This is a genomic window from Streptomyces ficellus, assembly GCF_009739905.1.
GTDB classification, from domain to species: Bacteria; Actinomycetota; Actinomycetes; order Streptomycetales; family Streptomycetaceae; genus Streptomyces; species Streptomyces ficellus_A.
The window spans coordinates 5,226,980-5,283,160 of record NZ_CP034279.1 but is presented as its reverse complement, the minus strand read 5'-3'; the positions used below and the strand labels follow the sequence as shown (position 1 = coordinate 5,283,160).

Below are 56,181 nucleotides of genomic sequence, written 5' to 3'. Positions count from 1 at the left end.
GCCACGGCGACGGACTTGAGGAAGCCGAGCACGTCCGTGAACCACAGGCGCACGAAGCGGATGTCGCGCTCCTCGAGCGTACGGAGTACGAATTCCTGCTGCTTGTCCATTTCCACACCCATCCTCGCTGATCAGGCCAGCATGCCACCACACGGTTTCGTGCACGTTGCGAACCCATAGTGCATGGACCTCTGTGGCGCAGGTAACGGAGGCCTCGCAGACTGGTCCCATGGACCGTGGCACTCAGGAGCTGCCCGGCACCGGCAGGCCGCCGGTCTGGCTGCGCCTGCTCCCGTGGCTGACGATGGTCCTGCTGGTGATCGTGCAGCTCACCACGCCCAAGAGCGTGCAGCTCGGTTTCGCGTTCGCCGTGGTTCCGCCGCTGACGACGCTGCTGTACGGGATGCTCGGCACCGCCCTGGTGGCGGCCACCCTCTTCGCGCTGCTGCTGTTGCCGGTGATCCGCGCGGACGACGTCACGTACGGGGACCTGCTGGCGTTCGGGCTGATCGGGGTGGTCAGCGTGGTCCTCGCGGGGGTGCGGGTGAGACGGGACGCCCAGCTGGTGTCGGTGCGGACGGTGGCGGAGGCGGCCCAGCTCGCGGTGCTGCCGCCGATGCCGGAGCGGGTGGGCCCGGTGCGGTGCGGGGCGCTGTACCGGGCGGCGGAGCGGGGGACGCTGGTCGGCGGCGACCTGTACGACGTGCAGGACGGGCCGTACGGCGTACGGGCCGTCGTCGCCGACGTGAAGGGGCACGGGCTGGCGGCGGTGGGGACGGTGTCGGCGCTGCTGGGCGCGTTCCGGGAGGCCGTGCTCGACGAGCCGGACCTCGCCGGGGTGGCGAAGCGGCTGGACCGGCGGCTGGTGGTGGACTCGGCGGGGCGGGAGGACACGGAGGTGTTCGCGACGGCGGTGCTGATGGAGTTCCCCCGGGACGGCACGGCCGTGCGGGTGCTCAGCTGCGGCCACCCGGCGCCCCTGCTGGTGGACGGCGCCGGGGCGCGGGAGGTGGAGCTGGTGCCGGGCGCGCCGCTGGGGCTGGCGCTGGTGGAGTTCCGGGCGCCGGAGGCGGTGACGGTGCCGATGCGGCCGACTGACGTGCTGCTCGCGCACACGGACGGGGTGACGGAGGCACGGGACGCGACGGGCGCGTTCTATCCGCTGGCGAACCGGCTCCGGGCGGGTGCGCGGCCCGCGTCGCCGGTGGAGCTGGTGCGGGCGGTGTGGCGCGATCTGTCGTCGTACGCGGGTGAGGTCGCCGACGACGTGGCGCTGCTGGCGCTCAGCACTCCGGACGGCCATGGCTGACCGGGCGGTCGGCCCATTACCATCAGCGCCCATGGGGGGCCGCGGTTTCATACGCATCGCGCGTCCCACCGCGCTGCTCGGCGCGGTGGCGACGCTGCTCGCCGTGCTCTTCGTCTGCCTCTCCCCGCACGGTGCCGCCGAGGGCCCGGACGGCGCGGGTCACGAGCGGCGGGTGACGCTCGCCGCGCAGCCGCACCACGAGTACAGCTGCCCCTACGACCGGGGCGACTGCGGTCTCTTCCCGTACCGGACGCCGGCGGTCCTGACCGTCCCGCCCCTCGACCCGCCGCCGCAGGCGGACGCGCTCGTACGGGCCGGGCTGCATCCCCCGGTGGTCCGGCCCGCCGCGTCCGACGCCCGCCCGCGCGCGCCCGATCTCCACGTCCTTCAGGTGCTGCGGACCTAGGTCGTGTCCGCGCACTCTCGCCTGGCCCGCTGCGCCCCGCACGCGCGCTCGCGGCGTTGTGGTCGGTCGCCATGGCTCCGCCATGACTCCCTCCTCCGCCTTGCGATCGCACGCACCGGACACCGCGACCCCCGCCCTCCGGGCGGACGCCGATACGTCGCGGACACTCCCGAGGCGGCCCGCCGCAGCTCCGACGCCCCCACACGACTTCCGACCTCCGAGAAGGACCACCCACCATGGCTGCCAACCGATCTTCCACCGCCGACCGCCGCGCCCGAATAGAGCAGATGCGCCGGGCGGAGCAGGCCCGCGAGCGCCGCAACCGCATCATCACGATCTCCGTCTCCGCCCTCGTGGTCGCCGGTCTCGTCGGCTTCGGCGGATACGTGCTGAACAAGGAGAACAAGGAGCAGGAGCAGCGGGAGGCCGCGGCGAAGGCGCCCATCGGCGAGGAGAAGTCCTGGGACGCCAAGAAGCTGGGCCGCAACCACGTCACCAAGCCCGTGACGTACCCGATGAAGCCCCCGGTCGGCGGCGACCACGACCAGGTGTGGCTGAACTGCGACCGGAACGTCTACAAGAAGCCGGTCCCCGAGCGGAACGCCGTGCACTCGCTGGAGCACGGCGCGGTGTGGGTGACGTACAACGACAAGGCGCCCGCCGCCGACGTGAAGAAGCTGGAGGAGAAGGTCGGCAAGACCTCGTACTCCTTCATGAGCCCGGTCAAGGAGCAGACCGGCGCGATCATGCTGAGCGCATGGGGCAAGCAGGTCACGGTCGACGGGGCCGACGACCCGCGGGTGGACGCCTTCTTCACCCGGTACGTGCAGGGCCCGCAGACGCCCGAGCCGGGCGCGGCGTGCACCAACGGGCTGGACGCGCAGTGACGTCTGCGACGGTGCGCAGGGTGACGCGTACGCAGTGGGCGGCGGTCACGGCCGTGGTGCTGGCGCTGCTCTTCGCCGGTGCGGCGACGGTCGTCGCGTCGGCGGGTCCGGAGCCCCGTGCCGAGACGGGTGCCGAGGCGGCGCCGGCGGTGGATTCGGCGGACGCCGGGTTCGCGCGGGACATGTCCGTCCACCACCAGCAGGCGGTGGAGATGTCGTTCATCGTGCGGGACCGCACGGAGGACGAGGAGGTGCGCCGGCTGGCGTACGACATCGCCAACACGCAGGCCAACCAGCGCGGCATGATGCTGGGCTGGCTGGACATGTGGGGCCTGCCGAAGGTCGTGGCGGGGGTCGAGCCGATGGCCTGGATGGGCATGCCCTCGCACGGCTCCTCGCACGGGTCGTCGCACGGGGCCGGGCACGGCTCCGGGCAGTCCGGCCCGCTGATGCCGGGCATGGCCACGGCGGCCCAGCTGGACGAGTTGCGGGCGGCGAGCGGCAAGCGGGCGGAGATCCTGTACCTGCGGCTGATGACCGAGCACCACAAGGGCGGGGTGCACATGGCGGAGGGCTGCGTGGACGCGTGCCGGCCCGGCGTCGAGCGGGACCTGGCCCAGGGCATGGTCGACGCCCAGCAGTCGGAGATCCTGCTGATGGCCGAGCTGCTGAAGAAGCGCGGCGCGAAGCCGTAGGCACGCCGGGTCGCGGCGGCCGCCCCGGTTCTCCCGGGGCGGCCGCCGTCCGGCGGCGCAGCGGTCGCGGGGTGGTGGGGGCGCGGCGAGAATGGGGAGCGCTCGGGGACCGACGTACGGCGCCATCTGGCGTTTCCGGAGGAAAAGAACCCCATGACCACCGCCAAGGACATCATGCACCCCGGAGCCGAGTGGCTCCCGGCCCACGAGACCCTCGACCGTGCCGCGCAGATGATGCGCGACCTCGACGTGGGCGCCCTGCCCATCGCCGACGAGAACGAGCGCCTCTGCGGCATCCTCACCGACCGCGACATCGTCGTCGGCTGCGTGGCCAGGGGCCACGACCCGGCCCGCATCACGGCGGGCGAGATGGCGAAGGGCACGCCGCGCTGGATCGACGCGAACGCGGACGCGGAGGAGGTGCTGCGCGAGATGAAGGAGCACCGCATCCGCCGGCTCCCCGTGATCGAGAACAAGCGCCTGGTCGGGATGATCAGCGAGGCCGACATCGCCCGCCACCTGTCGGACGCGCAGGTCGCCGGCTGGGCGGAGAAGGTCTACGAGCACCGCCGCTGACCCGCTGCCCCGCCACGCGGCCGTCCCGCTGCCCCGCCACGCGGCCGGTACGGCCGCCTCGCACGGCTCGCCGTGGGGCGTGACACCCGTCGTGTCACGCCCCACGCGCGCGTGCGGGCCGGCTGGCTGGCTGGCTGGCTGGCCACATCAGGTCCGCGGAGCCGCCGGGCCCCACGCGCGCCTCTCTCAGGCCCGCAGGGTCTCCACGCCCACGCGCGCGTGCCTCGGGCCGCTTGGCCCCTGCGCCCCGGGCCCACGCGTGCGTGCCGACCGCTGCGTCAAGTCCGCGTGGGCACCGGTGGCTTCTGCGTCAGGATCGCGGCGGCGAGGGCGTCGGGGCGGTCGAGCATCAGAAGGTGGCCCGTGTCGGGGACGGTCTCGAGGCGGGCGTGCAGGAGGTCGGCGAGGGTGCGCTGGCGGGCGGTCCAGCGGGGGGACGTGGGGGCGGCGAGCAGGGTGACGGGGACGCCCTGCGGGAGGGGGTGGCGTTCGCGCAGGGCGAGGAGTTCGGCGGCGACGGCCTGGTAGTGGGTGTTCTCCAGGAGGGCGCCGTCCAGCACGCGGGACGTGGCGTAGCAGCGGCGTACGAGCGCGGCGGGGGCCGGGTCGGGGGCGAGGCCGGGGCGGGAGAGGCGGACCACGGCGCGGCGGGTGAGCGGGCCGAGCGCGGCCGGTGCCCCGGCGGCGGACAGCGCGGCGGCGACGGCGCGGGCGAAGGCGGTGCGGATCGCGGGGGCGGCCGGTACGCGCGCGTGCTCCTCGACGGACGTGTCGACGAGGACGACGCCCGCGGTGCGGCCGGGGTGGAGGCGGGCGAACGCCTCGGCGTGGAACCCGGCGATGGAGTGCCCGACGACGGTCACGGGCCCGGCGGCGGTCACCGGCCCGGCGGCGGGGCCGCCCAGGGCGGCCAGCGCGTCGAGGAGGCCCGCGATCCGGTGCGCCTCACCGGCCGCGGAGGGCGCCACGGCGGGCGGGCCGCTCAGGCCGTGGCCGGGCCGGTCGAAGCGGACGACGGTGCGGTGCGGGGCCAGCAGCGGGACGAGCGGGTCCCAGTCGAACCAGCTCATGGCGAGCCCGGCGCTCAGGACGCAGACGGGGCCGCTGCCCTCGACCACCACGTGGTGGGGCACTCCCCCGACGCGTACGAAACCCTCCCACGCGGGCCTCTCGCGTACGGCCTCGGCGCGTACGGAACCCTGCCGGGCGGAACACCCTCTGGCCGAACCCACCCGAACTCCCCTCGCCACCGCGTCCCCCGGACCGACCGCCAGCCTCCCATGTGCGGCGGGCGGACACCGCCGGGGCATCGTGTCGCTCTGACGATTACACTGGCCGCGTGCCTCAACTACGCCTCGCCCTGAATCAGATCGACTCGACCGTCGGCGATCTTGCCGCGAACGCCGAGGCGGTCGTCCACTGGACCCGGCACTCCGCCGAGCAGGGAGCGCATCTCGTCGCGTTCCCCGAGATGGTGCTGACCGGTTACCCCGTCGAGGACCTGGCCCTGCGGTCGTCGTTCGTCGAGGCGTCCCGCAGCGCGCTGCGGGCGCTCGCCGCGCGGCTCGCCGCCGAGGGCTTCGGGGACGTCCCGGTCGTCGTCGGCTACCTGGACCGGTCCGAGAAGGCCAAGCCCCGGTACGGCCAGCCCGCCGGGTCCCCGCAGAACGCGGCCGCCGTCCTCCACGGCGGTGAGGTGGTGCTGTCGTTCGCCAAGCACCACCTGCCGAACTACGGCGTCTTCGACGAGTTCCGCTACTTCGTGCCCGGCGACACCATGCCCGTGGTGCGGGTGCGCGGTGTGGACGTGGCGCTCGCCATCTGCGAGGACCTGTGGCAGGACGGGGGCCGCGTCCCGGCCGCCCGCAGCGCGAACGCCGGGCTGCTGCTGTCGGTCAACGCCTCGCCGTACGAGCAGAACAAGGACGACGTCCGCCTGGAGCTGGTCCGCAAGCGGGCCCAGGAGGCGGGCTGCACCCTGGCGTACCTGGCGATGATCGGCGGCCAGGACGAGCTGGTCTTCGACGGCGACTCGATCGTCGTCGACAAGGACGGCGAGGTCGTCGCGCGGGCGCCGCAGTTCTCCGAGGGCAGCGTGATCCTGGACCTCGACCTGCCGGCGGCGGCCGCCGACGCCCCGACGGGCGTGGTGGACGACGGCCTGGTGATCGACCGGGTCGTGCTGTCCGAGGAGCCGGTGCCCGCCTACGAGCCGGAGCTCACGGGTGGGTACGCGGAGCGGCTGGACGACGACGAGGAGGTGTACTCCGCGCTGGTGGTGGGCCTGCGCGCGTACGCCGCGAAGAACGGTTTCCGCTCGGTGCTGATCGGCCTGTCGGGCGGCATCGACTCGGCGCTGGTCGCGGCGATCGCCTGTGACGCGCTGGGCGCGGGGAACGTGTACGGCGTGTCGATGCCGTCCAAGTACAGCTCGGACCACTCCCGGGGCGACGCGGCGGAGCTGGCCCGCCGTACGGGGCTGAACTACCGCACCGTGCCGATCGAGCCGATGTTCGACGCCTACATGGGCTCGCTCGGTCTGACGGGGCTGGCGGAGGAGAACCTCCAGTCGCGGCTGCGCGGCACGATGCTGATGGCGATCTCCAACCAGGAGGGCCACATCGTGCTGGCGCCCGGCAACAAGTCGGAGCTGGCCGTGGGCTATTCGACGCTGTACGGCGACTCGGTCGGCGCGTACGGGCCGATCAAGGACGTGTACAAGACGACGGTGTTCCGCCTGGCGCGGTGGCGCAACCGGGCGGCCGAGGAGCGCGGCCAGACCCCGCCGATCCCGGAGAACTCGATCTCCAAGCCGCCGAGCGCCGAGCTGCGCCCCGGCCAGGTCGACACGGACTCGCTGCCGGACTACGACGTGCTGGACCGGATCCTGGAGCTGTACGTCGACCGCGACCAGGGCAAGGACGCGATCGTCGCCGCCGGTTTCGACGAGGAGCTGGTGGCGCGGACGCTGCGGCTGGTGGACGCGGCGGAGTACAAGCGGCGCCAGTACCCGCCGGGCACCAAGACGTCGGCCAAGGGCTTCGGCAAGGACCGGCGCCTGCCGATCACGAACCGCTGGCGCGAGACGACGGGCTGACCTCCGCCCGCTCCCGGTCCTCACCGAGGGGGCTTCCCGCGACGACGCGGGAGGCCCCCTTCGGCGTGTCCAGGAGCCCGGCCGTGGCGGCGACCGCCAGGCCGACGACCGCGAGCACCGCGCCGACCAGCGCCGGGGAGGTCCAGCCCCAGCCGGCGGCGACGGCGGCCCCGCCGAGCCAGGCGCCGCCCGCGTTGGCGAGGTTGAACGCCGAGTGGTTGGAGGCGGACGCCAGGGTGGGCGCGTGCCGGGCCTTGTTCATGACGAGCATCTGGAGCGGGGTGGTGGTCATGAAGCCGACCGCGCCGAGCACGACGACCGTGACCAGGGCGGCCCACGGGACGTGCATGGTGAAGCGGAACGCGACCAGGACCAGCGCGAGCGCGCCGAGGGACCCGTACAGCGTGGGCCGCAGGGCACGGTCGGTGAGCGGGCCGGCGACGAGCGCGCCGAGGGTCATGCCGATGCCGAACAGGGCGAGGACGAGCGTGACGGACGACTGGCCGAAGCCCATGACCTCGGTGGTCATCGAGGCGAGGTAGGAGTAGACGGCGAAGACGCCCGCGAAGCCGAAGACGGCCGTCAGCAGCCCGAGCAGCACCTGCCGGTCGCCGAGCGCCCGCAGTTCGCGGCCGAGGCTCTGCCGGTCGTCGAGGGGGACGTGCGGCACCAGCCGGGCGAGCGCGGCGACAGCGACCAGGCCGATCGCCGTGACGACGAGGAAGGTGGCGCGCCAGCCGAGGTGCTGGCCGAGCAGGGTGGCGGCGGGGACGCCCACGATGTTGGCGACGGTCAGGCCGAGGAACATGGTGGCGACCGCGCGGGCCTGCCGCCCCTCGCGCACCAGGCGGGCGGCGACGACCGCGCCGACGCCGAAGAACGCGCCGTGCGGCAGGCCCGCGAGCACCCGGGCGGCGGCGAGGGTGCCGAAGCCGGGGGCGAGGGCGGAGGCGAGGTTGCCGACGGTGAACAGGGCCATCAGCAGCAGGAGCATCCGCTTGCGCGGGACGCGGGAGCCGAGCGCGGTGAGCAGCGGGGCGCCGAGCACCACGCCGATCGCGTACGCGGAGACGAGGTACCCGGCGGTGGGGACGGAGGTGTGCAGGTCGTCCGCGACGTTGGGCAGGAGGCCCATCATCACGAACTCGGTCGTGCCGATGCCGAAGGCGGCGATGGCCAGGGCGAGCAGCGCCAGGGGCATGGGGCGGGGCCTTCCGAGACGGGGGCATGCTTAAGTTCCCTTACGGAACAAATGCTCTCACGCCGAATGTTCCCCGCGGTGAACGGCGGATTGCCGGCACGCCACCCGAATCGAAGGTCAGAGCGTCACACGGGCCGCGATCGGCAGGTGGTCGCTGTCCGTCGCGGGCAGCGACCAGGACGCGACCGGCTCGACGCCCTTGACCATGATCTGGTCGATCCGCGCCATCGGGAACGCGGCGGGCCAGCTGAAGCCCATGCCGTCCCCGGCCGCGCCCTGCGTGGACCGCATCTGGGACGTGACCGCGTTGAGCGACCGGTCGTTCATCGTGCCGTTCAGGTCGCCGAGCAGGATCACCTTGCCGAGCCGCTCCCGGACGATCGCCTCGCCCAGCGCGTCGGCGCTGTCGTCGCGCTGGTTGGCGGTGAACCCGGCGTTCAGCTTGACCCGCACCGACGGCAGGTGGGCGACGTAGACGGCGACCTCGCCCTTGGGCGAGGTCACGGTGGCGCGCATCGCCCGCGTCCAGCCCATCCGGATGTCCACGGGGCGGCTGTTGCTCATGGGGTACTTGCTCCACAGGCCGACCGTGCCCTGGACGGAGTGGTACGGGTACGTGCCGGCGAGCGCCTGCTCGTACACCGGGACCATGCCCGGCTTCAGCTCCTCCAGCGCCACCACGTCCGCCCCGGAGCCGGCGACCTGGCGGGCGGTGCCCTCGGGATCGGGGTTGTCGGCGTTCACGTTGTGGGTGACGACCATGAGGTCACCGCCGGGGCCCGACTTGTCGGTGACGAGCCCGCCGAAGAAGTTGAGCCAGATCACACCCGGCAGCAGGGCGGCGATCAGCGCGGTGGCCGAGCGGCGCCACAGCGCGGCGGCCATGAGCACCGGGACGAACACGCCGAGCCACGGCAGGAACGTCTCTGTCAGGCTGCCGAGGTTGCCGACCTTGTTGGGAATCTGGGCGTGGAAGACCAACAGCAGGGCGAGCAGCACCGCGCCGGCGGCGAGCAGGGCGCCCCGCCGCCAGACACCGGGATCGTCGCGCCAGCGGTCGAGTACCGACCGGACCCGGGATCCGGTGCGCCGCTGGTCCCGCGCGCTGCCGTTCCCCGTCTCCGTCACGTCCACCCGCGCCATACCGCCCGTCCTCACTGCCTTGCTCGTCGTGCTGTGTCGTACGCCCCGCCCAGGCCTCGACCCTAGGGGATCGGGAGACGGGCGTACTGCCACGAGGACGACGGGGCGGCGCGGCGGGTTCCTGGGGTCGCGGGCGGAACGGCGGCTGTGACAGAACGCGCACAAAACCGGCTCCGGGGGCCGTCCGGGACGTGGCCGCCCGCCCACTTCCCCCCACACGGCACGAAGTGCCACCATGGATGTGGTCCGGGGACGCCGTGAGGGCGCCTCGAGATGACGAAGGAGCCGTTTCACATGACGCTTCAGGCTGCGCAGAAGCAGCCCGCCGACAGCAGCAAGGCGCTGTACGGCGGCAAAGGCACTCGCCGCATCTCCGTGCACGACATCGCCGCCGCCAAGGAGCGGGGCGAGAAGTGGCCCATGCTGACCGCCTACGACGCGATGACCGCGTCCGTGTTCGACGAGGCCGGCATCCCGGTGATGCTCGTCGGCGACTCGATGGGCAACTGCCACCTCGGTTACGAGACCACCGTCCCCGTCACCCTCGACGAGGTCGCCATCCTGTCGGCCGCCGTGGTGCGCGGCACCAGCCGCGCCCTGGTCGTGGGCGACCTGCCGTTCGGGTCGTACCAGGAGGGGCCGGTGCAGGCGCTGCGCTCCGCCACCCGGCTGGTCAAGGAGGCGGGCGTCGGCGCGGTCAAGCTGGAGGGCGGCGAGCGGTCGCTCCCGCAGACCGACATGCTGGTCCAGGCCGGCATCCCCGTGATGTCGCACCTCGGCCTGACCCCGCAGTCCGTCAACACCATGGGCTACCGGGTGCAGGGCCGCGGCGACGAGGCCGCCCACCGGCTGCTGCGCGACGCGAAGGCCGCGCAGGACGCGGGGGCGTTCGCGGTGGTCCTGGAGCTCGTACCGGCCGAGCTGGCCGCCGAGGTCACCCGGTCCCTGCACATCCCGACCATCGGCATCGGCGCCGGCCCCGAGACCGACGCGCAGGTCCTCGTCTGGACCGACATGGCGGGCCTGACCGGCGGCAAGGTGCCCCGCTTCACCAAGCAGTACGCCAACCTCCGGCAGACGCTGGGCGACGCGGCCCGGGCGTTCGCCGACGAGGTGGTCGGCGGAACGTTCCCGCAGGCGGAGCACACCTTCCACTAACCACTCCCGGTACGGACGACGGCCCGCCGACTTCCCCCATCGGCGGGCTGTCGGCCTGCCGGGCCCGGCGTAGCCTGGAAAGTGGACTCGGGGACCCCTTCGCACCCCGCCCGGAGGCGGTAGACATGCCCGGAATCGTGCACAAGAACTTCGACTCCGCCGACGAGGTCCGGCCCTTCGAGGACGGCAAGGGCAAGCTCGCCCTGGTCACCACGGACCGCGGCCCGGTCGGCCGGGCCGTCTTCGAGCCGGGCTGGCAGTGGTCCAAGCACGTCAAGCCCATCGCCGGCACCGACAGCTGCCAGGCGGCGCACGCCTGCTACGTCGTCGGCGGCCGCATGAAGATCGTCATGAACGACGGGACCGAGGACGAGGTGGGCCCCGGCGACTACTTCGCGGCCGAGCCCGGCCACGACGCCTGGGTCGTCGGCGACGAGCCGTGCGTCCTGGTCGACTGGGTGGGTTTTGGGGACTACGCGACCCGTTCGTAGGGACCCGCTTGTGCATTCGTATTGAGGTCGTGTCCGGCGCCGCGTGTCGGTGATGTGTCGGTGCTCCGTCGGTGCGCCCGATCCCCTGTCGGTGAGATGTCAGTGGCGGCTGCTCTGATGGGGGCATGAAGCGATCCGACACCAACGCCGTCGAGGTACGAGGCCTCGTCAAGCACTACGGCGCGACGAAGGCGCTGGACGGGGTGGACCTCGACGTGCGCGAGGGCACCGTCCTCGGGGTCCTCGGCCCCAACGGCGCCGGCAAGACCACGCTCGTCCGCTGCCTGTCCACGCTGATCGTGCCGGACGCCGGCACGGCCACCGTCGCCGGGTACGACGTCGTGCGCCAGCCGCGACAGCTGCGCCGCACCATCGGTCTGACCGGGCAGTACGCGTCGGTCGACGAGAAGCTGTCGGGCTGGGAGAACCTGTACATGATCGGGCGGCTGCTCGACCTGTCCCGCAAGGACGCCCGGCATCGCGCCGACGAGATGCTGGAGCGATTCTCGCTGACGGAAGCGGCGAAGCGCCCGGTCATGACGTACTCCGGCGGTATGCGGCGCCGGCTCGACCTGGCCGCGTCCATGATCGGCCGGCCGGCGGTCCTGTACCTGGACGAGCCGACGACGGGCCTGGACCCCCGCACCCGCAACGAGGTGTGGGACGAGGTCCAGCGGATGGTCGCCGAGGGGGTGACCGTCCTGCTCACCACCCAGTACATGGAGGAGGCCGAGCAGCTGGCCCACGAGCTGACGGTCATCGACCGCGGGCGGGTCATCGCCGGCGGCAAGGTCGACGAGCTCAAGGCCAAGGTCGGCGGCCGCACCCTCCAGGTCCGGCCCGTCGACCCGGGCCGGCTTCCCGCCATGGCGCAGGCGCTGGCCGACAGCGGCTTGGCCGGCATCGCGGGCGCCACCGCCGTCCCCGACGAGGGGATGCTGTACGTACCGATCCTCAGCGACGAGCAACTGACCGCGGTGGTCGGCCTGCTGGGGGCGCGCGGCTTCGGCATCGCGCACATCGGCACCCACCTGCCCAGCCTGGACGAGGTGTTCCTGGCCATCACCGGCGAGAAGACCGCGCAGCCGGCGACCGAGACGATCCCCGAGGAGGTCGCCGCATGAGCGCGGTGACGACGGCGCCCGGTGAGGGCCGCATCGACAGCATGGCGGCGAAGGCCACCGGCGAGGGCCGCATCGGCCTGCGGGCCAACGCCCGTCATATCAGCGCCCTGGTGCGCCGCAACGCCCTCCAGATCAAGCAGGACCCGGAGTCGATGTTCGACGCCGTCCTGATGCCCATCATCTTCATTCTGCTGTTCGTGTACGTCTTCGGCGGCGCCATCGCCGGCAAGGGCCGGCTGGAGGACTACGTCAACTACGTCACCCCGGGCCTGATGGCGATGATGGGCATCAACATCGCCATGGCCGTGGGGACCGGCGTCAACGACGACTCCAAGAAGGGGGTGATGGACCGCTTCCGGACGATGCCGATCGCCCGGTCGTCCGTGCTCATCGCCAAGATCGTCGTCGAGATCGGCCGGATGCTGGTCGCCACGACGATCCTCCTCGGCATGGGCTTCCTGCTCGGCCTGGAGATCAAGACCTCGGTCGTGGACCTGCTGGCGGCGGTCGGGCTGTCGGTGGTGTTCGGCGCCTCCCTGATGTGGATCTTCATCCTGCTGGGTCTCACCATGAAGACGGCACAGGCCGTCCAGGGGATCGCGATGCTGGTGCTGATGCCGCTGCAGTTCGGCTCCTCGATCTTCGCGCCGCCGACGACCATGCCGGACTGGCTGAAGACGTTCACCGACTACAACCCGCTGTCGAACCTCGCGGACGCCGCACGGAACCTGGTCAACGGCGGGCCGGTCGCCCACTCGGTGTGGATGACTCTGGGCTGGGCGGCGGCCATCACGGTCGTCACGGCACCGCTCGCGGTGGCACGGTTCCGCAAGCGGAGCTGAGGGTCACCGGTGTGACGACGCCCGGGCATCCAGGAGGGCGGCGGCCTCCTCGACCGTGAGGCCGCCGCCCTCGGCGTACGCGGCGTCGAACGCGGCGTCCCCCAGCACGGCACGGGCCGCCGCCCCGGCGGCCGCCAGGCTCTCCCGCTCCAGGGGGGTGCGGTGGTAGGCGTCCGGCAGCGCGGCGTCCTGCGCGCCCAGCAGCAGCGCCGCCGTGTGCGCCGCCGGGCCGCCCAGGCCGGCCAGCGCGCGGGCGGCGGTGACCAGGTGGATGGCGGGCATGTGCGGCGCGATCATCGTCGACAGCGGCTCCCGGGCGTGCGCGAGAGCCCGCACGGCCCCGTCCACGGCTTGGCGGTGGTCACCGTCGAGGATGTCGAGCCAGGCTCGGATGCCGAAGGTGAAGCCGAGGAAGAGGGACAGCGCCGCCGGGTGGAACTCCTCGGCGAGCAGGTCCAGTTGGGCCCGCGCCTCGCCGACGCGGCCGGTGCGGCCCAACCGCAGCGCCAGGAACAGCCGCGCGGCGGACACCGCCTCGTGCCCGGCGGCCCGGCCCTCGGCGAGAACGGCGCGCAGGATCCGCTCGCCCTCGGTGCCCCGGCCCGTCTCGTTGAGCGTCTCGGCGTAGCGGACGCGCAGCAGGGCCGTCTGGGCCTGCGCCCCGAGCCGTTCGGCGTGTTCCATGGCCGCCTGGAAGTCCTCGGCGGCCCCCTCGTACTCCCCGCGCCGCTCGCGGGCCTCGCCGCGCGCCGACAACGCCTCCGCCGTGCCCCACGAGTCCCCCAGCTCCCGGAAGATCTCCAGGCTCTCGTCGGCGTCACTCCCCGCGTCGCCCGCCCAGTCGGCGCGGTTGGCCAGCACATTGGCCCGCATCTGGAGGGCCATGCCCAGCTCCCACCGCATGCCGAAGGCACGGCACGTCTCGACGGTCGCGTCGAGCAGGTGGCGCAGCTCGTCGGCGTTCCCGGTGAGCAGGACGGCGAACCACCAGAGCGTCCCCGGCACGCGGCAGGTCTGCGGCAGGCCCGGGTGGTAGGCGCTCCTGATCCGGCGTGCCGCGTCCAGCCCCTCCGGTGTGGTCCACCGGGCCGTCTGGTGGTCCATGCCGGCCAGCTGCACCAGCCGCACCCCGCGGCGCGCCTCCTGGAGCTGCTCGTCGCTCATCGGCGGCGGGGTGTCGGTGCACCGGTCCACCAGCGGGGGCGCGGGGGCGACGGGCGGGGCGAAGGGGTCGGGGCCGAGCGCGGCGGCGGCCTCGGCCCAGTGCAGGGCGTCGGCGCGCAGGTCGCGCATGACCCAGTACCAGGCGAGGGACAGCACCAGGCACAGCGCCTCGTGCTCGTCGCGGGCGGCGACGGCGCGGCGCAGCGCGGTGCGGAGGTTCTCGTAGTCGCGCTCGAAGCGGGCGAGCGCGGCGGGCTGGCGCGGGCCGCGCAGCATGGGGTCGGTGGTGCGGGCCAGTTCGCGGTAGTGGACGAGGTGGCGGTGTTCGGCGGCGGCGCGGTCGCCGGCCTCGTCGAGGCGTTCGGCGGCGTACTCGGCGACGGTTTCGAGGAGCCGGTAGCGCATGTCGCCGCCGGCGGCGGGTTCGGCGACGACGAGCGACTTGTCGACGAGGGAGGCGAGCAGCTCCAGCACCTCGGGCGCGTCCGGGCCGCCGCAGACGGCCTCGGCGGCGTCCAGGTCGCAGCCGCCGGAGAACACCGACAGCCGTCGCAGGACGGCCCGCTCGGGCGCGTCCAGGAGGTCCCACGACCAGTCCACGACCGCGCGCAGGGTCTGCTGGCGCGGCAGGACGGTGCGGCTGCCGTTGGACAGCAGCCGGAACCGGTCGTCGAGCCGGCCGGCGATGCCGCGCGGGGCGAGCATGCGCAGGCGGGCGGCGGCCAGCTCGATGGCGAGCGGCAGGCCGTCGAGACGCCGGCAGATCTCGGCGCACGCGTCGGGGTCGTCGCCGACGTCGAACCCGGGCCGGGCCGCGGCGCCGCGCTCGGCGAACAGCCGCAGCGCCATCGGGTCGGGCAGCGGGTCGACGGGGCGCACGGTCTCGCCCGGTACGCCGAGGGGTTCCCGGCTGGTGGCGAGGACGGTGAGCCCGGGACACTGCTCCAGCAGCCGTTCGGCCAGCGCCGCGGCGGCGGCCACGACGTGCTCGCAGTTGTCGAGCAGGAGCAGCATGCGGCGCGGCGCGCAGTGCTCGGCGAGGCGTACGAGGGGGTCGTCGGCGTCGCCGTGCCGCTCGGCCACCCGCAGCCCCTCCGCGCCGGCGCCGCGCAGCACGGTCTGGCGGGCCCCGAGGGCGGTGAGCACGGCGTCGGGTACGGCGTCGGGGTCGTCGACCGGCGCGAGTTCGGCCAGCCACACGCCGTCGGGCCAGGCGCCGGCGCCCCGTTCGGCGGCCTCCTGCGACAGCCGCGTCTTGCCGGCGCCGCCGGGTCCCAGCAGCGTCACCAGCCGCGCCCGCTCGAGGTCGCCGAGGACGGCCCCGATGTCCTCCTCGCGCCCCACGAAACTCGTCAGCCGCGCCCGCAGGTTCCCCGCCCGGGCGCCCCTCCCGGCCGCCACCCCGCGTCCGGCTCCGGGGCGTTCGGCTTCCCCGCCCTCTGCTTCCCCGTCGCCCGGGGCCGCCCCGCCGGGGGTGCCGGGGGCGCCAGCCCCAGGGGTGCCAGCCCCAGGGTTGCCGTACCCGGAGGCGCCAGCCGTAGGGGCGCCAGCCCCAAGGGCGCCGGACGGGCCGGACTCGGCTGCCTCCGCCGGGTGGAGGAGTTCGGTGTGGAGGGCGCGGAGTTCGGCGCCCGGGGCGGTGCCGAGGCGGGCGGCCAGGTCCTGGCGTACCGCCTCGTACGCCGCCAGCGCCTCCGCGGGGCGGCCCACGGCGCGCAGGGCGCGGATGCGCAGCGCCTGGAGCGGCTCGTCGAGGGGGAACTCACCGCACAGGGCGGCGAGTTCGGGCAAGGTCTCCCCCGGCCGCCCGAGGGCGAGCAGGGCGGCGAGCCGTGCCCGGCGGGCCTCGCGGCGGCGGGCCTCCCAGCGGGGCGCCTCCGCCGTCCGGTCGGGCAGGTCGGCGAGGGCGGCGCCCCGGGACTCACCGCCCCGCCACAGGGCGAGCGCGGTGTCCAGCGCGGTCACCGCCCCGCCCGGGTCGCCCGCCTCCAGCGCGCGCACGCCCTCGGCCGCCAGCCGCTCGAAGCGGTGCAGGTCGACGTCGTCGGGCCCGGCGCCGAGCCGGTAACCGCCCGCCGCCGAGACCACCGCGTCCGGCCCGAGGGCCCGCCGCAGCCGGGCCACCAGGGCCTGGAGCGCGCCGGGGGCGTCGGCGGGCGGGGCACCGTTCCACACCTCGTCGATCAGCAGCCCGGCCGGCACGGTCCGCCCGGCCCGCAGCGCCAGTACCGTCAGCAGCGCGCGCAGCCGTGCGCCGCCGACCGGTACGGCGGAGCCGTCCGCGCGGTGGACCTGTGTGGGACCGAGTACGGAGATGCGCACCGCCCCATTGTCCTCGCCCCGGCCCGCGCGCCGCGTCCGGTACGGTCGGTCAGCACCAGTCCCGCCCCAGTCCCGCCCAGCCCCAGGAGAGCCGCCCATGGCCACCGCCACCTCCCGCACCGGCGACCGGAGGATCAGTCCCGTCTTCCTCGGGATCGCCGCCGTCATGGCGGTCACCGGATGGGCGGTGTGGACGGGCTTCTCGGCCAACCCGGGGCTCGCGGTGTTCCTCTTCGTGACGTCCGGGTGGGTCGTCTCGCTCTGCCTGCACGAGTACGCGCACGCCCGCACGGCGCTGCACGGCGGCGACCTCACCATCGGGGCGAAGGGCTATCTGACCCTCAACCCGCTGAAGTACACGCACGCGCTGCTGAGCATCGTGCTGCCGGTGGTGTTCGTGATCATGGGCGGCATCGGCCTGCCGGGCGGCGCGGTCTTCATCGAGCGCGACCGCATCCGGGGGCGGTGGAAGCACAGCCTGATCTCGGCGGCGGGTCCGCTGACGAACGTCCTGTTCGCCCTCGTGTGCACGGCCCCGTTCTGGCTGGACGCGCTGGACGGCGTGCCGTACGCCTTCCGCTTCGCGCTGGCGTTCCTGGCGTTGTTGCAGGTCACGGCGGCGATCCTGAACTTCCTGCCGGTGCCGGGGCTGGACGGCTACGGCGTGGTCGAGCCGTGGCTGTCGTACAAGGTGCGCCGCCAGGTGGAGCCCTTCGCGCCCTTCGGGCTGCTCGCGGTGTTCGCGCTGCTGTTCGTCCCGGAGATCAACCACGCCTTCTTCGGGCTGGTCGACACGGCGCTCCAGGCGCTGGGCGTCCAGGACGCCGAGACGTACTGCGGACAGGACCTGTACCGCTTCTGGCAGGAGCAGAACGAGCTGTGCCAGGAGGTCGTCAGCCGGTGACCATCAGCGGATGACCGTCAGCCGGTGAGCGTCAGCCGGTGACCTTCGCGCCGCGGCCGGTGACCTTCGCGCGGCGGTGGTAGTACCACGCCATGTTGGAGGAGACGCCGGCCAGCAGCACCCAGACGATGCCGAGCCACCTGCCCTGGGCGAAGGCGACCACCGCGGCGGCGACGGCCAGGACGCAGACGGCGAGGGCGTACAGAGCGAGGCGGGGCATGGGGGGCGGCTCCTGTCCGGGTACGGCGTGAAACGTGCCCGGACAGTGTCCCCCATGCTCGCCCCGCGCCGGGCGCCGGGCGCCGGTCAGATGTCGGTGACCCGCAGGCCGGCGTGGGCCTTGTAGCGGCGGTTGACCGAGATGAGGTTCGCGACCAGTGCCTCCACCTGGTGGGCGTTCCGCAGCCGGCCCGCGAAGACGCCCCGCATGCCGGGGATGCGGGCGGCGAGGGCCTGCACCAGGTCGGTGTCGGCGCGCTTCTCGCCCAGCACCATCACGTCCGTGTCGATCTCCTCGACCGTCTCGTCCTGGAGGAGGACGGCGGACAGGTGGTGGAAGGCGGCGGTGACGCGCGAGTCGGGCAGCAGGGCGGCGGCCTGCTCGGCGGCGCTGCCCTCCTCGGGCTTGAGGGCGTAGGCGCCCTTCTTGTCGAAGCCGAGGGGGTTGACGCAGTCGACGACGAGCTTGCCGGCCAGGTCCTCGCGCAGCGCGGTCAGCGTCGCGGCGTGCCCGTCCCACGGCACGGCGACGATCACGATGTCGCTGCGACGCGCGCACTCGGCGTTGTCGGCGCCCTCGACGCCCAGGCCCAGCTCGGCGGCCGCGGCCTCGGCGCGCTCGGCGGCCCGCGAGCCGATGATCACCTTCTGGCCGGCGCGGGCGAGGCGGTAGGCGAGGCCGCGGCCCTGGTCGCCGGTGCCCCCGAGGACGCCGACGACGAGCCCGGAGACGTCGGGGAGGTCGTACGGATCAGTAGTCATGGTCCCGACATTACGTGGCGCGTCCCCGTCCGGGTGATGCGGCGCCGAACGCCCGCGCGCGGCACCGGCGCGGGGGCACGCTGGTGCGCCATGGACGCCGTACGAGTCGCGCTGCTGCGTGAGGTCCTGGACGGTACGGAGTGGCCCGCGGCGGCCCGCCGGTTCGCCGGGGTGCTGCGGTCCTCGGTGGTGCCGCGGGGCGGCGGGCTGCTGCTGGTGGGCACCGAGGGGTACGAGCCGTGGCACCTGGCGGCACACCTGGTGGACGAGGCGGCCTGGTCGGGCCGGCCGGAGCTGGCGCCGACGCTGGTGCGGCACCGGGTGCGGCCCGCCGGCCCCGCGCACCTGGCGGTGGGCCTGGGCCGGCTGGCGGCGGCCGGGCGGGGCGCGACGCTGCTGATGGTGGCGCCGGAGCGGCCGGACGGCGCCCTGCTGGAGCGGGTGCACGACGCGCGGCGGGCGGGCGCGACGGTGCTGTCGCTGGACGGCGGTGACCGCGAGGTGCTCGCGCTGGCGCACGAGGCGCTGTCGGTGACGGAGGCGGACGACGTGGACCTCGACGTGGTCCAGCACCTGGTGAGCGCGGCGGCCGGGGAGAACGCCCCGCCGGGCCCGTCCGCCGCGCCGCCCGGCCGTCGCCGCTTCCGGGACCGGCTGGCGCGGCTGACCGACCTGGTGACGGCGCCGCCGCCGCAGCGCTGGTGACTCCGGCCCGGGGCGGTCCGAAAACCGGTTGCCGGGGTTCGCCGGGGGCACGGAGCATGGGCGGACGTGACACCCAAGATCTCCGCACTGCTGCCCGACCTGTCCCCCTGGCGTTCGTCCCGCGACTTCCGCCTGCTGTGGGTGCAGGGGCTGATCGCGTACTTCGGCAGCTTCGCGGCGATGGTCGCCCTGCCGTTGCAGATCAAGGACCTCACGGACTCGCCGCTCGCGGTCGGCGCGATGGGCGCCGTGGAGCTGGTGCCGCTGGTGGTGTGCGGCCTGTACGGGGGCGCGCTGGCCGACGCGGTCGACCGGCGGAAGATCATCCTGGTCACCGAGGCGGCGCTCGGCCTGCTGGCCGTGGTGCTGCTGGTGAACGCGATGCTGCCGGTGCCGCTGCTGTGGCCGCTGTACGTGGTCGCCGCGGGCGTCTCGGCGCTGGCGGGGCTCCAGCGCCCGGCGCTGGACTCGCTGATGGCCCGCATCGTGCCGCACGACCAGCTCACCGCGGCCGCCGCGCTGAACTCGCTGCGCTGGCAGCTCGGCGCGATCGCGGGCCCGGCGCTGGCGGGTCTGGTCGTGGCGTACGCCGGCCACGGGACGGCGTACGGCACGACGGTGGTCTGCTTCGCCGTGTCCGTGCTGCTGTGCCTGCGCCTGTCCCCCGCCCCGGCCGCGCACGACGCGGAGCGGCCGTCGCTGCGGGCCATAGCGGAGGGCGCGCGCTACGCCTGGTCGCGGCCGGTGCTGCTTGGTACGTACGCGGTCGACCTGGCCGCGATGTTCTTCGCCTTCCCGCACACGATCTTCCCGTTCCTGGCGGAGGACCTGGGCGCGGAGTGGTCACTGGGGCTGATGTACGCGGCGGGCTCGGTCGGGTCGGTGGTGCTGAGCCTCACCAGCGGGTGGACGTCGAAGGTGCGGCGGCACGGGCTGCTGGTGGTGTTCGGCGCGGCGGGCTGGGGGCTGGCGGTGGCCGCGGCGGGCTGGTTCTCGAACGTGTGGCTGGTGCTGGTGTGCCTGGCCTTCGCGGGCGCGGGCGACATGCTGAGCGGCCTGGGCCGGTCCACGATCTGGAACCAGACCATCCCGGACGAGCTGCGCGGCCGCCTCGCGGGCATCGAGGTCCTCTCGTACAGCGTGGGCCCGCAGCTGGGCCAGGTGCGGGCGGGCGCGATGGCGGGCTGGACCGGCACGCGCCCGGCGTTCTGGACCGGCGGCCTCGCCTGCCTCGCCTCGGTGGGCCTGCTGGCGGCGGTGCTCCCGAAGCTGGTGACGTACGACGCGGAGACGGACGAGGACGCCCGGCGCCGCCGCGCCGCACGATCCGCCGGGACGGACGCGGAGGCGGAGGCGGAGGCGGCGCCGGAGCCGTCCCGGCCCTGACCGGGGCCGCCGGGGCCTGCCGGTACCCGTCACCCGGCGCCCGCCACAGCGCCGCCCCGCGTCAGGCGCCGTCCCGGGGGGCGTCGCCCTTGGGGGCGTCGTGCCACTTGGGGTCGTTCTCCCACTCCTGGTTCCGGTCCCGCGCCGTCTCCATCGCGTGGGAGGCCTCCTCGCGGGTGGCGTACGGACCGAAGCGGTCCGCGGCGCGGCACTCGGGCCCCTCCTCGACCGTCCCGTGCTTCAGGCAGTAGTACCACTCGCCCGGCTTGCCGGCCGTACGCTTCTTGAACAGCGTCATCGCCGCTCCTCCCTCTGTCGCACCTCTGTCGCAATGGTGCCCCGGGAAGGCCTGGTTAGACTCGCTGGCATGTCTGGCCAGTCGCTGCTCGTACCAGGGGAGCTCTCCCCCACCCGTTCCGTTCCCGGATCCATCCGCCGCCCCGAGTACGTGGGCAAGCCCGCCCCGACGCCGTACACCGGCCCCGAGGTGCAGGACGCCGACACCGTCGAGCGGATGCGCGTCGCGGGCCGCATCGCCGCCCGTGCGATGGAGGAGGCCGCCAAGCACATCGCGCCCGGCGTGACCACGGACGAGCTGGACCGGGTCGCGCACGAGTACATGTGCGACCACGGCGCCTACCCGTCGACGCTGGGCTACCGGGGCTTCCCGAAGTCCCTGTGCGCCTCGGTGAACGAGGTCATCTGCCACGGCATCCCGGACTCCACCGTCCTGCGCGACGGCGACATCGTGAACCTCGACGTCACGGCGTACATCGGCGGCGTCCACGGCGACAACAACGCCACCTACCTGTGCGGCGACGTCGACGAGGAGTCGCGGCTGCTCGTCGAGCGGACCCGCGAGTCACTGAACCGCGCGATCAAGGCGGTCAGGCCCGGCCGCCAGATCAACGTCATCGGCCGCGTCATCGAGTCGTACGCCAAGCGCTTCGGCTACGGGGTGGTGCGGGACTTCACCGGCCACGGCATCAACTCGTCCTTCCACTCCGGCCTGATCGTCCCGCACTACGACTCCCCGCACGCCACCACGGTCATCCAGCCCGGCATGACGTTCACCATCGAGCCGATGCTGACGCTCGGCACGCACGAGTACGACATGTGGGACGACGGCTGGACGGTGGTGACGAAGGACCGCAAGCGGACCGCGCAGTTCGAGCACACGCTCGTGGTGACGGAGACGGGCGCCGAGATCCTCACGTTGCCCTGACGCTCCGGGCGGGTACCGTTTTACCGACAGGCCGTCGGGAACCGGTTGACTTAGGTAACCCTAAGCAGGGAGGATCGGCGGTGGTGGCGCGTTCCCGCGCGCCACGTTCTTCGTCCCCTCGGTCCCCGGAGGCCCGCCTTGGACGCAAGCGGCACGGTCACCCCGTTCTCGACGCTCATCCGCACCGCGTCGCACCAGCAGCACACGGAGGCGGAGAACTCCTCCTTCATGAGCGACCTGCTGGGCGGACGGCTCGGCGTGGACGCCTACGCCCGCTACACCGAGCAGCTGTGGTTCGTGTACCGGGCGCTGGAGGGCGCCGCCGACGGGCTGCGGGACGACCCGGTCGCCGGGCCGTTCGTCCAGCCCGAGCTGTTCCGCACCGCCGAGCTGGAGCGGGACCTGACGCACCTGCGCGGGCCGGGGTGGCGCGCCGCGGCCGCCCCGCTGCCCGCTACCGCCGCGTACGCGGCCCGCGTCGAGGAGTGCGCCCGCACCTGGCCCGCCGGGTACGTGGCGCACCACTACACGCGCTACCTGGGCGACCTGTCCGGCGGCCAGATCATCCGCGACAAGGCGGAGCGGACCTGGGGCTTCTCCCGCAAGGGCGACGGCGTCCGGTTCTACGTCTTCGAACAGATCCCCAACCCCGCCGCCTTCAAGCGGGGTTACCGCGAGCTGCTGGACCGGGTGAACGCCGACGACCTGGAGAAGCAGCGGATCGTCGACGAGTGCAAGCGCGCCTTCGACTTCAACGGCGCGGTGTTCCGCGAGCTGGGCGCCGAGTTCCCGCTCAGCGCGTGACGTTCAGCGCGTGACATTCAGCGCCTGAGACCGCTCAGCGCCTGATCTCGCGGACGCGGCCGCCGAGTTCGATCGTGCCGTCGGGGCCGGGGGCGGTCAGCAACTGCGACCCCCGGCCCTGCGTGATGTTCAGCGCCCTGCCGAGCCGGGCGGTGAGCAGCAGGGCCGCGGCGCCCGTCGCCTCGTCCTCGTCGATGCCGTCGCCCCGCCCCGGGAACGCCCGGGCCCTGATCCGGCCGGCCGCCTCGTCCTCCCACGCCCACGCGTAGACCCAGTCCCCGGGCTCGGGTACGTCCAGCGCGTCGACCTCGGCGGCCGACGCGTACGCGCGCAGCGTACGGTCCGGTGCCCATTCGGGGCGGGCGGTGATCCAGGTGAACTCGCCGTCGTCGCGCGCCCACACCTCGCCGGCCGGCGGGTTGAGGACCTCCAGGTCGAGCAGCCAGGCGGTGCCCACGAGCGGGTGCCCGGCGAACGGGAGGCGCACGCCCGGCGTGTAGATGTCGACGACCCCGCGCTCGGGGTCGTCGACGAACACCGTCTCGCTGAAACCCAGGTGTTTGGCGAACGCCTGCCGGGACGCCTCGTCGGGGTGGGCCCGCCCGTCGCGTACGACACCGAGGAGGTTGCCGTGGCGGCCGTCGCCTCCGCAGAAGACCGCGAGCACGTCATATGCAGTGTTCACCCGGGCATTGAAGCACGCGGGCGGTTCGCGGTCGGGCGGTACGGCGACGGAGAGGCGGCGAAGGGAAACGGAGCCCGGGGCTCGGGCCGCGGCGGGCCCCGGTAGGGTTCGGACGTCACATGGGGGTCGAGGAGCAGAGGCAACCGATGAGAAGGCGGGCCCGAGGGCGGGTGGCGGCCGCGTTCGCGGCGGCGGCGGTACTGGCGCCGACGGCGAGCGGCTGTGTGACGGTGCACGGCGAGCTGGCGGTCGTCCCGGCGGTGACGAGGGACGAGGCCGCCGAGGCGCTGACGGCGTTCACCGAGGCGTACAACAAGGCCGACAAGGCGTACGACCCGGCGCTGGACGCGGGCCGGGTGACCGGCGCGCTGGGGGCGATCAACCAGGCGGGGCTGAAGTCGCGGAGCGTCACCAGCCCGGACGGCAACCCCGGTCACCGCCCGCTGGAGCTGACCGACGCCCACTACGCGATACCCAAGAAGGCCGGCTGGCCGCGCTGGTTCGTGGCGGACACGGACTCCAACCGGGACGTCGACCAGGGCGCGGACGACGACCGCTGGCTGCTGGTCTTCGTCCGCAACGGCCCCGAGCAGTTGTGGGAGGTGGCGTACCTCCAGATCCTGCCCGCCTCCGGGGTGCCGAAGTTCAAGACGGACCAGGACGGTTGGGCGGAGCCCGCCGCGCCGGACTCCACCGCGCTGGCGGTGGCGCCGAAGAACCTCAGCGAGGAGTACTCCTCGTACCTCCAGACCGGCCGGCCGGCCCACTTCGCGGCCGGTCCGCACACCTCGGTGTGGCGCGACGAGCGGGCGAAGATCGCCAAGCGGCCGGGGCTCGCCACGCAGTACGTGGACCAGCCCCTGGACACCGGGGACTACGCTCCGCTCGGGCTGACGACCCAGGACGGCGGCGCGCTGGTGTTCTTCGCGACGCGGTTCTACGACCGGCAGGTGGCGGCGCCCGGTTACCGGCCGAAGGTCAGCCCCGACGTACGGGCGCTGATGACGGGCGAGGTCAAGAGCAGCCTGACCCGGGAGTGGGTGTCCAGCCAGGCCGTGGTGGTCAAGCCGGCCGGCGCGGAGACGGACCGGGTGACGGTCGTGGGCCGGCTCCAGGGCGTGACGTCGGCGACGGGTTCCTGACGCGGGCCCCGCCCATCGGCTGACGGGCCCCGTCTACCGGCTGAGCGGCCAGGCCACCGAGTGGTGGTCGTCGTGCCCGTCGTACTGGTCGGCGTGGCGGGCGCACGCGTCGGTGAGCGCCTCCAGCAGGGTCAGCGGGTCCGGCAGCGGGTGCTCCGGGCCGCGGACCCAGTCGACGCCGAGGTCACCGGGCAGGCGGGCGGGCGGTACGAGGACGTAGGAGCCCCGGCAGTGCCAGCGCAGGCCCGGGTGCTCGTCCATCGTCTCGGGGTGGCAGTCCAGCTCGCAGGGCCACCACTCGTCCTCGTCCTCGGGGGTGCCGCGGGTCGCCGTGAAGAACAGCATCCGGCCGTCCCCCGACTCGGCCACCGGGCCCACGTCGACGCCCTCGCGGAGCAGCCGCTCCAACGCGGCGCGACCGGCCTCCAGCGGAACGTCGAGGACGTCGTGGACCATGCCGGTCGCGGTGATGAAGTTGGCCTGCGGCTGGCCCTCGGCCCACCGCTCGATCTGCGCGCGATCGGTGGTGGACTGGGTCTGCCAGGCGAAGGAGACGGGGTGGCGGGCCGGGGTGGGACAGCCGATGCGCTCGCACGAACAGCGATACCCGACGGGATACGCGGCGGGGGCGAGCGGCAGGCCTGCGGCGGCGGTGGCCCGGAGCAGATCCTCGCGGCCCGGGGCCTCGTCGGCGGTCTTCTTCGGGCGCCGGCGCAGCCACTGCGCGAGTTTGTTCTCCGTGCCGCGGTAGCGGCCGATACCGTCGCCCATCTATCCCCACACCTCTGCCAAGCCCTGCGGTCCCTGCCATGGTCCCACCATCCTGCGGCTCCGGTGACCGCAAGTCCCCATCCGGAGGGAGAGGACCGGGTCACGCCCGCCGGAGAACCGGCCTTCTTGCGGGCCTTTGGGGTGTTTCGCCACCCCCGGCCGGCCGCCCGGCGTGAGGAGCTCCACGGGCGGCCGCGGGGCGCACCCGGCCGGGGGCGTCAGCGCGGGGCAAGGCCGTGCAGGGCGTATTCGACGAGTTTGTCCGCGTACGCGTGGGTCAGCGGCTGGGTGCGCAGCAGCCAGCGGTGGGTCAGCGGGCCGACGAAGAGCTCCAGGGCGACGCGCAGGTCGACCTCCGGGCGCACCTGGCCGGCCTCGCGGGCGGCGGTCAGTCGTGTGACGTACAACTGGAGCTGCGGCTCCAGCAGCTCCTCGACGAACCGGGCGCCCAGCTCGGGGTCCACCACGCCCTCGGCGGCGAGGGCGCGGGTGGGGGCCTCGTACTTGGGGTCGTTCATCTCGTCGACCGTGGCGCGCAGCACGAGCTTGAGGTCGGCCTCGAGGTCGCCGGTGTCCGGGATCCCGCTGTCCGCGTCGCCGCCGGCCGCCTCGTTGGCCTGGGCGCCGAGGTCGACGTAGGCCTCCAGGAGGACGGCCGCCTTGGACGGCCACCAGCGGTAGATGGTCTGCTTGCCGACCCCGGCCCGGGCGGCGATGCCCTCGATGGTGGTCTTGGCGTAGCCGACCTCGCCGACGAGGGCGAGGGCCGCGTCGTAGATCGCACGGCGGGAGCGTTCGCTGCGGCGCGTGGAGTCGGGTGCCCTGGTCTCAGCCATGCCCCCAATCTACCAGCACCACGAGGCGAGACGTATCGTCTCGGTTGGCGCTTCGGTCGGCGCGGGGGCGTACGGCGCGCGGCGCTTGGTGAGCGCCGGCGTGAACTCACCCGTACGGTCCACTGCGCGGACGCCCCGCACGGCGCACCATGGCTTGCACGCACAGATCGTGCGTCTGTCGCCCGTGAGGAGCCTTCCTTGCCCCGTGACGCATCACCCCGCCGTTACCTGATGTGCCCACCCGCGCACTTCCGGGTGACGTACTCCATCAACCCCTGGATGGACCCGGCCAAGCCGGTGGACCTGCCCCTCGCCCTCACCCAGTGGGAGGACCTGCGCGACCGGTACCTCGCGCTCGGTCACACCGTCGAGCTGCTGGAACCGCACGCCGGCCTGCCCGACATGGTGTTCGCCGCCAACGGCGCCACCGTCATCGAGGGCCGGGTGCTGGGCGCCCGGTTCGCCTTCGCCGAGCGGGCCGCCGAGGCTGCGGTGCACCGGGAGTGGTTCAGGGCCCACGGCTTCACCGACGTGCGCGAACCGGACCACGTCAACGAGGGCGAGGGCGACTTCGCGGTGACCTCGACGTACGTTTTGGCCGGGCGCGGGTTCCGCTCCAGCCCGCTGTCGCACGACGAGGCGCAGGAGTTCTTCGGGCGGCCGGTGATCGGCCTGGACCTGGTGGACCCCCGCTACTACCACCTCGACACCGCGCTGTGCGTCCTGGACGACGCGGCCGACGAGATCATGTACTACCCCGGCGCGTTCTCCCCGGGCAGCCGCTCGGTACTGCGCCGGCTCTTCCCCGACGCGCTGATCGCCGGGGAGGAGGACGCGGCGGCGCTCGGCCTGAACGCGGTCAGCGACGGCCGGCACGTGCTGCTCCCCCAGGCCGCGGTGGGGCTGCTGCGGCCACTGCGCGAGCGCGGGTTCGAACCGATCGGCATGGACCTCGGCGAACTCCTCAAGGGCGGCGGCAGCGTGAAGTGCTGCACGCAGGAGCTGCGGCCCTGACGACCGCCGGGGGCCGGGCCGGTGGGGGCCCGGCCCCCGAATCGCGGCGCGCGGAGGCCGGTGAGTGGCGGGGCGGAGTGCGCGTCGTCATCCCCTCAGCGGGGCGGCCACTCGTCTCCCCAGGCGGCGTCGCGGGCCGCCTTGTAGAGGGTGCCGTGGCGCTTGGTCACCGTGTCGCGGCGCAGGCCGTCGTCGCTGGTGCACAGGTCCAGCAGGACCTGGCCCTTGCGGATCTGCGGCCGGCGGGTGACCCGGGCGGCGGCCGGCGTCACGGGGAAGCGGGTGGCCGCCACGTACGCGAACTTCTCGTCCTCGTAGGCGAGCGAACCGCCCTTGACCTGCCGGTGGAGGGAGGAGCGGCTGACCCGGGCGGCGAAGTGGCACCAGTCCTTGCCCGGTTCGATGGGGCAGGCGGCGCTGTGCGGGCAGGGCGCGGCGATCGTCAGACCGGCCTCGATCAGCAGGTCGCGGGCGGCGATGATCCGGGTGTAGCCGTCGGGGGTGCCCGGCTCGACGATCACGACGGCTTGGGCCGCGCGGGCGGCCTCGGTGACGACAGCGGCACGGTCCTGCTCGGTGAGCTCGTTGAGGACGTACGACACCGTGACGAGATCGGTGCTCTCGATTCGGAGCGCCGTACTGATCCGAGAGCGCTGCCACGTCGCGGACTCCAGGGAGCCGATCCCCGACGCCGACGCCAGCTCGCGGCCCAGCGTCAGCGCCGGCTCGGCCCAGTCCAGCACGGTGGTGCGCGCCGACCCGTCCCACGCCTCGGCGACGGCCCAGCTCGCGGAGCCCGTACCGCCCCCGATGTCGGTGTGCGTGCCCGGCACCCACTCCGGGGCGGCCTCCCTCAGCGCGTCCAGCGCCGCCCGCACCGCCTCGAACGTCGCGGGCATCCGGTACGCGGCGTAGGCGGCGACGTCGGACCGGTCGCGCAGCACGGGCGCGCCGGTGGGGACCGTCCCGCGGTAGTGGGTGATGAGCCGCTCGACGGCCTGTGCCGCCTGGGTCGGCGGCAGCCCGTCGAGCAGCCCGGCGAGGGCGCCGCGCAGGGCGTCCGAGGTGGAGGGGGAGGCGTTCACCGATCCATGGTAGGCGGGCGGCCGGGCCCGTCCGTGGGCGGCCGCCGGCCGGCCGTGACCGGCGCCCGGCCGGTGTCGCGCGAACTCCTCGGCGAGGGGCCGCGGTTGGGTAGGCTGGCCGCCCACTGTTCCGGGGACGGGGGACCATGAGACAGCGGATCGTGCGCCTGGCCCTGGCCGCCGGCGTGACCGTCCTCGCCCTGCTGGTCCTGCTCGCCACCTGCGGCACCGGCGGCTCCGGCGGCTCCGGCGGCTCCGGCGGCTCCGGCGGCTCCGGCGAGGAGCGCACCGGACCCCGGGCGGGCGCCGGGACCTCCCAGTCCGCCCGCGAGGCGACCGCCCCGGCCACCCGGCTCACCGTCCCCGCCCGGTACGACACCTCGCGCGGCTGGGAGGTCTCCGGCCTGCCCCCCGACCACGTCGTCGCGGGTGTGCCCGGGACCATCGCGTACCTGGAGCGCGTCGACACCACCCGGTACCGCCTCCGTACGCTCGACGCGCGGACCGGCCGGCCGGGCTGGACGGGTCCCGCCTGGCGGCCGCTCGGCGGCCCGGAGGGCTTCCCCGGCCTCCTGACCCTGACCAAGGAGGACCGGCGGTTCTTCGTGACCTGGTCGTACGGGAGGACCGGCGACGACCCGCTGACGACGTCCGGCAGCTTCGTGTCCCTCGACGTGTACGACGCGGCCGGCGGCACCCGGCGGCGGGTGGAGGTGCCCTGGGCCGACGTCCCGGCAGTGACCGGCACCGGGCCGGGCGTGCTGATCAGCGACGGCCGGGCCAGGAGCGCGGTCGTCGACCCGGACACCGGCGCGGTGAGCGGCGTCCCGCCGCAGCGCCTCGGCCACCCCAAGGGGTGCGCCGAGTGCCGGCGGCTGACCGCCGTGCGCGGGGTGACGCCGAGGGGCCTGCTGGTGAGCGGCGCGCGGGGCTTCTGGGTGCCGGGCGGCTGGTTCAGCCGCGACCGGGCGCCCGCCGGCGCGGACCCGGCGAGCGGGGTGCCCGCGTCGCTGGTCGACGGGCACGTCCTGGCCCGGTGGCAGGGGCGGAAGGGCACCGCGCGGGCGGCCACGCACGACATCTGGGCGGTCCACGCCGCGGACACCGGCGAGCCGCTGGTGAAGGCGGAGTGCCGCAGACCCGCGATCGAGCCGGGTGAGTACCCGCAGGCGGTGGCGTCCCCGGGCGGCCGGTACGTGATCGCCGGGAGCCTCGCCTTCGACCTGGACGCGCGGACCGGACGCTGCTTCGAGGAGGCCGGCGGTTCCGGGCCGCTCACGCTGGCCACCGTCACGGACGGGGGCGTGGCGTACGGCGCGAGCGGGGCCCGTGGCGCGGCGGACGCCCTGGCCGGCGGGGGCAGCCCGGTCGCGGTGGACCTGGCGACCGGGGTGCCCGAGGCGCTCGCGCCCAACGTACGCCTGCCCGTGGCGGAGGTGGCCGGGGTGGGCGTCTTCCGGTGGACGGACGCACGCGACCGCGTCCACCTGGTCGGCTACCCGAGGCGCGGCTGACGTTCCCGGCCGGTCAGGCAGGCGCGGCTGACGTTCCCGGCCGGTTACGCGGGGCGCGGCCGGCGTTCCTGCCGGGCCTGCTGCCACGGGCGGCACAGGCCCAGGAAGCAGGCGACGGCGCCCAGCGCGCACGCCAGTTGGACGACGGCCATCGGAACCGCCGTCGCCTCGCCCGCGATGCCCACGAGCGGGGAGGCGACCGCGCCGATCAGGAACGAGGTCGTCCCGAGCAGCGCCGAGGCGGAACCGGCCGCGTGCGGGGTGCGCATCAGCGCCTGGGCGTTGGTGTTGGGCATCGCGAGACCCATGGCCGACATCAGCACGAACAGTCCGGCGGCGACCGGCACCAGCCCCACCTCGCCGAACACGCCGCTCGTCATCAGCAGCAGCGCACCGGCCGCGAGGGCGATCACCGTGAGCCCGAAGCCCAGCACCTTGTCGAGGCTGACCCGGCCCACCAGCAGTTTGCCGTTGATCTGGCCGACCGCGACGAGCCCGACCGAGTTGATCCCGAACAGCAGGCTGAAGGTCTGGGGCGAAGCCCCGTAGATCTCCTGCACCACGAACGGGCTGGCGCTGATGTAGGCGAAGAGGACGGCGAACGCGAGCCCGCCCGCGAGCATGTAGCCGGAGAACACCCGGTCGGCGAGCAGTCCGCGCATCGTCCGCAGCGCCTCGCCGACCCCGCCGCCGTGCCGCCGGGCGGGCGGGAGCGTCTCACCGAGCCACTTCCAGACGACGAGGGTGAGCAGGACGCCGACCAGGGTGAGGGCGGAGAAGACGCCCCGCCAGTCGGTGACCCGCAGGATCTGGGCGCCGATGAGCGGGGCGACGATCGGGGCGACCCCGGAGATCAGCATGAGGGTGGAGAAGAACCGGGCCATCTCCACGCCGTCGTACAAATCCCGCACCACCGCCCGGGCGATCACAATGCCCGCCGCGCCCGCGAGGCCCTGGAGCAGCCGGAAGGCGATGAGCAGTTCGGGGCTCGGGGCGAGGGCGCAGACCGCGGTGGCGGCGACGTAGACGAGCATGCCGACGAGCAGGGGCCGGCGGCGGCCCCACTTGTCGCTCATCGGGCCGACGACGAGCTGGCCGAGCGCCATGCCGGCGAGGCAGGCCGTGAGGGTCAGCTGGATGGTGGCGGCGGGTGCGGAGAGCGCCCGGGTGACCTCGGGCAGGGCCGGCAGGTACATGTCCATGGACAGGGGCGGAAGGGCGGTGAGCCCACCGAGGACGAGCGTGACCAGGAGGCCCGCCCGCCGCGCGGCGGCCCCGCCCGCGCCCGGGACCGTGCCGGTGCCGGTGGTCGTGCCGGTGCCGGTGCTCGCGCCGCTTGAGGCCGTCGTGCCGGTGGCCGTGCCCGGAGGCGTGCCCCCGCCGGCGGGGGCTTGGGCCGGGGCCGGGACCTTGCCGGGCGACGGGGCGGCGGCCTCCGGGCGCTCGGCCGGTATGTGTCCTGGCGTGCTGGGGCCGCTCTCCGGCATCTCGTCTCCTGTTCTCGGGGCCGGGCCCATGGTGTCAGCTCGCCGGGCTTCGTTGAAACCTCAAGGTGACAGTCCGTACGAGTGCCTAAGTGCCTAAGTGCCTATACGGGCCGGAGACCCGGGTCACCCGCCTCGGTGACGAACGAGGCCGCCGTGGTGACCGGTGCGCCGGGCGTCGTGACGGCGAACACCGTGCGGAAGTCGGCGCGCGCCTGTTCGCCGGTCAGCGTGACCGTCACGTAGCCGCGCCGCCCGTTGGAGAACTTCAGGTGGGGGTTGGCGCGCGTGAGGTCGTCGTGGTTGGCGGGCTTGTCGGCGCCGTCCTTGCCGCTGGCGATGGAGGTGGCGACGATCTCGGTGCCGACGGTCCGGGACTCCGGGTCGTCGAAGTCGGCCTTGAGGTCGAAGGCGTAGCCGACGTGGACGTCACCGGTGAGGACGACGAGGTTGTCGACGCCGGCCGCCGCCGCGCCGTCGAGGACCCGCTTCCGGGAGGCGGGGTAGCCGTCCCAGGCGTCCATGGACAGTTTGAAGTGGGGACCGGGGACGTTGCGCCGCTGGGCGAAGGTGACCTGCTGGGGCAGGACGTTCCAGGTGGCGGTGGAGTTCTTCCAGCCATCGAGCAGCCAGCGCTCCTGGGTGGCGCCGGTCATGGTGCGCGCGGGGTCCTCGGACTCGGGCCCGGGCGTCTGCCAGCCGTCACCGTACGCCTGGTCGGAGCGGTACTGGCGGGTGTCGAGGATGTCGAACTGGGCGAGGCGCCCGAACCGGAGCCTGCGGTAGAGCCGCATGTCGGGGCCGGTGGGCCGCTGCGGGACGCGCAGCGGCTGGTTCTCCCAGTACGCGCGGTACGCGGCGGCGCGGCGCAGCAGGAACTCCTCGGGCGGTACGACGTTCTCGGGGGTGCCGTCCGCGTAGTTGTTCTCGGTCTCGTGGTCGTCCCAGGTGACGACGAAGGGGTGTGCGGCGTGCGCGGCCCGCAGGTCCGGGTCGGACTTGTAGAGCCCGTAGCGGAGCCGGTAGTCCTCCAGGGTGACGGTCTCGCGGTTGAAGTGGGCGGGAAGCCGGCGGTCGGTGTAGGCGCGGGCGCCGCCGGTGGCGTTGACGGCGTACTCGTAGAGGTAGTCGCCGAGGTGGAACACGGCGTCGAGGTCCTCGTCGGCGAGGTGGCGGTACGCCGTGAAGTACCCGTCGTGGTACGCCTGGCAGGACACGGCGGCCAGCTTCAGCCCGCCGGTGCGGGCGCCGGGGGCGGGCGCGGTGCGGGTGCGGCCGGCGGGACTGATCCAGTCGCCGGCCCGGAAGCGGTAGTGGTAGCCGCGGCCGGTGTCGAGGCCGGTGACCTCCACGTGCAGGCTGTGGTCGAACTCGGGGTGGGCGGTGGCCGTGCCGCGTCTGACGACGCGGGTGAAGCGGGCGTCGTGGGCCAGTTCCCAGCGGACCTGGACGCGGGCGCGGGGCATGCCGCCGCCGGGTTCGTACGGGCGGGGCGCCAGGCGCGTCCAGAGCAGGACGGAGCCGGGCAGGGGGTCGCCCGAGGCCACGCCCAGGGTGAACGGGTCCTCGGTGAGGCGGCGGGCGTCGGCCTCGGCGGCGTGGGCGGTGCCGGGCAGGTTGACCGAGAAGGCGAGCGCGGCGGCGGCGCCGGTGGCGGTGAGGAAGCCGCGGCGGCCGATGTGCCGGGCGGCGGCGCGCAGTTCGGGTGCGTGGGTGTGTGCGGGTGTCATGGACCCTCCCCTGGTGGCTGCTGTGGACGGCATCACAGCAGCAGGGCTTGTCGGGTACACAACATCCACATGTCGGCCGCGTGAGTTCCGGGTGCCGGACTCTCCCGTACCCTGCGGCGCATGAGCGCTGTACGGAGGATCGCGGTGGTGACGGGGGCCGGCTCGGGCATCGGCCGGAGCGTGGCGCTGGCGCTGGCGCAGGACGGCTGGTCGCTGGCGCTGGCGGGCCGCCGGGCGCAGCCCCTGGCGGAGACGGCCGCACTCACCGGCGCGGACGACACCCTGTGCGTACCGACCGACGTCACCTCGGCCGACGCCGTGACGGCCCTGTTCGCGGCCGTACGGGACCGGTTCGGCCGGGTGGACCTGCTGTTCAACAACGCGGGCAGCTTCGCGGGCGGCGGCACACCGGTCGAGGACCTGGACCCCGAAACGTGGCGTGCGGTCGTCGACGTCAACCTGACCGGCGCGTTCCTGTGCGCGCAGGCGGCCTACCGGCAGATGAGGGAGCAGTCGCCGCAGGGCGGCCGGATCATCAACAACGGCTCCATCTCGGCGCACGTGCCGCGCCCGCACTCGATCGCGTACACGGCGACGAAGCACGCCATGACGGGCCTCACGAAGTCACTGTCCCTGGACGGCCGCGCCCACCGCATCGCGTGCGGCCAGATCGACATCGGCAACGCGGCCACGGACATGACGCGGCGCATGGAGACCGGCATCCTCCAGGCCAACGGCGACCTCGCGGTCGAACCGGTCATGGACGCGACGGACGTCGCCCGGACGGTGGCCCACATGGCGGCCCTGCCGCTGGAGGCGAACGTCCAGTTCGCCACGGTCATGGCGACAGCGATGCCCTACATCGGCCGCGGCTGACACGCCGTCGCGGCGGGGCGGCCGTACGGGGCCGGCCGTCGGTCGGCACGCGTCCGTCGTTCGGCGCCCGCCTGTGCGTCCCCTCCGCATGGGCCGGTGGCCGGGGCGCGCGTCAGGGAACGAAGACGTCGGAGAGGTGGGCGGTCAGGGCGGCCGGTGTGGGTGGGGTGAGTCGCGCGCCCAGGTAGCCGTCCGGGCGGACCAGGAACGCCGTCGCACCGTCCGTGCCGTACAGCCGCGCGAACTCACCGCGGCCGTCGCGGTACACCGGCAGCCGGGTGGCGCCCGCGGGCGCACCGTCGGCGAGGACCAGCAGGCCCTCCACCCGGTCACCGGACGCCCGGCGCGCCGCCGCCAGCAGGTCGTCGAACTCCTGCTCGGCCGGGCCGTCCGCGTACAGCACCAGCACGTGGTCGCGGTCCCGCAGCAGGTCGTACAGGCGCAGCGGGTAGGCCGCCACGTCCGCGGTGAGCCCGCCGCAGTCCGGTGCCCGCTCCCCCGGCCGCGGACCGGGACCGGCGCCCGCCGCCGGCCGCGCCACGACCGGGCTGTCCGGGTAGCCGACCAGCAACTGGGCCTCGCGCAGCATCAGCGTCTCCGGGTCGGCCGGATCCGCCGGCACGCCGCCCCGGGTCGCGTGCCTGACGGTACGTCCGACGACCTCCTCGCCGACCGGCCGCCGCTCGGCGTCGTAGCTCGCCAGCAGCCGCGGGCCCGCCGCGCCCCGCACCGCGAGGGCGAGTTTCCACGCCAGGTTGCAGGCGTCCTGGATGCCGGTGTTCATGCCCTGCGCACCGGTCGGCGGGTGGATGTGCGCGGCGTCCCCGGCGACGAAGACCCGCCCGTCGGCGTACCGGTCGACCAGCCGGTGGCTGATCCGGAACACCGACGACCAGCGCATGGCCGACACGGTGGCCGGCCGGGGCGCGAGCCGGTCCACGACCGCCTGGATGTGCGCGGTCGTCGGGGTCCGGCCGCCGCCCTCCAGGCCGTGCGCCACGGCGCCGTCCGGCCGGCCGGGCTCCCCGGGCCGCCCGGCGGCCGAGAGCTCGGGCGGCACCAGCATCGACATCCGGTACCGGCTCGTGCCGGGCAGCGGGATGCACACCAGCAGGTCGTCCACGCCTCCGTCGGCGCCGCGGTGCGTGGACCGCACGCCGTACCCACGGGGCAGGTCCCAGTCGACCTCCACGTCGGCGAGCATGTACTCCTCGGGGAACGCGCCGCCCTCGAAGGTGAGCCCGAGCGCCTTGCGGACCGTGCTGTGCGCGCCGTCGCAGCCCACCAGGTACCGGCAGCGCACCTCCTCCTGCCCGCCGGAGGCGGTGACCAGCCGGGCGGTCACCCCGTCGGCGTCCTGGACGAAGGACGTCAGCTCGGTGCCCCGCTCGATCCGGGTGCCGTAGCGGCCGAGGAACTCCTCCAGGATCCGCTCGGTCTCGTACTGCGGCAGCGCCGCGAAGCCGTACGGGACCTCCTTCGGCAGCTCCAGCTCGATACGGGCCTGCTCCGCGCCGTTGACGTACAGCAACTGCCCGAGCATCGGGACGGCCGCGTCCAGCGCCGCGCGCACCAGGCCCATCCGGTCCCAGATCTCCAGCGTGCGCGGCTGGACGCCCACGGCCTTCGCGTACGGCAGCCTCGCCGGCAGCCGGTCCACGAGACGGCACCCGACGCCCCGGCGCCGCAGCTCGGCGGCGGCGGTCAGCCCGACCGGTCCGGCCCCCACCACCAGTACGTCCGTCACGCCGCCGGCCCTACGCCTGGCCCGTCTCGAAGCGGCTGACCTTGCCGTCGTCTCCGACCACGAACCGCCACGCCGTGCGCATCTCGCCCCAGGTGTCGTTGCGGTAGCGGACGACGAGGGCGCGGCCGTCGGCCTGCTCCGACTCGACGTCCATGTGGCCGCCGGACGAGAAGATCTCCTTCTCCGCCCACTGGTCGAGGTCCCGGTCGGAACCGTCGTCGGACATGGTCGCGCCCGGTGTGAGCGCGGCGGCGAACCCGTCGCGGTCACCCGCGTTGACGGCGGCCACGAACGCGCGGACGGCGGGGTCGGTGAGCTGCTCCACGGCAATGGTCACGAGGTCTCCTTCGGATACGTGTAGTGCTGGGGTCTAGGCGGGGCGGCGCTCGGCCGCCACCGCCACGTCGGCCAGGTCCCGTTCGACCGCCTTGGCCACCGCCCTGCGCCCGAGGCCGCCGAGCAGCCGCACGAACAGGCCGCCGAGACCACCGGGCGGGCGTGCCGAGAACGCCATCCGGACGAGGGTCTCCCCCGGCCCGGTCTCGCGGACCGTGAACTCGGAGACGTAGTGCGTACCGCGCGACTCGGCCTCCACGACGTAGTGCGAGGGGGCCTGGCAGGCGGTCACCCACATCTCCTCGGTGGCCTCCTTGCCGAACATCCGCCGCGTCTCGATCCACCGGCTGCCCGCCTGGAACGGCCCCTCGGTGAGCACCTCCACATGGGTGACGCCGCTGAGCGTGGCGGGCATGCCGTGCAGGTCGGTGAGCACCTCCCAGACACGGTCGCGGGGGGCGGCGATGTGCCGTTCGACGGTGACGACACTGACCTGTGGCGTGTGGTCCATACCCGCGATTGTCACCGAGAAGGGAGAGGCGGACGAGTCGGACGCGTCGGACGCGCGTCGGACGGGCCGGACCGTACGAGGGAGGGCCGGGCGGCGAGCGGCGGGTTCGAAAGCCGCCCGAAGGGGCACAACACCGGCGACCGGCAACGGAGTTGGAGGGGCCCATGGCAGGCGAGCGGGACACCCGGCCCATAGCCCACGGCACATGGCTCACCTACAGCGGCTCCCGGGAACTGCGACCCCCCGAGGCCGAACGGTTCGACCCGGTGGACACGCGCCCCGAAGCCACCTCCGGCACCACCCGCGCCCTGCGGTTCCAGGACACGCAGCGGCGGATCGGCACCGGTTCCGCGCCGCCCGCCGTGGCGGTCGGCACGTACGTGGCGCAGGCGGCCATGGACGCCCACAAGGACAGGAAGCGGGAGAAGGCGGCCCGCACCCCGCACCACAGCGTGCGGGAGGCCGCGGCCGCGGCCGGCGCCTATCACCGTTCGGTCCTCGCCCACTGCCTCGCCGGCACCCTCTGGCCCCAGGGGCACGACTCGGACGCGTACCTCGTCTCCCTCGTACCCGAGCTCGCCGAGCCGCTCAACCGGCTGACCGCCGCGGCGGAGCTGGAGGACGGCGACGACCTCATGTCCTGGTCGGAGGCCAAGGCGATCACGGACCCTCTCCTGCAGGCCGCGAGGGACCTGCACGCCCTGGTCGTTCCGGCGTTCCGTGTCCTGCCGCCCGGCACCCTCGCCCTGCCCATGATCGGCACCCGGATCACCACGCCGCAGCGGGCCCGGGCGCTGCGTACGGCGGTGGACGTCTGCGACCGGGGCGTCGCGGCCTGGTACGGGTTCGTCTTCACCGGGGAGGTGCCCACCGCCCCCCTGGCGGCCGTGGCCGCGGAACTGGACATCGACGAGGCGGCCGAACGACTGACCGCGGCCCGCCGCCACTGTCTCTCCCTCGCCGACACCCCGGCCATCACCCGCGCCGCGGGCACGACCGCCGTACGGGAGCTGCGGGACGCCTTCACCTCGCTGGCGAAAGCCTGCTATGCGGCATCCAGCCCGGTGGAGAACGTCTGGCTGCTCTGACGCGAGAGCCGTCACAGCGCTACGACCTGCACAAACGTGCAGGAAGGGTGCTTATGTGGCTACCTTGACGGCTACGTATCGTGAGGGCGAGCCCGTGTCCTCCCAGACAGTGACGATTCAGCCGTCGGGCTGAAAGCGCACCGACTCACGGAGCACCGAGCGGGCGCTCTCGAAGTCGGCCAAGCGGGCCGCCACCGTCGCCACGGCGATGCGTTCCGGCAGGGCGGCGGAGAACTTGAGGCCGCGTACGGCCCGACGATCCACGTCAGGCAGGACGAGATTCTCACCGACGTTCTCGCGGGCCGCACGCCAATCCGCCAGAGTAAGGTTCTCACGCAGGCGCAGCCAACAGTCGGTGGGCCGCTGCAGGGGATCGGTCACCGACTGGAGGGTAGCCGCCAGGGTCGCGTTGGCGCGGTAACCGGCCCAGGTCCACCAGCGCACGCCGGAGCCGACGCGCGTGATCAGTGTGCCGCCAGGGTGCACCGAGCCGGGTGCGTCGGTCTCGCGCTGTTCGGCCAGACACGCTTCCGCGCGCCGGGTGAGGGAGACGGGCGGGTCAGTGCCCAGCAGCACCTCGCGCATGGCACGCGTCAGGGCGTACGACAGTCCGGCGACGCCGCCGTTCATCCACTTGGCGATGCCGCCAATGTCGGCGGGCTCGACGAAGACACGTTTGCGCAGCCAGTCGATGTAGGTGACCTGCCAGCTGCGTCCACCGAGCAGCAACCGCCGGGGGCCGGGCCGCTCCTCGGTGAGCACGCTCGGGTCGGTCCGGCCGATCTCCGTGCGTCCGGACAGGACGGTGAACTGGGGCGGGGCGGTGAAGGACGCGGTAAGTTCGATGAAGTGCCGCTTACCGAAGCGGCGCTCCGCCTCCGGCCCGACGAACAGCATGCCGCCGTCGGTGTCGAGGAAACCTTCCTTGGTGAGGAATCGCAGGATCGGGGCGGCGGACCGGTCGAAGGGGGCGAGTCCGTTCCACTGCCGGTCCCACAGCTGGTCGCCGAGCTTGTGCTGTTGCAGGGTTACGGCGAGCAGTTGCTGGGCCACCAGGTGGCGCGGCTCCGGTGGCGGGACGACTGGCTCCACCCAGCCTCGCGACCACAGCAACAGCAGGCCCGCCGCCTGCAGCAGCGTCTCCTTGCGGGTGGTGAGGAACAGGCAGTTGCGTACGCTGCCGGGGCGTCGGCCGGTGCGGCCGATGCGTTGCAGGAACGAGGCGACGGAAGCCGGTGCGTCGACCTGGATCACGCGGTCAAGGTCACCGACGTCGATGCCGAGTTCGAGCGTGGAGGTGGAGACGATGACGCAGTCACGCGCCTCGGCGAAGGCCTGCTCGGAACGGGTGCGTTCGTCGACCGAGAGGGAGGCGTGGGACAGGAAGACGGTCATCTCGCGGGCCCTGAGCGCGGCGCCCAGCTCCTCGACCTGGCGGCGGGAGTCGCAGAAGACGAGCCGTTTCTCTCCCCGGTGCAGGGCGGCGATGAGTTTGGCGGCGTTCTCCAGGGAGCCCACGTAGTCGAGTTCCACCTCGCCCGCGGGGCTGGGGAGTCGGTCGGCGGCGGCCTTGTCGGGCGTCCCGGCTCCGCCGGCACCAAGAGACAGGTGAACCCCCGGGGCGACGACCTGCCCAGTACGACTTCCGGCGCCGGCGCCCTGCAACCAGTGCAGCAGTTGGCCGGGGTTCCCTACGGTCGCGGAAAGCCCGACGCGCTGGATGGGCCGTCCGGTGACCCTCTCCAGCCGTTCGAGCACGGCGAGCAGGTGCCATCCCCGGTCGTCGCCGGCGAAGGCGTGCACCTCGTCGACGACCACGGCCCGCACGCTCCCCAGGAGCCGCGCATGGTCGGTCTTGACGCCGATCAGCATCGCTTCGAGCGACTCGGGGGTGGTCAGCAGGACGTCCGGCGCCTCGGTGCGAATGCGCTGCCGCTGCGACTCCTTGATGTCGCCGTGCCACAGCGCGGCGCGCCGTCCCAACCACTGGGCGTAGGAGTCGACGCGGCCGACCAGGTTGTTGAGGAGCGCTTTGAGCGGGCACAGGTACAGGACGGAGGTACCCGTCCACTTCTGTTCGGTCATCGCCGACAGCAGGGGGAAGCAGGCCGCCTCGGTCTTGCCGCCTGCTGTCGGCGCCAGCAGCACGGCGTCCTGTCCGTCCATGAGCGGTCTGATCGCGGCCCGCTGGAGGGGGCGCAGATCGGGCCAGCCGAGGGTGTTGACGACATGGTGCAGGACGACGGGATCCAGCCGGTCGAGTACGTCGGCTCCATCCTCGCCCGGGCCCGTACCGGCGGGACTCCCCCCGTCCGCCGCCATCACAGCTCCAGGTCGATGTCGTCGGCCGACGCGGAGCCGCCGGCGACCCCGGCGGCCAGGTTGCGTTCCACGTCGGTGAGTTCGCTGCTCGCGACGGTCAGCCGGTAGTGCTGCCGGGGGTCGAAGTCGTCGAACTGGTCCACACGGTCGAGGACGTCCCCGACGAGCTTCTTCAGGAACAGGCGGGGAGCCACCCCGACCTTCCCGCCCAGCGCCCCGCCGACGGCCACCGCGAGGTCGGCGACATACGCGTCGTCGACGACCTTCCGTACACGCTCTGGCGTCTCCGCGGCATCGGCATACAGGTCACGGATGGTGAGGCCGAGTCCGACCAGCGACTCGTGGTTGAAGCCAGGAAGCCTGATCTGCACGGCGCGAGGGTTGTCGAACCGCGGTTCGGTGGTGAAATCGGTGGCCAGACGCTGAGCGAGCGGAGCCAGACGCTGCACGCCCTGCTGACCGTCGTAGAAGGCAGGGGTTCCCGTGATGACCAGGTAGAGCCCGGGAAAGCGACCCGAGTGCACCTCGTCGATGAGCTGCCGCAACGCGTTGAGCGCCTTGTCGCGAGCGTCCGACCGGACCCGCTGGAGCGTCTCCACCTCGTCGAGGACGACGAAAAGCCCGGTGTGCCCGGAGTCGCGCAGCACGGTGAGGAGCCCCTGCAGGAACCCGAGCGCGCCGAAGTGGTCGAGGTCGCCCCTCACCCCGGCGGAGCGGCGGGCGGAGGCCGCGACGTGCGGCTGGCCGCCGAGCCACGCCAGGACGGCTGCGGCGGTCGCCTCGTCACCGTCCATGAGTGCGGCCCGGTAGCCGCGCAGAGCGGTGGCGAACGAGGGGGCGTGCCGGGAGACCTCGGCGAGCCGCGCGACAAGCAGCTGCTCCACCTCTCTCGGGAGTTCCTCCTCGGTCGCGCCGGCGGCGAGGGCGTCCTCCTCCAGGGCGTAGAACCAGGCGTCGACCACGGGCCGCAGCGCGCTGGGCGGGAAACTGGAGGTGGTGAGCCGTTCGGTGAGCCGCCGGTAGACCGTCTCCAGTCGGTGCAACGGGGTCTCGTTCTCCGATACCTGAATCTCGGCCACGGCGAAGTTGCGCCGCTTGGCCCGCTCCCCCAGCCAGCGAGTGAAGAACGTCTTGCCGGACCCGTACTCACCCCGCACGGCCTTGAACACGGAGCCGCCGGACGCCACGGCGTCCAGTTCCGCGTCCAGGGCCGTTTCGAACCGGTCGAGCCCGGTGGCCAGCAGGTCGAGTCCGCTGTCGGGTACGGCACCGCGCCGCAGCGCATCGATAACGGTACGGCGGCGGGCGGCGCTCACCAGGGCGGGGCGCTGAGATCCGGTGGTGCTCACGGCGACCAGTCTTCCATTCCGGCGGGCATTCCCGTACAGGGGCAGGATTGCGGCGGCCGGTAGGTCGAGGCTCGCGACCACCGTCGCGCGGCGCCGTCTTCATCGATTCGGTTGACGGTCACCCGCAGACACTGCTGGAATCACTCTCCGTACATACGCCAAGGTGGGGAACGGGACGAAACGTGGCGGCACTCGACAATGTGAAGCTGAAGGACGTACTCGCGGACGTGGCCTCGGGGTCCTTACAGTTGCCCGATTTCCAGCGGAACTGGAAATGGGACGACGACCGGATCCGCGCCATCATCGCGACGGTGACGCTGGACTATCCGCTCGGCGTGGTGATGACCTTGCAGACAGGCGGAGCCACCAGATTCCGTTCCCGAACTCTTACCGGAGCGCGCCCCGACGGGGATCCGGCCGCGGACCTCCTGCTGCTGGACGGACAGCAGCGCCTCACCTCCCTTTTCCAGGCCCTGTGGCTGGACGCCCCGGTGGAGACCGCGGACGCCCGTGGCAAGCCCATCGAGCGCTGGTACTACGTCGACATCGCCAAAGCTGTCGGCCCGTCCGCGGACCGCGACGAGGCCATCCTGTCCGTTCCGGCGGACAAGGTGCTCCGCACGGACTTCAACCGCACAGTGGTGCTGGACTTGAGCACCACGGAGGGCGAGTGCGCGGCCGGTCTCTTCCCTCTGCATCTCGTCTTCGACGCCCAGCGCGTGAACCAGTGGATGATGTCGTACATCAAGGCGGACGAGAACCAGAACTGGGATCTGTGGGGCCAGTTCGACGAGTCCGTCCTCCAGCAGATCCGTGCCTTCCAGGTCCCGATGATCCGGCTGGGCGCCTCAACCTCCATGGACGCCGTCTGCGCGGTGTTCGAGCGGGTCAACACGGGCGGTGTGCCCCTGAACGTCTTCGAACTGCTCACCGCGACCTATGCCGGGGACCGCGAGTACGTGGAGCGGACCGGGGACTACTACCAGCTCCCCGAGGTGTGGCGGGAGATCAAGCAGGGGCTGGCGGCCAAGTACCCGGTCTTCGGACGCCTGGACGGCAGCGTCGAGAACGGGCTGAGCAGCATCGACTTCCTGCAGGCCATTGCCCTGGTACGCACCTGGGAGCGGAAGCAGGCGGGCACCGGGGCGACGGTGTCGTGCAAACGCCGGGACCTGCTGGACCTCCCGCTGGTCGGTTTCGTCCGGCTGGCTCCGAAGCTCGCCGAAGCTTTCGCCTGGGTGGGCGACTTCCTGGAACGGCAGTGCATCGTCCGCCCGGCCGACCTGCCGTACAAGACACAGCTCGTCCCGCTCGCGGCGGTCCGCGCCATCCTCGACACGGCCCTGGACGGCCTGGGAGCAGAGGAGAAGACCGAGCAGTGGTACTGGTGCGGAGTCCTCGGCGAGATGTACGGCGGCTCCACCGAGACCCGCTTCACCCGTGACGTCGAGCAGCTCGTCCCCTGGATCGCGCAGGACGACCGGGCGCCCGACACCGTCACGGACGCCTTCTTCTTCGCCGACCGCCTCGACAGCCTCACCACCCGCAACAGTGCCGCTTACAAGGGCATCTACGCCCTGCTGATCAAGCAGGGGGCGGTGGACTGGCACCACACGGGCAGACCGCTCAGCCCCGGCAGGCTGGACGAGTACAGCGTGGACGTCCGGCAGATCTTCCCCAAGGCCTGGTTCCGGCGGGGCAACAGTGAGGGCCTGCCCACGAACTCCATCGTGAACAAGACTCCGCTGTCCTACCGCGCGGCGATGGACATGACCGGGGCGCCCGCGTCCTACCTCTCCACCATGGTCGCGGCCTCCGATATGCGCCCCGAGTGGTTCGACGACGTACTCGCCACCCACCTCATCGATCCCGAGGCACTCCGCGACAACGACTACGAACGGTTCTACCGCGACCGTTCCAAGCAGTTGCAGGATCTCGTGCACGCAGCCATGGGCAAGCGGACCATGCTCCGTGACCTCGCGGAGGGCGACGCCCGATGACGACCACGCCGAGCGGGCAGGACCTCGCCGCGCTCAAAGGCAGGACCGTCCCGGTGCAGGACATCCTCGACCTGTTCCAGGTCAGAGTCCGTGACCACCGGACGGTGCACCGCATCTCGCAGGCACTCACGGACGCCGGGCTGACGACACTGCCGGACTTCGCCGTCTGCAGCCAGCGCAGCAATGTCGACGTGGTACCGCTCGCGTCGATCCCCGCGCAGGCCGGCCCCTCCGAAGCCGATGAGGACGAGGCGGAGGAGGCCCTGCCGTCGGCCGCCCTTCCGCAGCGTCTGCTGCTCGGGGACATCCCGTCGGCGAGGCGCGGCCTGGTGTCCGTCGGTCCCGGCACTCCCCTGGCGCAGACCACGTTCCTGATGCGGACGAAGGGCATCGCTCAGGTCCCGGTGACCACCGGCATGGCTCAGGTCCATGGGGTGGTCACCTGGGGGTCCGTCGCCAAGATGTACGAGGCGGGCAAGCAGCCGACCCTGGACAACGCGATGGAGAAGGATTCCCTTCCGGTCGCCGATACGCGCCAGGAGTTCTTCTCCGCCCTGCCGGTCATCCGCGAACACGGGTATCTCCTGGTCCGAGGCGACGACGGCTGTCTCTCGGGCATCGTCACCGCCGCGGATGTCACGGACCGCTTCGAGGGCGCGGCGCGGCCCTTCTTCATTGTCGGGGAGATCGAGTCCCTGCTGCGCCGCTGTCTGGGCGCGGCGCTGGACGAGGAGACCGTCAAGGCCGTCCAGACGAACAAGAAGCCCGAGCACCGCACGGGCCAGGTGTCCGACCTCATGTTCGGCGATTATCTGAGACTGCTCGACGGGGACCAGACGAGGACGTCGCTGGCCGAACGCGCCGACGCCAACTGGGAAGCCCTGAAGTGGCCGAGCATGCCCAGGGAACAGTTCATCGGCCGTCTGCAGCGGGTGAAGGACATCCGCAACCGGATCGCTCACTTCGACGAGAAGCCCCTTCCGCAGGAACTGCTCGACGAGCTGATGACGTTCGCGAAGCTGCTGCGGGCGTTCGTGGCGTGAGGATGCGGGTGGCTGTGCCACCGGAGCGTGGCTGCGCCGGGGCACACCCACAGGGTTGATGAAGTACGTTACTCCGCAGGCGAGTTGCGCGATACTCTTGGCCGACGTTCTCTCCATTCTGGGAGGCTTCTTTGCTCTGCTCGCTGCACGCGTACCAATCAGCAACCAGCTGGTTGCGGGCTCCGTAGCGCCCGTACGCGCAGCGCTGGAGACGAGACCAATTGACCTAGGTCAGTTGTGCCCGTTTACAGCCAGCGAGTCATCATGGAGGAACGGTGTCGATCCACTCGACCCAGCACACCTGTAACCACCCTGCGCGTGACATCACCATCGTCACTCTTGCGTCAGGTGTGGGTTCCCTCGGAACTGCCGTCGTGGCGATGGCGCTTCATGCCAGCCCGTTGGCGACCCTCACGACCAGCGGCGCCGCGTTCATGGCCGTCCTCACCGCGGGAATGAACGTGCTCAATCACATCAGGCGCGACTCGTAGCACGCTCAGGGGCGGCCCCCGGATATGGGGGCCGCCCCTGAGCCCGACGAAACGCCGGAGGCGCACATGCCGTGGTCGTCAGGCCGCTCCGAGAGCGAACTGCTCGCGCAGCAGAGCCTCATGGAGCCGTAGCGTGCGTCCGTCCGGCAGGGTCTCCAGCACCTGTACACCGTCATAGTTGAGGAGTTGCCGCAGCACCGCGGCGAAGCCGTCGCCCCGGCTGGTGGGCATGCCCGCGCGCTGGGCGAGCGCGGTCACGGGCAGGGTGCCGCCCGCGTCCAGCAGGGCGGCGAGGGCCTTGTGGACCTGCTCCTGTTGCGGCTTGCGCGCCAGACCGTCGAGCTGGCCCTGGTACGTCTCCGATTCGAGCAGCGCCGCGACGAGCGACTCGGTCCGGGAGACGACGACCGGCGTGAGAAGGGCGTCGTCGCCACCGGCGGTCAGCGTCACGTCGAAGAGCGCGTCGGGCAGTGTCCCCGGTTCGGGCTGCTTCTTCCGGGGTTTGGCCGCCCCCTTCCTCGGAGCCGCGCCGGCCGACTGGGCCGAGCGCTCGTCCGTCACCGGCTTCCCCGCCTCCTCCGGAGCCCACCAGGGCGGCCGCTGGTCTCCCAACTCCCTCCACCCCTTGGGCGGTTCCGCCCCGAACGGCAGGAAGGCGAGCACCGGGATCGTGAACTCGGCGAGGGACGCCCCACCGTGGTAACCGGCCTTGAGGGCGGTGTAGCGGGAGTCCGCGTCCCAGAGCGCGACGATGGACGCGCCGGGCTCGGGCCAGACCACGCGCGGCCCGGTCAGGGCGATCTCCCGATCACCGAGCGGGCCGCCGGGCAGGCGGTGCCGCGCGGAAGCGGGCTCGGTTGCCGCGTCGGCCTTCGTTCCGTGCCGGTCGACGACATGGCCGTGGTCGCTGGTGACGATGACCGCCATGCCCTGGGCCGCGGCCACCCGGAGCAAGTCACGCAGCCCGGGTACGTCGTTGACCCGCCACGCCCCGTCACCCAGCTTCTGTTCCTTGGCGAGGCGGTCGTCGATGGCGTTGAGGACGACGGCGGCATGGGTCCTGCCGTCGGTGAGTGCCTCTGTGAGTGCCTGGCCGAAGGTGTCGCCCGCGGTGTCGGTGCGCAGGTCGTCCTTGTGGAAGACGGCGGCCGGTGCCCCGCTCCACAGCCTCAGCGCGGGGAAGAGCCTCTTCTCGTCGGCCTGGGTGCCCTTCATCAGGGTGCCCGCGAAGAGCGATGTCCGGGACACGGCCGTCACGGTGGGGAGGGCGGCGGCCATCGCCCGCCTACGCGGGGAGTCCTCGGCCAGTGGGTCGAACTCCGCCCAGGAGCGGCGCAGTTCCTCGCCGAGTTCGTTCGCTATGGCCGCGCTCATGCCGTCGAGCACGAGCAGCAGCACCCGCCGCTCCTCCTCGCGCCGGACGACGGGTCCGACCACCCGGTCGAGGAAGGTCTCGACGGTGAGCATGCCGCCGGGCCGGGTGCCGTCCTGCGTCCAGCCGGCCAGCGAGCGCGCGAAGGACGCGTCGATCTGCCGCCGCCGGTCCCTGACGCGTGCACCGAGGGCATCGTAGGCCGCCTTGAGGGCGGGGTCCGGGTCACCTCCGGCCTCGATGTGTTCCAGGGCGAGGTCCACCCAGCCGGTCTCGGTGATGTGCCGCTGCAGGGCGTCGGCGACGGTGAGCGCGTCGGCGGACGGGTCGGTGGCCAGCCAGCGGGCGAGGCGCTGCCCCATGCGGGCACGCTCGATGCGCGCGGACTCCTCCGGGTCGGCGGCGAGTCTGTGTTCGGCGAGCCGTCGTACGGCCTCCGTGGCCGCCGCCGTGTCGCCCGCCGCGAGGGCCTGGCCGACAGCGGTGTACCGCGCCTCCAGCCCACCGCGCAGGACGGGGCTCGCCGCGACGGCCGCCTCTGCGCCGAACTGGCGGGCCAGCACCGCGGCTCGGTCGAGCACGATGCCACTGGTGCGGCGCGCCTCGCGGGCCTGGTCGGCGTCCGCGCCGCCGTCCCGGTGACCGGCCGTCAGCAGCGTGCTCACGTACTCCTCGGCGGACCGGCCGAAGACGCCCACCAGAGCGTCGAGTTGTTCACCGACGGCCGGCGGCTGATCGCCGAAGTAGCGTTCGGCACGGCCCCGGGCCTGATACGTCTCGGGGGCGGGCTCGGCGTGCTGCCACAGGGCCTCGCAGACGAGGCCGAAGGCCGCTGCGTCCGCGCCGCGCTCGGCGTCGACCAGAGCGAGCAGAGCGCGTCCGGCGAGACCGGCCTGGTCCTCCTCGCCGAGGAAGGCGGTCAGTCCGACGCGTTCGGGGCCGCGCAGGCCCAGCAGCCGCTCGGGGGCTCCGGGCCGGGTCGACCAGTGCAGGAGCGTCTGCGCGTCGAGCCGGTCTTCGCCGGGGCGTCGTGGGCCGCCCTCGGTGTCGTAGCGGCCGAGGCGCAGGCGGCGTTGGGTGAGCGCGGTGAGGGCGTACTGCCGGGACAGCCAGCCACCGGGCACCGGCGGCCAGCCACCGGGCGGAGTGGCGTCCAGGAGGGCTTCGGCGGCCCAGTTGACGTCCTTGAGGCGCGGGTCGATCTGCCGGGCGCCGAACGCCTCGCGGACGACGTCCCAGCTGTCGACCATGTCGATGCGCTGCTTGTGGACGCGTGCGGCGATGGCCGGGTCGAGTTCGTTCTGCTCGCGGTCGGTGAGGACGACCAGAACGGCGGGGCCGGGGCGCCGGCCCGCCAGGTGGTCGAGGACGAGTTCGTGAACGGCGAGCGGCGAGGGCGCCACGGCGACGCCGGCCGCCCGGCCCTCGCCCCAGACGGGTTCGGCGGGCCCGTCCCACTGGGGCGCGGACCGCAGCAGCACGACCCGGCGCCTGCCCCCGGCGTCTCCGGTCAGGGCGGCGGCAAGGGAGGACTGGGAGGACAGGTACTGGGTGACGGTCGCGGTGTTCAGCCGGACGGCGCCCGGGACGACGGCGACGGTGTCCGTCATTCGACGACCTTCCAGGTGATCTCGATGGTCGCGTCGGGATGGCGGGCTGCCAGTTCGGACAGTTCCGCCTGGAGGTCGGCGGCGGCGCGTGCCACGGTCGTGCGGCGGCCACCTGCCCTTCGCGCGGAGCCGCTGCCGGAGGAGGCCGGTGCGGGGGCCTCCTGTGGCGTGTACGGGATGCGCGGGTCGCTGGTCGGTGTGTCCAGGGACAGGTCGCCGGCCGTGGGCTGGGGCTGGACGACGGGTGCGGGCGGCTGGGCCGCGGCCTGGCTGCGCTTCACCAGGGCGACGACCTCGCGCTGGGCACGGGCCAAGGCGTCGCGCAGGTCCGCGGTGCGCTGGTCGTCGCGGGCCACGTTGCGCAGCGAGTCGAGCAGGGCCGCGCCCTCGGGGCCGAGTCCGGCGGCGAGTTCGAGGGTGCTCCAGGGCGCTGAGGCGACGGCCTCGGCGACGCCGCGGGCCTGCTTGATGGAGGTGCCGTACCGGTCGGCGCTGGTCTCGCCCAGGTCGAAGGAGGCAAGGGCCTCCACGGTCTTCTTCGCCCCGGCCGCGCCCTTGCCGGCCTCCGCCGTGAGGGCGTCCAGCAGTTCCAGGGAGCGGCGGGCGAGCGGGAGCCGCCCGGTGTCGGCGGTCTGGTCGAGGCCGAGGAAGGCGGCGTGGGCCTCCAGCTGGTGCACCAGGTCGGCAGTGTGGTCCCGGTGGGAGCGGGCGGCGTCGATGATCTGGCGGGCGAACTGGTTGACCATCCGGCCGCGCCGCAGGGCGGGAGCCTTCTGCCCGAAGATCGTCTCGAAGCGCTGCCGTGCGGTGTCCCAGGCCGACTCGTCGGGCAGCGGCTGGCTGCGCAGCGCGTCATGGTCCTTGATCGCCGACAGCTCGGGCGCGGGGTCGAGGACGGTGCCGACGCGCACCCACACCCGGTCGTCCATCTCGGCGAAGGCGGCGACGACGAGCCGGGCGAGGAAGTCGGGCAGGCCGCGCGGGTCGGGCTTGTCGGTCCAGTCGGTGAGCGTGATCAGGGACAGGTCTCCGGTGACGCCCTGGGAGCTGGCGAGCTGCCGGAAGTGGTCGGCCCAGTAGCGGGACAGCTCGAAGTACGCCTCCTTCTGCTGCCCGAGACGCAGGGGGCCGGCGATCCGCTGCATGAGCCTGCGGTCCGCGGCCGGGACCTCCACCCGTCCGTCGCGCGCTTCGGCGGCGGCGCGGACGTGGGCGAACACCTTCTTGGTGTCGGCGGGCTTCACTGCGGTGCCGGTGGCGTCGGGATCGAGGTCGGGGTGGGCCGGGTACTGGCGCGCGAGCAGCTTGCCCGCGACGTGCCGGATGCCGTCGTGCAGACTCTGCCCGAAGGCCAGGGTGAGGCCATCGATGTCGGGCAGCGCGACAAGGTGGTCGTCGAAGTCGGGTACGACGTCGGCGGCCTGCTTCTGCGCGAGTCCGTACGCCTGCTTGAAGGCGCCCTTGACCTGCTTGAGCAGAGCCTCGCGCTGGGTCTCAAGAAGGCCCTTGGCGCGGCTGCGGTTGTCGGCATTGAGGTGGCCGGCGTACTGGGTGTCGAAGCGGTGCTCGTCGGCGAGGGCCTTGTCGATGACGACCAGGCGCCGGAAGTCGGAGAAGCGCTGCGCCGACAGATGGGCGGGCAGCCAGGCGACGATGCGGGACCGCTCGCCCTGCTGTCGCTCGCGCAGCCGCCGGATGCGGTTGACGTCCTCTACCGGTCCCCACTCGCCCTCGTCGAAGGGGAGGTCTATGGCGATGCGCCAGCGGCCCTCCTCCTGCGGCATCAGGTCGTGGTCGGGCAGCTCGTCCTCGTCGGCGACGTTCCCGAAGACGATCTCGGCGGTGCGGGCGGTGCCGCGCCAGGTGAAGCTGAGCTGGTCGCTCAACTGGCCGTGTTCGACGCCCAGTTCCTCGGACAGCAGTCGGCGGGCGAGGGCGACCCGGTTTCCGGGGTTGTCGTTGACCTGGGCGTTGGCGATGACGGAGTCCACGTCGACGCCGGACAGCTCCAGCCGCACGCCGGGGTTGGCGTCGGTGCCGGTCTCCTTGATCTCGGGGAACCGGGCCGCCCACTCGGCGACCTTGTTCTTGATGATGCCGACCTCGGCGCCCGGGATCGGCGCGAGGACCGACCCGTGGTTGAGCGCGCCGAGCCGCCGGATGGTCAGCTCGGACAGCGCGGGCACGCTGGGTGCGAGCGCGGACAGCAACAGCGTGCACACGAGCCGGTTGTCGCCGATGAACATCCGGCAGCTGCCCAGCCGCTTCGGGTCGGTGATGGACTCGGGACGGTTGCGGTACTGCTCGATGTCGTCCTCGGTGATGTCGTACGAGCTGAGCAGGTAGGGCCGCAGCTTGGTCTTGTAGAGCTTGTCGGCGGCCTCGAAGACGACCTTCAGGCTGTCGGTGAACGGCTTGTCGCCGCCCGCGGTGATCACCGGGTAGAGGTCGCCGACGGGGACGAGCTGGCCGAGGCGGATCTCGTCGCGGTGGTCGGCGAGGAGCTGCCCCATCAGCTTCAGACCGGTGCGGGAGCGCTGCAGCGCGGACGAGATGTGGACGAGGGTGTCCATGAACGCCGGCGAGAACGGGTACGTCAGCCGGAACGACTCGGCGTCCGCGCCGGTGGTGCCCTTCTCGGAGCCGAGGAGGGTGTCCCAGACCTGCGGGCCGACCCGCTTGGTCTGCTCGAAGGCCGCGTCGACCTGCCGGGCCGAATCGTCGTCCTTGGGCTTGAGGAGGCGGGCGTGGGCGATCTGCGGGAGGTTCCGATCCTCCAGGGTGATCTTGTCGAACCGGCCTGAGGCCAGGTTCAGGGTGTCCTGGATGGACGACTCCGCCGCGCCGGACACCTCCTCGCCGACCAGCTCGCGCAGGTCACGCTGGCGGGCGATGAACGACACGACGGGGATGGCGCGGCGGGCGTCCCCGCCCTCCACGAAGTTCGTGATCTTGCTGGCCTCGCGGGCGACGAACTTCTGGTCGTGGATGAGGGTGGCCAGCCAGAGGATCAGCTCGTCCATGAACAGGATGAGCCCGTCATAGCCGAGCGACTTGGCGTGCTCAGCGATGACGGACAGACCGGCGTCCAGGGAGATGAAGCCGTGCTCGTCCTCGGCGGCGTTCCTGGTGAAACCGGGCAGGAGGCTGGTGCCGGCGTCGTTGACGAGCTTGGCCCGCAGCTCGGCCGGGGTGGAGGGGTTGGTGAGGTTGAGCGCGGTGCCCGCCTCGTGGTTCTCCTCGGCGGCGAGCGCGGTGTCCAGGAGCTGCGGCGTCCAGGCGAAGCCCTCGCCCCACTCGTCCTCGTCATCGTCGTCCACACCGGTGCCGAGCCCCCGGATGACGGCCTCGTCGCCCATGTTGGCGCGCATCGCGCGGATGTCCGCGAAGAGGGAGTCGGTCCGGTATACCTGCGGGGTCGGCGCCTCCGGGTGCAGCTTCTTGACGTGGTGCACGTACCCGCCGAGGACGCGCTGTTCCAGGGCCTTGGCACCGAGCATGTGATACGGCACGAGCAGGAACTTCTTGCCGTCCGTGCTCAGCCACTCGTGCTTGGTCAGCACCGGGTCGAACTCGCTGCGGGAGCGGGCGGCCGCATTGCCGCTGAGCAGTGCGTACAGCACGGCCATGAAGTGCGACTTACCGGAACCGAACGAGCCGTGCAGATACGCCGCCTTGGAGCGGTGCCCGTCCAGCGCGGACTTGATGAGGGCCAGCGCCTCGTCGAAGTTCTCCAGCAGCCGCTCGGTGACGACGTAGTCCTTGAGCGCGTGCTGGGCGCCCTCGGGTGTCGTCGCCTCGGCGAGGGACAGCACGAAGTCCGAGGTGGAGATGGACTCCTTGATGTCGATGACATCGCGGAGGAGGGGCGGCTGCTGGGCCATTACCGGTCACGCTCTCCATCTGGTGGCCTCCGCCACCGCTCGTCCTCAATCGGCGGGATGTCCGTCGGCCGACCGACGACGTTGAAGCCGACCGGCCGCAGCGAGGGCGGGCCGCTGCCCACCCGTACCGGAAGCATCCGGCCGCCGGCAGGCGCTTACTCCCCCTTGCGCTGTATACCCGCCTTCATACCGATCGATCAACCGCGGACCCCTTGCTCCCCCCGTCCTCGAAGCCGGGCAAGCCCGTCGCAGGCATCTCACTTCGCGCCTCGTACGAGAAACTCGTACCATTGCGGTACGGCTTTCCAGTACGACCAGGAGAGGGGCGCCGGAGATGACGATAAGTGCCAGCGAGGCCCGTAAGGACCTCTTTCCGCTCATCAAGCGCGTCAACGACGACCACACGCCCGTGCGCATCAGCTCCAAGAGCGGCGACGCGGTGCTGATGTCCGCTGACGACTACGACTCCTGGCAGGAGACCGTCTACCTGCTGCGCTCCCCCGCCAACGCGCGAAGCCTCATGGAAGCCGTCGCACGGGACAGGGCCAGCGAGGCCGTGGTCACCAAGACGATGGCAGAGCTGGACGACCTGGCGGGTGACGGGTGAGGAGTGTCCACTTCGACCCGGCCGCATGGGAGGACTTCCTGTTCTGGCTCGGCTCGGACCGTGCCATGGCCCGCAGGATCACCCGGCTGATCGCCGAGATCCAGCGCACGCCTTTCACCGGCATCGGCAAGCCTGAGCCCCTGAAAGGCGACCTGTCCGGTTACTGGTCACGGCGGATCGACGACGAGCACCGGCTCGTCTACCGGGTGGACGAGAAGGAAGTCAAGATCCTAAAGGCCCGCTACCACTACTAAGGCCGACAACGCCCCCAGCGCTGAGCACGCCGCCGCGTCATCCACCGGACGGTTGCGGCGGGGCCCCCACCGACCCGTTCGGTACTCGTCCAGCAGTTGCCGACCGCAACGCTCCTGCACCTCGCGCCCACCGATCACCTTTGGCCGCCGATGCGCGCAGTCCTACCAGCAGTCCGACGCGTTCACTCACAGAAGGCCCGCCGAGCAGCCACACAGGCTGACCGAGGAGGAACCGACGGTCCGGCTCGGCACTGGCCCCTGGAAACGTCGGCACGCTCGTCGTGCAGGTCTGCCGCTCCCCCCGCTGACGGGGCGACGGCCATCACAGCGCAGCTTGACAGCGGTCGAGCTACAAGGGCCGAGAGTCCTCTGCGGTGACGGCAGTTCCGTCCGATGCAGTGTTGCTGGCCTGCGGCGGGACGAAGGACTCGTGGACCTCCTCGGCTTCCACAACCACGACTCGGCTCTTCGGCTTCGCCAGTTCCGAGTCGGCGAGGTGCTTCTTCAGCCGCTTCGCCATGGGACGGTAGGTGGCGAAGGTGAGCGTGCCGGAGATGGCGGCACCGACGACGGGGATGGCCTTCGAGACGCTCTTCGCGAAGGTCTGCTTCGTCATCTCGGCGCCGATATAGGCTGCGACCTTCTTCACTACGGGGTAGATGACGCCTTTGGTGAGTGCCTTCTGAGGCAGCTTCTTGGCGACCTGCTTCGCCATCATCTCGGCGACCTTCCCCACGGCGACGTTCGCCGACTGGGTACCGAACATCACGCCGAAGAACAGCGTGAGCACCCCCATGGTCGCGTCGTCGACGTCATCGCCGTCGTCGGAGAACAGATCGGGCCAGCTGTAGAGGTAGGCGAGCTTCTGGGCGATACGCAGCATGTGGCCGAAGTACTGCGCCAAGTCGGCGGGCACGGTGGCGGGAAGGGCCATGAATCCGGGCAGTCCGGCAGCGGCGGAGAGCGCGCTGACCTTGGCGGTTTCGTAGCGGATGGAGTCGTTGGCCGCCTTGTCCAGCACGTCGACAGGGATGCCGGCCATCGCAGGGGTCTCCTCGACCGCGATGCGGATCTGGTCCTCGGAGCAATAGCGTGCCAGCGCCTTCCGGAGGTACGCCTCCCTGTGAACACGGACGCCAGGAAGCCTGGCCGCGCCCACCAGCGCTACGGAGAAGCGGGACTCGGGGTTCTCGGTCGCTTTGCCCTCATTCATAGCAGGAACTTACAGTAACTCCGCCTTCCCAGTGGCCAAGTTGTGTCCACTCGGTCTGGGTCGCATCTCAGGAGGCGCACACATACGGAGGCCTCGGCAGGCACAGCAGCTGCCGAGGCCTTCGTGCTGTCAGAGTGCGGCGAACTGGACGAACGCGGTCCAGGTCGTGGGTTGTACGGCTAGTGCGGCGCGGGTTGTGTCCTTTGAGTCGCGGACGTGGACGCTGGCGGGGCTGACGGCGACTTCGACGCACTGACCGCCATCACCTGCGCTGTAACTGCTTCTGAACCATCCCAGGCCATCGGTGTCCGGCCGGGCCGTTTCCCCGCTCATCTCTCTCCCAGCAACTTTTCGATCAACGCCAGCGAATCTGTCGGAGTATGGGCCTGCGCGCGAAGGATCCCGTACGTACGCTCAAGCCCTCGCACCTTCCGCCGCTCTGTGTGGACGCGGCTGTCGCCTTGTACCTCCGTGTACGCGATCCTGCGCCCATCTTTGGTCTCCATCAAGGTGAACGGACCGGCAAGTCCCGCATGTTCCTGACGGGACAAAGGCATCACCTGGATCACCACGTTGCGCTTCTCCGCGATCAGCATGAGGTGCTCCAACTGTCCTCGCCAGACCGCTCCTCCGCCAAGTGGCCGGAGCAGAACAGCCTCCTCGATCACGAAGCTCAGATGCGGCGTCGGACGTCGGGCGAAGATCTCCTGTCGTGCCAGTCGTGCAGCCACTCGCTGCTCGGTGATCGCTTCGTCCAGCAGTGGCTCCCACATGGCAAACACCGCTCGCGCGTACTCCTCCCTCTGCAGCAGACCGTTGACCAACTGCGTGTCGTACACATGCAGCTCGACCGCCTCGGCCTCCAACTTGGCCGCGTCCCGGAAGAACGCTGGATACTGAGCCCGAGCCACCTCCTCCTTGCTGGCGCTCAACACCCCACCCGCGCACAGCACTTCATCCGCCTGGTCGATGAACTTCGGCGGCGGGATACGTCTCGCCTGCTCGAACGACGCGATCGTCGAGGCCGAGTACCCGGTCAGCGAGCCGAGCCCCGCGCGGTCCATCCCCGCCCGCTCCCGGAACAGCTTCAACTGCCGCCCAAACACGCACAGCATGCCTGTTCCGACCTCGTACTCCGGCTGCTGAACCTCGTCGTCCACGCCGCAGCTCCTCTCGTACCACCGCCCGGTCGGCCAACTCGGGGCCCCGGAACCAGTCACGCCCACCACCACGTACAAGCGCACCGGCCGCGCGTACAGCGCGTACCCGTCAGTGCGTCACTCCTGGTCAACGCTACGCAGAGGACGCGACCGTTGACCCTATGAAGTCAGCAACTCCCCCGAACGGGCATATGCCACAGCCCCGCGCACTGGAAGGCGAGTTCACCATGCGCTTCACCTCAACGCCGCGCGGTGCCCGTCTCGCCCGCCGACTCGTCTCGCACCGCCTGGACGACTGGGGCCATCCTTACACCAGCCACGTCAACGAAACGCTCACCCTCATCACGGCGGAACTCGCCGCCAACGCCGTACGCCACGGGCATGTCCCCGGCCGGGACTTCCACCTTCACCTCATCCTGAGCGAGGGCATCGTCCGGGTCGAGGTGACCGACACCCGCGCCGAGAAGCAGCCTCCGACCAGCCCCGCGGTGACCGACTCGCTGTCCGAGTCCGGCCGGGGCCTGCTCCTCGTCGCCGCCCTTTCGGACGACTGGGGCACCACCCCTCGCCATGCCGCCCCGGGAAAGACCGTGTGGGCGGAACTGCGCGTGCAGCAAGAGGGCCACCCGCGTAAGCACTGGGTGGCCCCCGAGCCGACGGACGTCGAACTGCTCCTGGCTACGGCTTCGCTGCTGCGCGACGACCTCGGGTCGCGGCCGGAGGACGCCAGGCACGGAGGTCGTCGTCGGTGAGGCCGTGCTCGCCCTGCTTTTGCTGGCGGTAACCGGCGAAGAAGTCCGCCGGGGAGCCGCTGTAGAGCATGTCGAACTCGTCGTGCCACTGGTACAGCCACGGCTGGAGCTCCAGCAGGCCGGCGAGGAACGGGGTGATCTCCTCGGTGGACAGCGCGGTGTTGGTGAAGTACGTGGCGAGAGCCTGCGCCTGCTCCCGGTGGTCCCAGCCGGCCCACCCGTACAGCTCGGGGGTGGCGGCGTTGGTCTGCCCGTAGGAAATGAACCGCTCCTTGGGCACGTCGAGCTTGCCGCGCGCCCGCCAGTAGGACGGGCGGAGGAAGTCGGCCGAGGTGTACTTCGGCGGCACGGGGATGGAGTCCCGGATCTTCCGCTTGGCGGGCTCGTCGGGCGCGGCATCCTCCTTGCGCTGGAGGTCCCACACCTCTTCCCAGTCGGCGCGCTTCTTCAACCCTGAGGGCTTGTAGCGCAGGGTGGAGAGGAACGGCACGTGCTCGTCGCTGATCAGCTCGGCGACGACCTTCGCGAGTTCCTTGCGGGGCGCGTAGAGCTTGGCAACGGAGACGAACTCCTCGTCACGGGAGAGGGCGTCGGTGAGGCGGGCCAGGGTGAGGATGGCGGGCTGACCGTTCTCGTCGAACCAGTGGTCGCGGTTCTCCATACGGTCGAGCAGCCAGGAGCGCAGGGCCTTCTCCTGAAGCGCGTCCCAACCTTCGGTGGCCCAGCGCCGCTTGTACTCGGGGCGCTCGACCATGCCGACGGCGCGGTTCGACTCGATGGCGTCGATGCGCTTCTGCACAATCTCACGGTAGGGGGCGGGCCAGTGGGCGGGGATCTCCGTGATGGGGGTGGAGTTGTGCCGCTTGAACCACTCGTCGCTGGCTT

At 72.5% G+C, this 56,181-nt stretch carries 50 protein-coding genes and 1 pseudogene (2 of these 51 only partly in view); 26 read left to right on the top strand and 25 right to left on the bottom strand.

What is annotated here, in order from left to right:
* Positions 1-110 carry the start of a glutamine synthetase family protein gene (locus EIZ62_RS23675; protein ID WP_156694708.1) on the bottom strand. 1,252 nt of this gene lie to the left of the window's left edge, so 110 of the gene's 1,362 nt are visible here — the first part of the coding sequence; it begins with the start codon at positions 108-110; its stop codon lies beyond the left edge, outside the window.
* 119 nt (positions 111-229) lie between these two features.
* On the opposite strand from EIZ62_RS23675, the gene EIZ62_RS23670 reads away from it, so the two are divergent.
* From EIZ62_RS23670 to EIZ62_RS23650, 5 genes are all read left to right on the top strand, one after another.
* Positions 230-1,309: a PP2C family protein-serine/threonine phosphatase gene (locus tag EIZ62_RS23670; RefSeq protein WP_156694707.1), complete on the top strand. Its 1,080-nt coding sequence runs from the start codon at positions 230-232 to the stop codon at positions 1,307-1,309.
* A gap of 31 nt (positions 1,310-1,340) precedes the next feature.
* The gene (locus EIZ62_RS23665) at positions 1,341-1,715 is read left to right on the top strand and encodes a hypothetical protein (RefSeq protein WP_156694706.1); all 375 of its coding nucleotides are present in this window, start codon (positions 1,341-1,343) and stop codon (positions 1,713-1,715) included.
* Positions 1,716-1,951: 236 nt separating this feature from the next.
* Entirely contained in the window at positions 1,952-2,602 is a 651-nt protein-coding gene (locus tag EIZ62_RS23660) for a DUF3105 domain-containing protein (protein WP_156694705.1), read from the top strand.
* A gap of 20 nt (positions 2,603-2,622) precedes the next feature.
* Positions 2,623-3,297, top strand: a complete 675-nt coding sequence (locus EIZ62_RS23655; RefSeq protein WP_156694704.1) for a DUF305 domain-containing protein — start codon at positions 2,623-2,625, stop codon at positions 3,295-3,297.
* Positions 3,298-3,450: 153 nt separating this feature from the next.
* Positions 3,451-3,873: a CBS domain-containing protein gene (locus tag EIZ62_RS23650; protein WP_156694703.1), complete on the top strand. Its 423-nt coding sequence runs from the start codon at positions 3,451-3,453 to the stop codon at positions 3,871-3,873.
* A gap of 278 nt (positions 3,874-4,151) precedes the next feature.
* Here EIZ62_RS23650 and EIZ62_RS23645 read toward each other — a convergent pair whose 3' ends face one another.
* Positions 4,152-5,006 carry an alpha/beta fold hydrolase gene (locus EIZ62_RS23645; protein WP_244376269.1) on the bottom strand — a complete coding sequence of 285 codons (855 nt, stop codon included), beginning with the start codon at positions 5,004-5,006 and terminating at the stop codon, positions 4,152-4,154.
* Between the two features lie 206 nt (positions 5,007-5,212).
* On the opposite strand from EIZ62_RS23645, the gene EIZ62_RS23640 reads away from it, so the two are divergent.
* Positions 5,213-6,970, top strand: a complete 1,758-nt coding sequence (locus tag EIZ62_RS23640) for an NAD+ synthase (RefSeq protein ID WP_208828020.1) — start codon at positions 5,213-5,215, stop codon at positions 6,968-6,970.
* Here the strand turns inward: EIZ62_RS23640 and EIZ62_RS23635 are convergent.
* The gene (locus EIZ62_RS23635) at positions 6,939-8,171 is read right to left on the bottom strand and encodes an MFS transporter (protein ID WP_156694701.1); all 1,233 of its coding nucleotides are present in this window, start codon (positions 8,169-8,171) and stop codon (positions 6,939-6,941) included. The genes EIZ62_RS23640 and EIZ62_RS23635 overlap by 32 nt on opposite strands.
* A gap of 117 nt (positions 8,172-8,288) precedes the next feature.
* A complete protein-coding gene (locus EIZ62_RS23630; protein WP_156694700.1) occupies positions 8,289-9,314 on the bottom strand; it encodes an endonuclease/exonuclease/phosphatase family protein in 1,026 nt (341 codons plus the stop codon).
* Positions 9,315-9,608: 294 nt separating this feature from the next.
* Here EIZ62_RS23630 and panB point away from each other — a divergent pair, with 294 nt between their 5' ends.
* The 4 genes from panB (at position 9,609) to EIZ62_RS23610 (ending at position 12,929) form a co-directional block, all read left to right on the top strand.
* Positions 9,609-10,472 carry a 3-methyl-2-oxobutanoate hydroxymethyltransferase gene (gene panB, locus EIZ62_RS23625; RefSeq protein ID WP_156694699.1) on the top strand — a complete coding sequence of 288 codons (864 nt, stop codon included), beginning with the start codon at positions 9,609-9,611 and terminating at the stop codon, positions 10,470-10,472.
* 125 nt (positions 10,473-10,597) lie between these two features.
* A complete protein-coding gene (locus EIZ62_RS23620) occupies positions 10,598-10,963 on the top strand; it encodes a cupin domain-containing protein (RefSeq protein WP_156694698.1) in 366 nt (121 codons plus the stop codon).
* A gap of 125 nt (positions 10,964-11,088) precedes the next feature.
* Positions 11,089-12,087 (top strand): ATP-binding cassette domain-containing protein, encoded by a 999-nt coding sequence (locus EIZ62_RS23615; protein WP_156694697.1) that lies wholly within the window; start codon positions 11,089-11,091, stop codon positions 12,085-12,087.
* Positions 12,084-12,929, top strand: coding sequence for an ABC transporter permease (locus EIZ62_RS23610; RefSeq protein ID WP_156694696.1), 846 nt, complete (start codon positions 12,084-12,086; stop codon positions 12,927-12,929). Before EIZ62_RS23615 ends, EIZ62_RS23610 begins: the two co-directional genes overlap by 4 nt.
* A 3-nt stretch (positions 12,930-12,932) precedes the next feature.
* On the opposite strand, the gene EIZ62_RS23605 is transcribed toward EIZ62_RS23610, so the two are convergent.
* Positions 12,933-16,415, bottom strand: coding sequence for an AfsR/SARP family transcriptional regulator (locus EIZ62_RS23605; protein ID WP_244375929.1), 3,483 nt, complete (start codon positions 16,413-16,415; stop codon positions 12,933-12,935).
* 97 nt (positions 16,416-16,512) lie between these two features.
* On the opposite strand from EIZ62_RS23605, the gene EIZ62_RS23600 reads away from it, so the two are divergent.
* Positions 16,513-17,319 (top strand): site-2 protease family protein, encoded by an 807-nt coding sequence (locus tag EIZ62_RS23600; RefSeq protein WP_156694694.1) that lies wholly within the window; start codon positions 16,513-16,515, stop codon positions 17,317-17,319.
* A 31-nt stretch (positions 17,320-17,350) separates the two neighbouring features.
* Here EIZ62_RS23600 and EIZ62_RS23595 read toward each other — a convergent pair whose 3' ends face one another.
* Both EIZ62_RS23595 and npdG read right to left on the bottom strand, forming a co-directional pair.
* Positions 17,351-17,539, bottom strand: a complete 189-nt coding sequence (locus EIZ62_RS23595; RefSeq protein ID WP_156694693.1) for a hypothetical protein — start codon at positions 17,537-17,539, stop codon at positions 17,351-17,353.
* Between the two features lie 86 nt (positions 17,540-17,625).
* Positions 17,626-18,300: an NADPH-dependent F420 reductase gene (gene npdG, locus EIZ62_RS23590; RefSeq protein WP_156694692.1), complete on the bottom strand. Its 675-nt coding sequence runs from the start codon at positions 18,298-18,300 to the stop codon at positions 17,626-17,628.
* A 90-nt stretch (positions 18,301-18,390) separates the two neighbouring features.
* Here npdG and EIZ62_RS23585 point away from each other — a divergent pair, with 90 nt between their 5' ends.
* Positions 18,391-19,005 (top strand): hypothetical protein, encoded by a 615-nt coding sequence (locus EIZ62_RS23585; RefSeq protein ID WP_156694691.1) that lies wholly within the window; start codon positions 18,391-18,393, stop codon positions 19,003-19,005.
* Between the two features lie 66 nt (positions 19,006-19,071).
* Entirely contained in the window at positions 19,072-20,391 is a 1,320-nt protein-coding gene (locus EIZ62_RS23580) for an MFS transporter (protein ID WP_156694690.1), read from the top strand.
* 61 nt (positions 20,392-20,452) lie between these two features.
* On the opposite strand, the gene EIZ62_RS23575 is transcribed toward EIZ62_RS23580, so the two are convergent.
* Positions 20,453-20,689 (bottom strand): hypothetical protein, encoded by a 237-nt coding sequence (locus EIZ62_RS23575; RefSeq protein ID WP_156694689.1) that lies wholly within the window; start codon positions 20,687-20,689, stop codon positions 20,453-20,455.
* Between the two features lie 69 nt (positions 20,690-20,758).
* On the opposite strand from EIZ62_RS23575, the gene map reads away from it, so the two are divergent.
* Positions 20,759-21,616, top strand: coding sequence for a type I methionyl aminopeptidase (gene map, locus EIZ62_RS23570; RefSeq protein ID WP_156694688.1), 858 nt, complete (start codon positions 20,759-20,761; stop codon positions 21,614-21,616).
* Between the two features lie 138 nt (positions 21,617-21,754).
* Positions 21,755-22,420 carry a biliverdin-producing heme oxygenase gene (locus EIZ62_RS23565; RefSeq protein ID WP_156694687.1) on the top strand — a complete coding sequence of 222 codons (666 nt, stop codon included), beginning with the start codon at positions 21,755-21,757 and terminating at the stop codon, positions 22,418-22,420.
* A 34-nt stretch (positions 22,421-22,454) separates the two neighbouring features.
* On the opposite strand, the gene EIZ62_RS23560 is transcribed toward EIZ62_RS23565, so the two are convergent.
* On the bottom strand, positions 22,455-23,105 hold the full coding sequence (locus tag EIZ62_RS23560; protein ID WP_156694686.1) for a PhzF family phenazine biosynthesis protein: 651 nt from the start codon (positions 23,103-23,105) through the stop codon (positions 22,455-22,457).
* A gap of 146 nt (positions 23,106-23,251) precedes the next feature.
* Between EIZ62_RS23560 and EIZ62_RS23555 the strand changes: the two genes are divergently transcribed.
* Positions 23,252-24,247: an SCO2278 family lipoprotein gene (locus EIZ62_RS23555; RefSeq protein ID WP_156694685.1), complete on the top strand. Its 996-nt coding sequence runs from the start codon at positions 23,252-23,254 to the stop codon at positions 24,245-24,247.
* Between the two features lie 33 nt (positions 24,248-24,280).
* Here the strand turns inward: EIZ62_RS23555 and EIZ62_RS23550 are convergent, their stop codons facing one another.
* Together EIZ62_RS23550 and EIZ62_RS23545 are read right to left on the bottom strand one after the other, a co-directional pair.
* Positions 24,281-25,018, bottom strand: coding sequence for a bifunctional DNA primase/polymerase (locus EIZ62_RS23550; protein ID WP_156694684.1), 738 nt, complete (start codon positions 25,016-25,018; stop codon positions 24,281-24,283).
* A 218-nt stretch (positions 25,019-25,236) separates the two neighbouring features.
* Positions 25,237-25,854, bottom strand: a complete 618-nt coding sequence (locus EIZ62_RS23545) for a TetR/AcrR family transcriptional regulator (RefSeq protein WP_156694683.1) — start codon at positions 25,852-25,854, stop codon at positions 25,237-25,239.
* Between the two features lie 162 nt (positions 25,855-26,016).
* Between EIZ62_RS23545 and ddaH the strand changes: the two are divergent.
* Positions 26,017-26,868 (top strand): annotated as a pseudogene (ddaH, locus tag EIZ62_RS23540) (dimethylargininase); the annotation flags it as partial.
* Positions 26,869-26,963: 95 nt separating this feature from the next.
* On the opposite strand, the gene EIZ62_RS23535 reads toward ddaH, so the two are convergent.
* On the bottom strand, positions 26,964-27,953 hold the full coding sequence (locus tag EIZ62_RS23535) for a small ribosomal subunit Rsm22 family protein (RefSeq protein WP_156694681.1): 990 nt from the start codon (positions 27,951-27,953) through the stop codon (positions 26,964-26,966).
* A 146-nt stretch (positions 27,954-28,099) separates the two neighbouring features.
* Here EIZ62_RS23535 and EIZ62_RS23530 point away from each other — a divergent pair, with 146 nt between their 5' ends.
* Positions 28,100-29,467 carry a hypothetical protein gene (locus EIZ62_RS23530; RefSeq protein WP_208828018.1) on the top strand — a complete coding sequence of 456 codons (1,368 nt, stop codon included), beginning with the start codon at positions 28,100-28,102 and terminating at the stop codon, positions 29,465-29,467.
* A 44-nt stretch (positions 29,468-29,511) separates the two neighbouring features.
* Here the strand turns inward: EIZ62_RS23530 and EIZ62_RS23525 are convergent, their stop codons facing one another.
* Positions 29,512-30,954 carry a multidrug effflux MFS transporter gene (locus EIZ62_RS23525; protein WP_156694680.1) on the bottom strand — a complete coding sequence of 481 codons (1,443 nt, stop codon included), beginning with the start codon at positions 30,952-30,954 and terminating at the stop codon, positions 29,512-29,514.
* A 101-nt stretch (positions 30,955-31,055) separates the two neighbouring features.
* The gene (locus EIZ62_RS23520; protein ID WP_156694679.1) at positions 31,056-32,681 is read right to left on the bottom strand and encodes an alkaline phosphatase D family protein; all 1,626 of its coding nucleotides are present in this window, start codon (positions 32,679-32,681) and stop codon (positions 31,056-31,058) included.
* A 120-nt stretch (positions 32,682-32,801) separates the two neighbouring features.
* On the opposite strand from EIZ62_RS23520, the gene EIZ62_RS23515 reads away from it, so the two are divergent.
* Positions 32,802-33,557: an SDR family oxidoreductase gene (locus tag EIZ62_RS23515; protein ID WP_156694678.1), complete on the top strand. Its 756-nt coding sequence runs from the start codon at positions 32,802-32,804 to the stop codon at positions 33,555-33,557.
* Positions 33,558-33,669: 112 nt separating this feature from the next.
* On the opposite strand, the gene EIZ62_RS23510 is transcribed toward EIZ62_RS23515, so the two are convergent.
* Genes EIZ62_RS23510 through EIZ62_RS23500 form a run of 3 tightly spaced genes read right to left on the bottom strand, consistent with a single transcriptional unit; the run spans position 33,670 to position 36,151 of the window.
* Positions 33,670-35,304, bottom strand: a complete 1,635-nt coding sequence (locus EIZ62_RS23510; protein WP_156694677.1) for an FAD-dependent monooxygenase — start codon at positions 35,302-35,304, stop codon at positions 33,670-33,672.
* A 10-nt stretch (positions 35,305-35,314) separates the two neighbouring features.
* On the bottom strand, positions 35,315-35,641 hold the full coding sequence (locus tag EIZ62_RS23505; RefSeq protein WP_156694676.1) for a nuclear transport factor 2 family protein: 327 nt from the start codon (positions 35,639-35,641) through the stop codon (positions 35,315-35,317).
* A 33-nt stretch (positions 35,642-35,674) separates the two neighbouring features.
* A complete protein-coding gene (locus EIZ62_RS23500) occupies positions 35,675-36,151 on the bottom strand; it encodes an SRPBCC family protein (protein WP_156694675.1) in 477 nt (158 codons plus the stop codon).
* Positions 36,152-36,315: 164 nt separating this feature from the next.
* Here EIZ62_RS23500 and EIZ62_RS23495 point away from each other — a divergent pair, with 164 nt between their 5' ends.
* Positions 36,316-37,239, top strand: coding sequence for a hypothetical protein (locus tag EIZ62_RS23495; RefSeq protein ID WP_156694674.1), 924 nt, complete (start codon positions 36,316-36,318; stop codon positions 37,237-37,239).
* Between the two features lie 117 nt (positions 37,240-37,356).
* Here the strand turns inward: EIZ62_RS23495 and EIZ62_RS23490 are convergent, their stop codons facing one another.
* Positions 37,357-39,561, bottom strand: coding sequence for a DEAD/DEAH box helicase (locus EIZ62_RS23490; protein WP_156694673.1), 2,205 nt, complete (start codon positions 39,559-39,561; stop codon positions 37,357-37,359).
* The gene (brxD, locus tag EIZ62_RS23485; protein WP_156694672.1) at positions 39,561-40,910 is read right to left on the bottom strand and encodes a BREX system ATP-binding protein BrxD; all 1,350 of its coding nucleotides are present in this window, start codon (positions 40,908-40,910) and stop codon (positions 39,561-39,563) included. Before brxD ends, EIZ62_RS23490 begins: the two co-directional genes overlap by 1 nt.
* Before the next feature lie 182 nt (positions 40,911-41,092).
* Here brxD and EIZ62_RS23480 point away from each other — a divergent pair, with 182 nt between their 5' ends.
* From EIZ62_RS23480 to EIZ62_RS23470, 3 genes are all read left to right on the top strand, one after another.
* On the top strand, positions 41,093-42,910 hold the full coding sequence (locus EIZ62_RS23480; RefSeq protein WP_156694671.1) for a DUF262 domain-containing protein: 1,818 nt from the start codon (positions 41,093-41,095) through the stop codon (positions 42,908-42,910).
* Positions 42,907-43,953, top strand: coding sequence for a CBS domain-containing protein (locus EIZ62_RS23475; protein WP_156694670.1), 1,047 nt, complete (start codon positions 42,907-42,909; stop codon positions 43,951-43,953). Before EIZ62_RS23480 ends, EIZ62_RS23475 begins: the two co-directional genes overlap by 4 nt.
* 275 nt (positions 43,954-44,228) lie before the next feature.
* On the top strand, positions 44,229-44,444 hold the full coding sequence (locus tag EIZ62_RS23470; protein ID WP_156694669.1) for a hypothetical protein: 216 nt from the start codon (positions 44,229-44,231) through the stop codon (positions 44,442-44,444).
* 78 nt (positions 44,445-44,522) lie between these two features.
* Here EIZ62_RS23470 and pglZ read toward each other — a convergent pair whose 3' ends face one another.
* Both pglZ and pglY read right to left on the bottom strand, forming a co-directional pair.
* The gene (gene pglZ / locus EIZ62_RS23465; RefSeq protein ID WP_156694668.1) at positions 44,523-47,426 is read right to left on the bottom strand and encodes a BREX-2 system phosphatase PglZ; all 2,904 of its coding nucleotides are present in this window, start codon (positions 47,424-47,426) and stop codon (positions 44,523-44,525) included.
* Positions 47,423-51,310 carry a BREX-2 system ATPase PglY gene (gene pglY / locus EIZ62_RS23460; protein WP_156694667.1) on the bottom strand — a complete coding sequence of 1,296 codons (3,888 nt, stop codon included), beginning with the start codon at positions 51,308-51,310 and terminating at the stop codon, positions 47,423-47,425. The genes pglZ and pglY overlap by 4 nt, the downstream gene beginning before the upstream one ends.
* Positions 51,311-51,644: 334 nt before the next feature.
* Between pglY and EIZ62_RS23455 the strand changes: the two genes are divergently transcribed.
* Both EIZ62_RS23455 and EIZ62_RS23450 read left to right on the top strand, forming a co-directional pair.
* A complete protein-coding gene (locus EIZ62_RS23455; protein WP_156694666.1) occupies positions 51,645-51,917 on the top strand; it encodes a type II toxin-antitoxin system Phd/YefM family antitoxin in 273 nt (90 codons plus the stop codon).
* Positions 51,914-52,171, top strand: a complete 258-nt coding sequence (locus tag EIZ62_RS23450; RefSeq protein WP_156694665.1) for a Txe/YoeB family addiction module toxin — start codon at positions 51,914-51,916, stop codon at positions 52,169-52,171. Before EIZ62_RS23455 ends, EIZ62_RS23450 begins: the two co-directional genes overlap by 4 nt.
* Positions 52,172-52,520: 349 nt before the next feature.
* Here the strand turns inward: EIZ62_RS23450 and EIZ62_RS23445 are convergent, their stop codons facing one another.
* The 3 genes from EIZ62_RS23445 to EIZ62_RS23435 form a co-directional block, all read right to left on the bottom strand.
* Positions 52,521-53,384, bottom strand: a complete 864-nt coding sequence (locus tag EIZ62_RS23445; RefSeq protein WP_156694664.1) for a hypothetical protein — start codon at positions 53,382-53,384, stop codon at positions 52,521-52,523.
* Positions 53,385-53,513: 129 nt separating this feature from the next.
* On the bottom strand, positions 53,514-53,717 hold the full coding sequence (locus tag EIZ62_RS23440; protein ID WP_156694663.1) for a DUF397 domain-containing protein: 204 nt from the start codon (positions 53,715-53,717) through the stop codon (positions 53,514-53,516).
* Positions 53,714-54,544, bottom strand: a complete 831-nt coding sequence (locus EIZ62_RS23435) for a helix-turn-helix domain-containing protein (RefSeq protein WP_156694662.1) — start codon at positions 54,542-54,544, stop codon at positions 53,714-53,716. Before EIZ62_RS23435 ends, EIZ62_RS23440 begins: the two co-directional genes overlap by 4 nt.
* 227 nt (positions 54,545-54,771) lie before the next feature.
* Between EIZ62_RS23435 and EIZ62_RS23430 the strand changes: the two genes are divergently transcribed.
* Positions 54,772-55,296 (top strand): ATP-binding protein, encoded by a 525-nt coding sequence (locus EIZ62_RS23430; RefSeq protein WP_208828016.1) that lies wholly within the window; start codon positions 54,772-54,774, stop codon positions 55,294-55,296.
* Here EIZ62_RS23430 and pglX read toward each other — a convergent pair.
* Positions 55,223-56,181: the 3' end of a BREX-2 system adenine-specific DNA-methyltransferase PglX gene (gene pglX, locus EIZ62_RS23425; protein ID WP_156694660.1), read on the bottom strand. It continues 2,653 nt past the right edge of the window; 959 of the gene's 3,612 nt are visible here — the last part of the coding sequence; its start codon lies off the right edge, out of view; its stop codon occupies positions 55,223-55,225. The two genes, EIZ62_RS23430 and pglX, sit on opposite strands and share 74 nt — an antisense overlap.

Bases quoted from the DNA above. Each gene is read 5' to 3' on its own strand.
- EIZ62_RS23670 (WP_156694707.1), top strand. From the start codon at position 230: ATGGACCGTGGCACTCAGGAGCTGCCCGGCACCGGCAGGCCGCCGGTC.
- EIZ62_RS23665 (WP_156694706.1), top strand. From the start codon at position 1,341: ATGGGGGGCCGCGGTTTCATACGCATCGCGCGTCCCACCGCGCTGCTC.
- EIZ62_RS23660 (WP_156694705.1), top strand. From the start codon at position 1,952: ATGGCTGCCAACCGATCTTCCACCGCCGACCGCCGCGCCCGAATAGAG.
- EIZ62_RS23650 (WP_156694703.1), top strand. From the start codon at position 3,451: ATGACCACCGCCAAGGACATCATGCACCCCGGAGCCGAGTGGCTCCCG.
- EIZ62_RS23635 (WP_156694701.1), bottom strand. From the start codon at position 8,171: ATGCCCCTGGCGCTGCTCGCCCTGGCCATCGCCGCCTTCGGCATCGGC.
- EIZ62_RS23630 (WP_156694700.1), bottom strand. From the start codon at position 9,314: ATGGCGCGGGTGGACGTGACGGAGACGGGGAACGGCAGCGCGCGGGAC.
- panB (WP_156694699.1), top strand. From the start codon at position 9,609: ATGACGCTTCAGGCTGCGCAGAAGCAGCCCGCCGACAGCAGCAAGGCG.
- EIZ62_RS23620 (WP_156694698.1), top strand. From the start codon at position 10,598: ATGCCCGGAATCGTGCACAAGAACTTCGACTCCGCCGACGAGGTCCGG.
- EIZ62_RS23615 (WP_156694697.1), top strand. From the start codon at position 11,089: ATGAAGCGATCCGACACCAACGCCGTCGAGGTACGAGGCCTCGTCAAG.
- EIZ62_RS23610 (WP_156694696.1), top strand. From the start codon at position 12,084: ATGAGCGCGGTGACGACGGCGCCCGGTGAGGGCCGCATCGACAGCATG.
- EIZ62_RS23600 (WP_156694694.1), top strand. From the start codon at position 16,513: ATGGCCACCGCCACCTCCCGCACCGGCGACCGGAGGATCAGTCCCGTC.
- EIZ62_RS23595 (WP_156694693.1), bottom strand. From the start codon at position 17,539: ATGCCCCGCCTCGCTCTGTACGCCCTCGCCGTCTGCGTCCTGGCCGTC.
- npdG (WP_156694692.1), bottom strand. From the start codon at position 18,300: ATGACTACTGATCCGTACGACCTCCCCGACGTCTCCGGGCTCGTCGTC.
- EIZ62_RS23585 (WP_156694691.1), top strand. From the start codon at position 18,391: ATGGACGCCGTACGAGTCGCGCTGCTGCGTGAGGTCCTGGACGGTACG.
- EIZ62_RS23575 (WP_156694689.1), bottom strand. From the start codon at position 20,689: ATGACGCTGTTCAAGAAGCGTACGGCCGGCAAGCCGGGCGAGTGGTAC.
- map (WP_156694688.1), top strand. From the start codon at position 20,759: ATGTCTGGCCAGTCGCTGCTCGTACCAGGGGAGCTCTCCCCCACCCGT.
- EIZ62_RS23555 (WP_156694685.1), top strand. From the start codon at position 23,252: ATGAGAAGGCGGGCCCGAGGGCGGGTGGCGGCCGCGTTCGCGGCGGCG.
- EIZ62_RS23550 (WP_156694684.1), bottom strand. From the start codon at position 25,018: ATGGGCGACGGTATCGGCCGCTACCGCGGCACGGAGAACAAACTCGCG.
- EIZ62_RS23545 (WP_156694683.1), bottom strand. From the start codon at position 25,854: ATGGCTGAGACCAGGGCACCCGACTCCACGCGCCGCAGCGAACGCTCC.
- EIZ62_RS23530 (WP_208828018.1), top strand. From the start codon at position 28,100: ATGAGACAGCGGATCGTGCGCCTGGCCCTGGCCGCCGGCGTGACCGTC.
- EIZ62_RS23525 (WP_156694680.1), bottom strand. From the start codon at position 30,954: ATGCCGGAGAGCGGCCCCAGCACGCCAGGACACATACCGGCCGAGCGC.
- EIZ62_RS23520 (WP_156694679.1), bottom strand. From the start codon at position 32,681: ATGACACCCGCACACACCCACGCACCCGAACTGCGCGCCGCCGCCCGG.
- EIZ62_RS23515 (WP_156694678.1), top strand. From the start codon at position 32,802: ATGAGCGCTGTACGGAGGATCGCGGTGGTGACGGGGGCCGGCTCGGGC.
- EIZ62_RS23500 (WP_156694675.1), bottom strand. From the start codon at position 36,151: ATGGACCACACGCCACAGGTCAGTGTCGTCACCGTCGAACGGCACATC.
- EIZ62_RS23495 (WP_156694674.1), top strand. From the start codon at position 36,316: ATGGCAGGCGAGCGGGACACCCGGCCCATAGCCCACGGCACATGGCTC.
- EIZ62_RS23490 (WP_156694673.1), bottom strand. From the start codon at position 39,561: ATGGCGGCGGACGGGGGGAGTCCCGCCGGTACGGGCCCGGGCGAGGAT.
- EIZ62_RS23475 (WP_156694670.1), top strand. From the start codon at position 42,907: ATGACGACCACGCCGAGCGGGCAGGACCTCGCCGCGCTCAAAGGCAGG.
- pglZ (WP_156694668.1), bottom strand. From the start codon at position 47,426: ATGACGGACACCGTCGCCGTCGTCCCGGGCGCCGTCCGGCTGAACACC.
- pglY (WP_156694667.1), bottom strand. From the start codon at position 51,310: ATGGCCCAGCAGCCGCCCCTCCTCCGCGATGTCATCGACATCAAGGAG.
- EIZ62_RS23455 (WP_156694666.1), top strand. From the start codon at position 51,645: ATGACGATAAGTGCCAGCGAGGCCCGTAAGGACCTCTTTCCGCTCATC.
- EIZ62_RS23445 (WP_156694664.1), bottom strand. From the start codon at position 53,384: ATGAATGAGGGCAAAGCGACCGAGAACCCCGAGTCCCGCTTCTCCGTA.
- EIZ62_RS23440 (WP_156694663.1), bottom strand. From the start codon at position 53,717: ATGAGCGGGGAAACGGCCCGGCCGGACACCGATGGCCTGGGATGGTTC.
- EIZ62_RS23430 (WP_208828016.1), top strand. From the start codon at position 54,772: ATGCGCTTCACCTCAACGCCGCGCGGTGCCCGTCTCGCCCGCCGACTC.